This window comes from Palleronia rufa (assembly GCF_000743715.1).
Classification (GTDB): domain Bacteria; phylum Pseudomonadota; class Alphaproteobacteria; order Rhodobacterales; family Rhodobacteraceae; genus Palleronia; species Palleronia rufa.
The window spans coordinates 1-54,660 of sequence record NZ_JQEY01000012.1 but is presented as its reverse complement, the minus strand read 5'-3'; the positions used below and the strand labels follow the sequence as shown (position 1 = coordinate 54,660).

At 67.7% G+C, this 54,660-nt stretch carries 59 protein-coding genes (1 of these 59 only partly in view); 33 read left to right on the top strand and 26 right to left on the bottom strand.

Annotated elements, in window-relative coordinates; genetic code table 11:
* The 13 genes from bchB to KW83_RS14265 all read left to right on the top strand — a co-directional run.
* Positions 1–802, top strand: the 3' portion of a protein-coding gene (gene bchB / locus KW83_RS14325) for a ferredoxin:protochlorophyllide reductase (ATP-dependent) subunit B (protein WP_036180229.1). The gene continues 749 nt to the left of window position 1, outside the view; only the last 802 of its 1,551 coding nucleotides appear in the window; the start codon falls outside the window, past its left edge; the stop codon is at positions 800–802.
* The gene (locus tag KW83_RS14320; protein WP_036180226.1) at positions 792–4,346 is read left to right on the top strand and encodes a magnesium chelatase subunit H; all 3,555 of its coding nucleotides are present in this window, start codon (positions 792–794) and stop codon (positions 4,344–4,346) included. Before bchB ends, KW83_RS14320 begins: the two co-directional genes overlap by 11 nt.
* A 59-nt stretch (positions 4,347–4,405) precedes the next feature.
* Positions 4,406–5,329 (top strand): ferredoxin:protochlorophyllide reductase (ATP-dependent) iron-sulfur ATP-binding protein, encoded by a 924-nt coding sequence (gene bchL / locus KW83_RS14315; protein ID WP_051928531.1) that lies wholly within the window; start codon positions 4,406–4,408, stop codon positions 5,327–5,329.
* Between the two features lie 50 nt (positions 5,330–5,379).
* A complete protein-coding gene (gene bchM / locus KW83_RS14310) occupies positions 5,380–6,099 on the top strand; it encodes a magnesium protoporphyrin IX methyltransferase (protein ID WP_036180346.1) in 720 nt (239 codons plus the stop codon).
* Complete coding sequence (locus tag KW83_RS14305) at positions 6,096–7,523, top strand: PucC family protein (RefSeq protein ID WP_036180224.1); 1,428 nt, start codon at positions 6,096–6,098, stop codon at positions 7,521–7,523. The genes bchM and KW83_RS14305 overlap by 4 nt, the downstream gene beginning before the upstream one ends.
* A gap of 12 nt (positions 7,524–7,535) precedes the next feature.
* A complete protein-coding gene (gene puhA, locus KW83_RS14300; RefSeq protein WP_036180222.1) occupies positions 7,536–8,285 on the top strand; it encodes a photosynthetic reaction center subunit H in 750 nt (249 codons plus the stop codon).
* An 11-nt stretch (positions 8,286–8,296) separates the two neighbouring features.
* On the top strand, positions 8,297–8,932 hold the full coding sequence (gene puhB / locus KW83_RS14295) for a photosynthetic complex putative assembly protein PuhB (protein WP_051928530.1): 636 nt from the start codon (positions 8,297–8,299) through the stop codon (positions 8,930–8,932).
* 9 nt (positions 8,933–8,941) lie between these two features.
* Entirely contained in the window at positions 8,942–9,400 is a 459-nt protein-coding gene (puhC, locus tag KW83_RS14290; RefSeq protein ID WP_036180219.1) for a photosynthetic complex assembly protein PuhC, read from the top strand.
* A 35-nt stretch (positions 9,401–9,435) separates the two neighbouring features.
* On the top strand, positions 9,436–9,762 hold the full coding sequence (locus KW83_RS14285) for a hypothetical protein (RefSeq protein WP_036180216.1): 327 nt from the start codon (positions 9,436–9,438) through the stop codon (positions 9,760–9,762).
* Positions 9,759–10,895 carry a magnesium-protoporphyrin IX monomethyl ester (oxidative) cyclase gene (acsF, locus tag KW83_RS14280; RefSeq protein WP_036180213.1) on the top strand — a complete coding sequence of 379 codons (1,137 nt, stop codon included), beginning with the start codon at positions 9,759–9,761 and terminating at the stop codon, positions 10,893–10,895. The genes KW83_RS14285 and acsF overlap by 4 nt, the downstream gene beginning before the upstream one ends.
* 63 nt (positions 10,896–10,958) lie before the next feature.
* Positions 10,959–11,726: a putative photosynthetic complex assembly protein PuhE gene (gene puhE, locus KW83_RS14275; protein ID WP_036180210.1), complete on the top strand. Its 768-nt coding sequence runs from the start codon at positions 10,959–10,961 to the stop codon at positions 11,724–11,726.
* Positions 11,716–12,927, top strand: a complete 1,212-nt coding sequence (gene hemA, locus KW83_RS14270; protein WP_036180207.1) for a 5-aminolevulinate synthase — start codon at positions 11,716–11,718, stop codon at positions 12,925–12,927. The genes puhE and hemA overlap by 11 nt, the downstream gene beginning before the upstream one ends.
* 93 nt (positions 12,928–13,020) lie before the next feature.
* Positions 13,021–13,497 carry a c-type cytochrome gene (locus tag KW83_RS14265; protein WP_036180204.1) on the top strand — a complete coding sequence of 159 codons (477 nt, stop codon included), beginning with the start codon at positions 13,021–13,023 and terminating at the stop codon, positions 13,495–13,497.
* Positions 13,498–13,551: 54 nt separating this feature from the next.
* Here the strand turns inward: KW83_RS14265 and fliP are convergent, their stop codons facing one another.
* The 4 genes from fliP to fliF all read right to left on the bottom strand — a co-directional run bounded on the left by fliP (position 13,552) and on the right by fliF (position 16,724).
* Positions 13,552–14,229: a flagellar type III secretion system pore protein FliP gene (gene fliP, locus KW83_RS14260; RefSeq protein ID WP_051928538.1), complete on the bottom strand. Its 678-nt coding sequence runs from the start codon at positions 14,227–14,229 to the stop codon at positions 13,552–13,554.
* Between the two features lie 62 nt (positions 14,230–14,291).
* Positions 14,292–14,585: a FliM/FliN family flagellar motor switch protein gene (locus tag KW83_RS14255; RefSeq protein ID WP_036180201.1), complete on the bottom strand. Its 294-nt coding sequence runs from the start codon at positions 14,583–14,585 to the stop codon at positions 14,292–14,294.
* The gene (locus KW83_RS14250) at positions 14,578–15,168 is read right to left on the bottom strand and encodes a FliH/SctL family protein (RefSeq protein ID WP_051928529.1); all 591 of its coding nucleotides are present in this window, start codon (positions 15,166–15,168) and stop codon (positions 14,578–14,580) included. Before KW83_RS14250 ends, KW83_RS14255 begins: the two co-directional genes overlap by 8 nt.
* The gene (fliF, locus tag KW83_RS14245; protein WP_051928537.1) at positions 15,165–16,724 is read right to left on the bottom strand and encodes a flagellar basal-body MS-ring/collar protein FliF; all 1,560 of its coding nucleotides are present in this window, start codon (positions 16,722–16,724) and stop codon (positions 15,165–15,167) included. The genes KW83_RS14250 and fliF overlap by 4 nt, the downstream gene beginning before the upstream one ends.
* Positions 16,725–16,935: 211 nt before the next feature.
* Here fliF and KW83_RS14240 point away from each other — a divergent pair, with 211 nt between their 5' ends.
* The 10 genes from KW83_RS14240 (at position 16,936) to KW83_RS14195 (ending at position 26,485) form a co-directional block, all read left to right on the top strand.
* Entirely contained in the window at positions 16,936–17,424 is a 489-nt protein-coding gene (locus KW83_RS14240) for a flagellar basal body-associated FliL family protein (RefSeq protein ID WP_235191432.1), read from the top strand.
* A gap of 9 nt (positions 17,425–17,433) precedes the next feature.
* Positions 17,434–18,090: a hypothetical protein gene (locus tag KW83_RS21985; RefSeq protein ID WP_407667869.1), complete on the top strand. Its 657-nt coding sequence runs from the start codon at positions 17,434–17,436 to the stop codon at positions 18,088–18,090.
* On the top strand, positions 18,087–18,677 hold the full coding sequence (locus KW83_RS14230; protein WP_036180194.1) for a MotE family protein: 591 nt from the start codon (positions 18,087–18,089) through the stop codon (positions 18,675–18,677). The genes KW83_RS21985 and KW83_RS14230 overlap by 4 nt, the downstream gene beginning before the upstream one ends.
* Positions 18,678–18,711: 34 nt before the next feature.
* Complete coding sequence (motA, locus tag KW83_RS14225; protein ID WP_036180192.1) at positions 18,712–19,575, top strand: flagellar motor stator protein MotA; 864 nt, start codon at positions 18,712–18,714, stop codon at positions 19,573–19,575.
* Positions 19,572–21,440, top strand: coding sequence for a hypothetical protein (locus tag KW83_RS14220; RefSeq protein ID WP_036180189.1), 1,869 nt, complete (start codon positions 19,572–19,574; stop codon positions 21,438–21,440). Before motA ends, KW83_RS14220 begins: the two co-directional genes overlap by 4 nt.
* 114 nt (positions 21,441–21,554) lie before the next feature.
* A complete protein-coding gene (locus tag KW83_RS14215; RefSeq protein ID WP_036180186.1) occupies positions 21,555–22,229 on the top strand; it encodes a transglycosylase SLT domain-containing protein in 675 nt (224 codons plus the stop codon).
* Between the two features lie 8 nt (positions 22,230–22,237).
* Positions 22,238–24,295, top strand: coding sequence for a flagellar biosynthesis protein FlhA (flhA, locus tag KW83_RS14210; protein WP_235191431.1), 2,058 nt, complete (start codon positions 22,238–22,240; stop codon positions 24,293–24,295).
* The gene (locus tag KW83_RS14205) at positions 24,292–25,056 is read left to right on the top strand and encodes a flagellar biosynthetic protein FliR (RefSeq protein WP_051928528.1); all 765 of its coding nucleotides are present in this window, start codon (positions 24,292–24,294) and stop codon (positions 25,054–25,056) included. Before flhA ends, KW83_RS14205 begins: the two co-directional genes overlap by 4 nt.
* Positions 25,053–26,144, top strand: a complete 1,092-nt coding sequence (gene flhB / locus KW83_RS14200; protein WP_036180180.1) for a flagellar type III secretion system protein FlhB — start codon at positions 25,053–25,055, stop codon at positions 26,142–26,144. Before KW83_RS14205 ends, flhB begins: the two co-directional genes overlap by 4 nt.
* Positions 26,141–26,485: a hypothetical protein gene (locus tag KW83_RS14195; RefSeq protein WP_036180177.1), complete on the top strand. Its 345-nt coding sequence runs from the start codon at positions 26,141–26,143 to the stop codon at positions 26,483–26,485. Before flhB ends, KW83_RS14195 begins: the two co-directional genes overlap by 4 nt.
* Here KW83_RS14195 and KW83_RS14190 read toward each other — a convergent pair.
* The 9 genes from KW83_RS14190 to KW83_RS14150 are packed head-to-tail and all read right to left on the bottom strand — an operon-like array spanning position 26,482 to position 31,034.
* On the bottom strand, positions 26,482–27,012 hold the full coding sequence (locus KW83_RS14190; protein ID WP_036180174.1) for a flagellar basal body-associated FliL family protein: 531 nt from the start codon (positions 27,010–27,012) through the stop codon (positions 26,482–26,484). The genes KW83_RS14195 and KW83_RS14190 overlap by 4 nt on opposite strands.
* A gap of 21 nt (positions 27,013–27,033) precedes the next feature.
* Positions 27,034–27,759: a flagellar basal body L-ring protein FlgH gene (flgH, locus tag KW83_RS14185; RefSeq protein ID WP_200879691.1), complete on the bottom strand. Its 726-nt coding sequence runs from the start codon at positions 27,757–27,759 to the stop codon at positions 27,034–27,036.
* Complete coding sequence (flgA, locus tag KW83_RS14180; RefSeq protein ID WP_036180168.1) at positions 27,759–28,184, bottom strand: flagellar basal body P-ring formation chaperone FlgA; 426 nt, start codon at positions 28,182–28,184, stop codon at positions 27,759–27,761. Before flgA ends, flgH begins: the two co-directional genes overlap by 1 nt.
* Positions 28,181–28,966, bottom strand: coding sequence for a flagellar basal-body rod protein FlgG (flgG, locus tag KW83_RS14175; RefSeq protein ID WP_036180165.1), 786 nt, complete (start codon positions 28,964–28,966; stop codon positions 28,181–28,183). The genes flgA and flgG overlap by 4 nt, the downstream gene beginning before the upstream one ends.
* Positions 28,967–28,974: 8 nt before the next feature.
* Positions 28,975–29,688, bottom strand: a complete 714-nt coding sequence (locus KW83_RS14170; RefSeq protein ID WP_036180163.1) for a flagellar hook-basal body complex protein — start codon at positions 29,686–29,688, stop codon at positions 28,975–28,977.
* A gap of 1 nt (position 29,689) precedes the next feature.
* The gene (locus tag KW83_RS14165; RefSeq protein WP_036180161.1) at positions 29,690–29,959 is read right to left on the bottom strand and encodes a flagellar biosynthetic protein FliQ; all 270 of its coding nucleotides are present in this window, start codon (positions 29,957–29,959) and stop codon (positions 29,690–29,692) included.
* Between the two features lie 3 nt (positions 29,960–29,962).
* On the bottom strand, positions 29,963–30,241 hold the full coding sequence (gene fliE, locus KW83_RS14160; protein WP_036180158.1) for a flagellar hook-basal body complex protein FliE: 279 nt from the start codon (positions 30,239–30,241) through the stop codon (positions 29,963–29,965).
* A 28-nt stretch (positions 30,242–30,269) separates the two neighbouring features.
* Entirely contained in the window at positions 30,270–30,647 is a 378-nt protein-coding gene (gene flgC, locus KW83_RS14155; protein ID WP_036180156.1) for a flagellar basal body rod protein FlgC, read from the bottom strand.
* 12 nt (positions 30,648–30,659) lie between these two features.
* Positions 30,660–31,034, bottom strand: a complete 375-nt coding sequence (locus KW83_RS14150) for a FlgB family protein (protein WP_036180153.1) — start codon at positions 31,032–31,034, stop codon at positions 30,660–30,662.
* Between the two features lie 87 nt (positions 31,035–31,121).
* On the opposite strand from KW83_RS14150, the gene KW83_RS14145 reads away from it, so the two are divergent.
* A complete protein-coding gene (locus KW83_RS14145; protein ID WP_036180150.1) occupies positions 31,122–32,429 on the top strand; it encodes a FliI/YscN family ATPase in 1,308 nt (435 codons plus the stop codon).
* 522 nt (positions 32,430–32,951) lie between these two features.
* Here the strand turns inward: KW83_RS14145 and KW83_RS14135 are convergent.
* The 10 genes from KW83_RS14135 to KW83_RS14090 form a co-directional block, all read right to left on the bottom strand.
* Positions 32,952–33,749, bottom strand: a complete 798-nt coding sequence (locus KW83_RS14135; protein WP_036180145.1) for a DUF1217 domain-containing protein — start codon at positions 33,747–33,749, stop codon at positions 32,952–32,954.
* Positions 33,746–34,150 carry a flagellar biosynthesis repressor FlbT gene (gene flbT, locus KW83_RS14130; RefSeq protein WP_036180142.1) on the bottom strand — a complete coding sequence of 135 codons (405 nt, stop codon included), beginning with the start codon at positions 34,148–34,150 and terminating at the stop codon, positions 33,746–33,748. Before flbT ends, KW83_RS14135 begins: the two co-directional genes overlap by 4 nt.
* Positions 34,147–34,509 (bottom strand): flagellar biosynthesis regulator FlaF, encoded by a 363-nt coding sequence (gene flaF, locus KW83_RS14125; protein ID WP_036180139.1) that lies wholly within the window; start codon positions 34,507–34,509, stop codon positions 34,147–34,149. The genes flbT and flaF overlap by 4 nt, the downstream gene beginning before the upstream one ends.
* A gap of 92 nt (positions 34,510–34,601) precedes the next feature.
* Positions 34,602–35,444 carry a flagellin N-terminal helical domain-containing protein gene (locus KW83_RS14120; RefSeq protein WP_036180135.1) on the bottom strand — a complete coding sequence of 281 codons (843 nt, stop codon included), beginning with the start codon at positions 35,442–35,444 and terminating at the stop codon, positions 34,602–34,604.
* Between the two features lie 205 nt (positions 35,445–35,649).
* Positions 35,650–36,279: an ATP-binding cassette domain-containing protein gene (locus KW83_RS14115; protein ID WP_036180132.1), complete on the bottom strand. Its 630-nt coding sequence runs from the start codon at positions 36,277–36,279 to the stop codon at positions 35,650–35,652.
* Positions 36,272–37,945, bottom strand: coding sequence for an ABC transporter permease (locus KW83_RS14110; RefSeq protein ID WP_036180130.1), 1,674 nt, complete (start codon positions 37,943–37,945; stop codon positions 36,272–36,274). Before KW83_RS14110 ends, KW83_RS14115 begins: the two co-directional genes overlap by 8 nt.
* Positions 37,946–37,967: 22 nt before the next feature.
* Positions 37,968–39,158 (bottom strand): ABC transporter substrate-binding protein, encoded by a 1,191-nt coding sequence (locus KW83_RS14105; protein ID WP_036180127.1) that lies wholly within the window; start codon positions 39,156–39,158, stop codon positions 37,968–37,970.
* A gap of 11 nt (positions 39,159–39,169) precedes the next feature.
* Positions 39,170–39,775, bottom strand: coding sequence for a CDP-alcohol phosphatidyltransferase family protein (locus KW83_RS14100; protein WP_036180125.1), 606 nt, complete (start codon positions 39,773–39,775; stop codon positions 39,170–39,172).
* A gap of 92 nt (positions 39,776–39,867) precedes the next feature.
* Positions 39,868–40,200 (bottom strand): hypothetical protein, encoded by a 333-nt coding sequence (locus KW83_RS14095; protein ID WP_036180123.1) that lies wholly within the window; start codon positions 40,198–40,200, stop codon positions 39,868–39,870.
* Complete coding sequence (locus KW83_RS14090; RefSeq protein ID WP_051928527.1) at positions 40,193–40,465, bottom strand: rod-binding protein; 273 nt, start codon at positions 40,463–40,465, stop codon at positions 40,193–40,195. The genes KW83_RS14095 and KW83_RS14090 overlap by 8 nt, the downstream gene beginning before the upstream one ends.
* A gap of 93 nt (positions 40,466–40,558) precedes the next feature.
* Between KW83_RS14090 and KW83_RS19305 the strand changes: the two genes are divergently transcribed.
* Both KW83_RS19305 and KW83_RS14080 read left to right on the top strand, forming a co-directional pair.
* A complete protein-coding gene (locus tag KW83_RS19305; RefSeq protein WP_051928526.1) occupies positions 40,559–41,899 on the top strand; it encodes a flagellar hook-length control protein FliK in 1,341 nt (446 codons plus the stop codon).
* A 10-nt stretch (positions 41,900–41,909) separates the two neighbouring features.
* Positions 41,910–42,566 (top strand): flagellar hook capping FlgD N-terminal domain-containing protein, encoded by a 657-nt coding sequence (locus KW83_RS14080; protein WP_036180121.1) that lies wholly within the window; start codon positions 41,910–41,912, stop codon positions 42,564–42,566.
* A gap of 57 nt (positions 42,567–42,623) precedes the next feature.
* Here the strand turns inward: KW83_RS14080 and ubiB are convergent, their stop codons facing one another.
* Positions 42,624–44,153, bottom strand: coding sequence for a 2-polyprenylphenol 6-hydroxylase (gene ubiB / locus KW83_RS14075; protein WP_036180118.1), 1,530 nt, complete (start codon positions 44,151–44,153; stop codon positions 42,624–42,626).
* Entirely contained in the window at positions 44,154–44,906 is a 753-nt protein-coding gene (ubiE, locus tag KW83_RS14070) for a bifunctional demethylmenaquinone methyltransferase/2-methoxy-6-polyprenyl-1,4-benzoquinol methylase UbiE (RefSeq protein WP_036180115.1), read from the bottom strand.
* Between the two features lie 88 nt (positions 44,907–44,994).
* On the opposite strand from ubiE, the gene mutM reads away from it, so the two are divergent.
* The 7 genes from mutM (at position 44,995) to gyrB (ending at position 54,050) form a co-directional block, all read left to right on the top strand.
* Positions 44,995–45,846 (top strand): bifunctional DNA-formamidopyrimidine glycosylase/DNA-(apurinic or apyrimidinic site) lyase, encoded by an 852-nt coding sequence (gene mutM / locus KW83_RS14065; RefSeq protein ID WP_036180112.1) that lies wholly within the window; start codon positions 44,995–44,997, stop codon positions 45,844–45,846.
* Positions 45,847–45,908: 62 nt separating this feature from the next.
* The gene (locus tag KW83_RS14060) at positions 45,909–46,685 is read left to right on the top strand and encodes an enoyl-CoA hydratase (RefSeq protein ID WP_036180109.1); all 777 of its coding nucleotides are present in this window, start codon (positions 45,909–45,911) and stop codon (positions 46,683–46,685) included.
* A gap of 152 nt (positions 46,686–46,837) precedes the next feature.
* On the top strand, positions 46,838–47,101 hold the full coding sequence (gene rpsT / locus KW83_RS14055; protein WP_036180106.1) for a 30S ribosomal protein S20: 264 nt from the start codon (positions 46,838–46,840) through the stop codon (positions 47,099–47,101).
* A 484-nt stretch (positions 47,102–47,585) separates the two neighbouring features.
* The gene (gene dnaA / locus KW83_RS14050) at positions 47,586–48,989 is read left to right on the top strand and encodes a chromosomal replication initiator protein DnaA (protein ID WP_036180103.1); all 1,404 of its coding nucleotides are present in this window, start codon (positions 47,586–47,588) and stop codon (positions 48,987–48,989) included.
* Between the two features lie 116 nt (positions 48,990–49,105).
* Positions 49,106–50,224 carry a DNA polymerase III subunit beta gene (gene dnaN, locus KW83_RS14045; RefSeq protein ID WP_036180100.1) on the top strand — a complete coding sequence of 373 codons (1,119 nt, stop codon included), beginning with the start codon at positions 49,106–49,108 and terminating at the stop codon, positions 50,222–50,224.
* Positions 50,225–50,312: 88 nt separating this feature from the next.
* Positions 50,313–51,392, top strand: coding sequence for a DNA replication/repair protein RecF (recF, locus tag KW83_RS14040; protein WP_036180097.1), 1,080 nt, complete (start codon positions 50,313–50,315; stop codon positions 51,390–51,392).
* Between the two features lie 240 nt (positions 51,393–51,632).
* Positions 51,633–54,050, top strand: coding sequence for a DNA topoisomerase (ATP-hydrolyzing) subunit B (gyrB, locus tag KW83_RS14035; RefSeq protein ID WP_036180094.1), 2,418 nt, complete (start codon positions 51,633–51,635; stop codon positions 54,048–54,050).
* Between the two features lie 254 nt (positions 54,051–54,304).
* On the opposite strand, the gene KW83_RS14030 is transcribed toward gyrB, so the two are convergent.
* Positions 54,305–54,660 (bottom strand): IS630 family transposase (locus KW83_RS14030; RefSeq protein ID WP_036180091.1); only part of this gene is annotated, 356 nt, incomplete at its 5' end.

Here is a 54,660-nt window from a genome sequence, read left to right as displayed (position 1 = left end):
GGCACTGGCGCCCGCCGCCACGGCCCCTTCCGAGGAAGGCCTGCGCCTGCCGTGGTACTCTGCATCGGTCGATTCGACCTATCTGACCGGCAAGCGCGTGTTCCTGTTCGGCGATGCGACCCACGTCATGGCCATGGCCCGTGTCGCGCGGGACGAGATCGGCTTCGATGTGGTGGGTCTGGGGTGTTACAACCGCGAGTTCGCGCGGCCGCTCAGGGCGCTCGCCCGGGAATATGGCGTCGAGGCGATCGTCACCGACGATTACCTGGAGGTCGAGCAGACCATCGAAGCGCTGGCCCCGGAGATGATCATGGGTACGCAGATGGAGCGCCACATCGGCAAGCGCCTGGGCATCCCATGCGCGGTGATCTCGGCCCCCGTCCATGTGCAGGATTATCCGGCAAGATACTCTCCGGTCATGGGGTTCGAGGGTGCCAACGTGCTGTTCGACACGCTGGTCCATCCGCTCGTCATGGGGCTTGAAGAGCACTTGCTGCACATGTTCCGCGACGATTTCGAATTCCACGATGCAGCGGGCCCGTCGCATCACGGCGGCGGGGCGGCGCGGGCCGAGAGCGCCGGGGGCGCTTCGCCCCCCGGACCCCCCGAGGATATTTCCGGAAAGATGAATGGAGCGGACGCGCTCGTCTGGCTTGAGGCGGCCGAACGGGAGCTGAAGAAGATCCCGTTCTTCGTCCGTGGCAAGGCGCGCCGCAATACCGAGGCCTTCGCGGCCCAGCGCGGCGTGCAGGAGATTTCGGTGGACACCCTGTATGAGGCAAAGGCCCATTATGCGCGATGAGATTGCATTCCCCGCGCCGGAATACCGGATCGCCATCGTCACGCTGGACGCCCATGCCGCGGGGCCTGCCGCGCGGGCGATGCCGCGGCTGAGCCTGGACTTTCCGGGGCTTGTCGTCACCGTCCATGCCGCGGCCGAATGGGGCAGCGATCCGGCGGCTCTGGACGACGCGCGACAGGCGGTGGACCGGGCGGATATGGTCGTGGCGTCGCTGCTGTTCCTGGAAGAGCATGTCCGCGCCATCGTCCCGAACCTTGCCGCGGCGCGGGACCGGGCGGATGCGGTGATCGGGCTGATTTCGGACGCCGCGGTGGTCAAGCAGACGCGGCTGGGCGATCTGGACATGGCCGCTCCGCCGACGGGCCTGGGCAAGTTGATGAAGCGGCTGCGCGGATCGTCCAAGCCGGGATCGGCCTCGGGTGCCAAACAGATGGCGATGCTGCGCAGGCTGCCGCGGATCCTGCGGTTCCTCCCGGGCAAGGCGCAGGACCTGCGGGCGTGGTTTCTGACCATGCAATACTGGCTGGGCGGTTCGGACGACAACATCGAGCAGATGATCCGGTTCCTGCTGTCGCGCTATGCCCGGAACGCAGACTGGCACGGGCGCCCGGCGGCTCTGCCGGTGGAATACCCGGAGGTCGGGCTCTATCACCCGGAACTGGCGGCGCGGATCGTGACCGACGCGAAGGATCTGCCCGTACCGCGCGGTGCGCGGGGAACCGTCGGCTTGCTGATGATGCGCAGCTATATCCTGGCCGGCGACACCGCCCATTACGACGCGGTGATCCGCCAGCTTGAGGGTCGGGGCCTGCGGGTCCTGCCGGCCTTCGCGGGCGGGCTGGACGCGCGCCCGGCGATCGCGGCGTATTTCGCGGGCGACCGCGTGGACGCGCTGGTGTCGCTGACCGGATTCTCGCTGATCGGCGGGCCGGCCTATAACGACAGCGACGCGGCGGTGGCGGTACTCCGCGATCTCGACGTGCCTTATGTCGCGGCCCACCCGCTGGAGTTCCAGACCCTGGGCGAATGGGCCGGTGCGGGACGCGGCCTGGGTCCGGTCGAGACCACCATGCTTGTGGCCCTGCCGGAGATCGACGGGGCCACCAACCCCACCGTCTTTGCCGGACGCCATGGCGGCGGCGGCTGCGACGGCTGCGGCCATGCCTGCCGTCCGGGGCGGGAGGCGCGGGCGATGCACCCCTGTCCGGAACGGATCGAGGCCCTGGGCGAGAAGGTGGCCCGGCTGGTGAGCCTGCGCCGCTCGACGGTTGCCGAACGCAAGGTCGCCGTGGTGCTGTATGGCTTTCCGCCCAACGCCGGCGCGGCGGGGACCGCGGCCTATCTGTCGGTTTTCGAGAGCCTGTGGAACACGCTGTCCCGGATGCGGGACGAGGGCTATGCGGTGGATGTCCCCGATACCGTCGATGATCTTCGCAACGCCGTACTTGCCGGAAACGCGGCGCAATACGGGCAGGAGGCGAATGTCCACGCCCATGTGAGTGCCGACGACCTGGTGCGCGACACACCCTGGCTCAAGGAGATCGAGGCGGCCTGGGGCCCCGCCCCGGGGCGCCAGCAGAGCGACGGGCGCGGCGTCTTCGTGCTGGGAGCGAGGTTCGGGAACGTTTTCGTCGGCCTGCAACCCGCCTTCGGCTACGAGGGCGATCCGATGCGCCTGCTGTTCGAGAAGGGTTTCGCGCCGACCCATGCCTTCGCCGCCTTCTACCGCTGGCTCAAGGGGTCCTTCGGGGCCGATGTGCTGCTCCATTTCGGAATGCACGGTGCGCTGGAATTCATGCCCGGGCGGCAGGTCGGCATGGGGCCGGGGGACTGGCCCGACCGGCTGATCGGCGGAATGCCCAACGTCTATCTCTACGCCGCGAACAACCCGTCCGAGGCGACGCTGGCCAAGCGGCGGTCGAACGCGGTCTGTGTGACGCATCTGACGCCGCCGCTGGCCTCGGCTGGGCTCTACAAGGGGCTGGCGGACCTCAAGGACAGCGTGTCCCGCTGGCGGACCACGGCGCCCGGAGACGTGCGGCGCGATCTCGAAGACCTGATCGCGGTTCAGGCCGAGGCGGTCGATCTGGGCGGCACGGCGCCGGACGATCTGTGGCTGCGGCTGATCGAGACCGAGCAGGCGCTGATCACCGACGGGCTGCACATCGTCGGGCGGCCCATGACGGACGCGCAGAGGTGCCGCCTACTCGATGCGATGCCCGACATGACGGCCGGGCGCCGCGCCGCGACCGAAACGGCGCTGGGACAGGAGGCGGAGCTTCCGGCCCTCATCCGTGCGTTGTCGGGACGGTTCATCGCGCCGGTGCCGGGGGGCGACCTGATCCGCTCGCCCGAGATTCTGCCGACCGGGCGCAACATCCACGCGTTCGACCCGTTCCGGATGCCGACCGCCTATGCCATGGCCGACGGCGCCCGGCAGGCGGCGCTGCTGTTGGAGACGCACAAGGCGATGCCGCGCTCGGTGGCGCTGGTGCTCTGGGGATCGGACAACATCAAGTCCGACGGCGGGCCGATCGCGCAGGCACTTGCGCTGATGGGCGCGGCGCCACGCTTCGACAGCTACGGCCGGCTTTCGGGTGCGGACCTGGTGCCGTTGGAGCATCTGGGACGCCCGCGGATCGATGTTGTGATGACGCTGTCGGGCATCTTCCGCGATCTGCTGCCGCTCCAGACCCGGATGCTGGCCGAGGCCGCCTGGAAAGCCGCGACGGCGGACGAGCCGGTAGAGCGGAATTTCGTCCGAGCCCATGCGCTCAGCTATGCCGAGGCGATGGGCTGCGACATGGAAACGGCGAGTTTGCGGGTCTTTTCGAACGCCGAGGGCGCCTATGGCTCGAACGTCAACCAGATGGTGGACTCCTCGGCCTTCGACGACGAGGACGAGCTGGCCGACGCCTACCAGACCCGCAAGGGCTTCGCCTACGGGCGCACCGGCCACGCCACCCAGCAGGGCGCGCTCTTGCAGGCGGCGCTGAAAGACGTGGATCTGGCGTATCAGAACCTGGAATCGGTGGAGCTGGGGGTCACGTCCGTCGATCACTATTTCGACACGCTGGGCGGGATCTCCCGCGCCGTGCGGCGGGCGCGGGGGGGGCGGGTGGCCCCGGTCTATATCGGTGACCAGACGCGGGGCGCCGGCAAGGTCCGCACGCTCCAGCAGCAGGTGGCGCTGGAAACGCGGTCCCGGTCGCTGAACCCGCGCTTTTACGAGCCGCTGCTGAAGCACGGGCACGAAGGCGTGCGCCAGATCGAGGCGCATGTGACCAACACGATGGGCTGGTCCGCCACCACCGGCGAGGTAGAGCCCTGGGTCTATCAGCGGCTGTCGGAGACATTCGTGCTGGATCCCGAGATGCGCAAGCGCCTGGCCGACCTGAACCCGGTTGCCTCTGCGCGGATGGCCGGACGGCTGCTGGAAGCGTCGGACCGGGCTTACTGGCAGCCCGACGAAGAGACGCTTTCCGCCTTGCAGGGCGCGGCGGACGAACTTGAGGACCGGATGGAAGGCATCGCGGCAGAGTAGTCGCACGACGTCGATTTTTCACTCGAAAAATCGGCACCGAACAGGATGGGAGGGCGCACATGAGCCCCAGAGACGACGTACAGACGCTCAGACGCGCGGCCGGTGTACCCCGCCTGCGGGGCGAGGATGGCGAAGGGTCGGTGCAGGTGCACCAGGACGAGTCGGTCAGGATCGAGGGCGCAAAGGTCTTTGCGGTCTACGGCAAGGGCGGTATCGGCAAATCCACGACATCGTCCAACCTGTCGGCGGCCTTTTCCAAGCTGGGCCACCGGGTGCTGCAGATCGGCTGCGATCCGAAGCACGATTCCACCTTCACCCTGACCGGCAAGCTGCAACCGACGGTGATCGACATCCTCAAGGAGGTCGATTTTCACGCCGAGGAACTGCGGCCCGAGGATTTCGTGGCCGAAGGCTTCAACGGCGTGCAGTGCGTCGAAGCCGGCGGCCCGCCGGCGGGCACCGGCTGCGGCGGCTACGTGGTCGGCCAGACGGTGAGGCTTCTCAAGCAACATCACATGCTTGAGGATACCGACGTGGTAATCTTCGACGTGCTGGGCGATGTGGTTTGCGGCGGATTCGCGGCCCCTTTGCAGCATGCGGACAGGGCGCTGATCGTTACCGCAAATGATTTCGATTCCATTTACGCGATGAACCGGATCATCGCGGCGGTGCAGGCGAAGGCGAAGAACTACAATGTCCGGCTGGCGGGCTGCGTCGCCAACCGCTCGAAGGACACCGACGAGGTGGACCGCTACTGCGGCACCGTCGGCTTCAAACGCATCGCGCATATGCCAGACATCGATGCGATCCGGCGCAGCCGACTGAAAAAGAAGACTCTTTTCGAGATGCCGGACGAGGAGGACATCGTCATGGCGCGCGCCGAATATGTCCGTCTGGCCGAGCGTCTCTACGCCGGGACCGACCCGCTGGCGCCGGCGCCGCTGGAGGATCGGGACATCTTCGAACTGTTGGGATTCGACTGATGGAGGGCGTTCGGAGCGCATATGGCGGCCGTGAGACTCCCGTGGGACTCTTGTCGGAGTCTTGTAGGAGTCCGGCGAACGCGCGCGAAACGCCCTACGAGGGCACGCGCGACCGGGTCGAGGAGTATTTCGACCGGACCGCGACGGGGGTGTGGGCACGGCTGACCTCTGACGCGCCGGTGAGCTGGGTCCGGCGGACGGTGCGCGCGGGCCGCGACCGGATGCGCGCGGTGATGCTGTCGCGCCTGCCCCAGGACCTGACCGGCGCCCGCGTGCTCGACGCCGGATGCGGCGCCGGACAGATGACCGCCGAACTGGCCGCGCGGGGCGCGACGGTCGTCGCCGTGGACGTCTCTCCAAGGCTGATCGAGATCGCCCGCCGGCGCCTGCCGGAGGGTCTGCCCGGCCGGGTCGCCTTCGTCGCCGGAGACATGCTGGACCCCGACCACGGGGCATTCGACCATGTCATCGCCATGGACAGCCTGATCTATTACGGCTCGGTCGACATCTGCTCGGCGCTGTCGGACCTGTCGGGGCGCACCTCCGGGCGGATCGTCTTTACCGTCGCGCCGCGCACGCCCCTGCTCATGGCCATGTGGACCGCGGGACGGCTGTTCCCCAAGGCCGACCGCGCGCCGGTCATGGTGCCCCATGCGCCCCGCACGCTGTCGCGGGATCTGCGGCGGGCGGGCTGCGTCCGGCATCTGAAGGTGGTCGAGCGGGTGTCCTCGGGGTTCTACATCTCGACCTGCATGGAGGTGCCGGAATGAGAGTGGCACGCCTTCCGCTCAGCGCGCTTCCCTTCGCCGACGCGGCCAGCGCCGGGCTGCCGATGGGCCAGCTTCTGCGGATGTCGCTGTTCCAGGTGTCGGTCGGCATGGCCACGGTGATGCTGCTGGGCACGCTCAACCGGGTGATGATCGTCGAGCTGAGCCTGGGTGCCATGCTGGTCGCGGCGATGATCGCGCTCCCCGTTCTGGTGGCGCCGTTCCGCGCGCTGCTGGGCCACCGCAGCGACATCCACCGCTCTGCGATCGGGTGGAAGCGGGTGCCCTACCTGTGGTTCGGGACGCTGTGGCAGATGGGCGGCCTGGCGCTGATGCCTTTCGCGCTGCTGGTGCTGGGCGGCGACACGGTCCACGACGTGCCCTTCGCCGGAGAGGTCCTGGCCGCTGGGGCGTTCCTGATGACCGGCCTGGGGCTGCACATGACCCAGACGGCGGGGCTGGCGCTGGCCTCCGACCGCGCCGATGACGAGACCCGGCCCCGCGTGGTGGCGCTGCTCTACGTGATGTTCCTGGTGGGGATGGGCGTGTCGGCGGTGCTGATCGGCTGGCTGCTGGCGGATTTCTCGCCCCTGCGGCTGATCCGGGTGGTGCAGGGCACCGCGCTGGTCACCGTGGTGCTGAACCTGATCGCGCTCTGGAAACAGGAGACGATCCGCCCCATGAGCCGGGCCGAGCGGGACGCGCCGCGGCCCCAGTTCGGCGCCGCCTGGCGCGATTTCGCGGTCGGCGGCGACGCCGGGCGGCTCTTGGCCGTGGTGTTCGTCGGCACGCTGGCCTTCAACATGCAGGACGTGCTGCTGGAGCCCTACGGCGGCGAGATCCTGGGCCTGAGCGTGTCGGCCACCACCTGGCTGTCGGCGGTCTGGGCGGCGGGCGCGCTTGTCGGCTTCGCACTGGCCGCGCGCTGGCTGGCGCGCGGAATCGACCCGTTCCGCATGGCCGCGCGGGGGATCCTGGCCGGCGTCGCGGCCTTTTCCGCGGTGGTCTTTGCCGCGCCGATGCAGGCGGACTGGCTGTTTTACGGCGGTGCGGCGGGGATCGGGCTGGGCGGCGGGCTGTTCTCTGTGGCCACGCTGACGGCGGCGATGACGCTGCCCGCCCGCGGCCTGGCCGGCCGCGGTCTGGCGCTGGGCGCCTGGGGGGCGGCGCAGGCCACGGCGGCGGGGCTGTCCATCGCCATCGGCGGGGCGCTTCGCGACGGGGTCGGGATGCTGGCGACCTCCGGCGCGCTGGGCGAGGTGCTGAACACGCCGGCCACCGGGTACACCACGGTCTATCATATCGAAATCGCCCTGCTTTTCGCGACATTGGCGGTCCTCGGGCCTCTGGTCCGCCTGTCCTTCGTCAATCCCATCCAAGAGACCCAGAACGGCGGCAAGATCGGTCTTGCCGACTTTCCAACCTGAAAGGAGGGCATCATGGTCGGTGTCGAATTTTTCGGAGATACGGATCTGGCGGCGGTCGCGATCTGGGGCTTCTGGCTCTTCTTCGCGCTGCTGGTCTACTACCTGCAGACCGAGAACATGCGTGAGGGCTATCCGCTGGAGACCGAGGACGGAGAGCCCGCGCCCAACCAGGGACCGTTTCCGGTGCCCAGCCCCAAGACGTTCAAGATGCCCGGCGACCGGCCCGACGTGATCGTTCCGTCGCCCCAGAACGAGGCGGCGCACCGGCGCGAGGATCTGGCCATGGCACGCACCGCCGTGTCCGAGGGCTTTCCCCACGCCCCCACGGGCGATCCGATGCGCGACGGTGTCGGCCCCGCGTCATGGGTGCCGCGGCGCGATCTGGTGGAACTTTCCGGCGACGGCCATCCGAAGATCCAGCCGATGGGGGCCCATGAGGCGTTCTTCGTCTCGGCCGGGCGGGATCCGCGCGGGATGCCGGTGGTGTGCAACGACGATCAGGTGGTCGGCCATGTGGTGGACCTGTGGATCGACGTGCCCGAACAGATGGTGCGCTACCTGGAGATAGAGCTGGAGGCCGGCGGGCGCTGCCTTGCGCCGATGCAGCTGGTGCGGGTCAAGCCGCGCTATGTCGATATCCGCACGCTGGATACGGCGCGCATGGCCCAGGTGCCGCAGACCGCGTCGATGGAGCAGATCACCCTGCTCGAGGAAGAAAAGATCGTGGCCTTTTACGGCGGCGGCGAGCTTTACTGCAGGTAAGGAGAATCCCCATGCCCCGTGACTATCGCGACGATCACGACATCACCGTGGAGCCCGTCGAGGGCCTGCCCGAGGCCCTGCCGCGCGGCGAGACGATTCTGTGGCAGGGACGGCCCGACACCAGCGCCCTGGCGCGCGCGGCGCTGTCGCTGACGTGGGTGGCAGGCTATTTCGCGGTGCTGGCCTTCTGGCGGGTGGCGTCCCTTGGGGCCGATATGGGCTGGACGGCGGCGGCGCCCTATGCGCTGCCGTTTCTGGGGCTGGGCGCCGCGGCCTGCGGCCTGCTGTGGGTGATCGCGCGGGTGCAGGCCCGTGCCACGGTCTATACCATCACCACCGAGCGCGTCGCGATGCGGATCGGCGCCGCGCTGACCGTGACGCTCAACCTGCCGCTGGCCAAGATCGCCGCGGCGGATCTGTCGAAGGGGCCGGGCGGGACCGGGACCATCGCGCTGAGCACGGTCGAGGGCACGCGGCTGTCCTATGCGGTGCTGTGGCCGCACATGCGGCCCTGGCACATGACGCGGGTGCAACCGGCGCTCCGGGCGATCCCGGATGCCGAGCGGGTGGCCGCGATCCTGGCCGATGCGGTCGAGGCGCGGGCCGCGCGCCCGCAGATCTCGGCGATTGCGGTGGCGGCGGAATAGGAGGGGACCATGCTCTATTACGATGCGGAACGGCGCGAGATGCAGCAGCGGGACCGCGCGATGATCCCGAAGACGCTTCTGGCGGCCATGGTGGCGGTGGCGCTGGGCGGGCTGTCGCTGGCGGCCTATGCGCGGGTCACCGACATGCCGCTGGCAGGGGTGCCCCAGGACGCCCCGGTGGTGGACTCCCGCACCTTCGTGCTGGAGGGTGACAGCGTGTCCGTCCGCGCCACGACGCCGGATGGCGAGGTTCTGCTCGACACCGACAACGGCGCGTTCATCGCGGTGGTCGGCGACGCGCTCCGCCGGCAGCGCATCGTTCACAGGACGGTGGGCAATCCGCCGGTGACACTCGCCCGTCTCGCCAACGGGCGGCTGGTGCTGACCGATCCCGCAACCGGCTGGTCGGCCGAGATGACCTCTTTCGGGGCCGGCAACGCCCGGCACTGGGACGTCCTGTTCGAGTGATCCCGGACAGCCATAGCCAAAGAGGGAACCGAAAGATGGGACTGTTCACGAGAGAGACCGAGACCGCGCCCTGCACGGTCGAAGTGGTCCACAAGTTCGAGGAACTGTCGGCCCATGTCAGGCTGGACAACGGGGCGGTGATCCACCCCGGCGACAGGGTGAAGGTCCACGGCGCGCCGGTCATGGCCCCCTGGGGCGAGGAGGTGCGCGAGAGCCGCACCGCCACGATCGTCCGCGCCAGCCGGATCGAGCGGCTCTGGACCCGGCTGACCGGGGATATCGAGGTCATGGAACTGTGCGAGTTCTCCTTTTCCGAGGAGATCGACGCGACGGGCACCGGCGGAGAGGAGGCTGCAGCATGAACGTTCAGACCGGAACGGCGACCCATACCGCCGACGCGACCACCGTGGAGGAAGGCCTGGCGATCCAGGAGGCGCAGTCGAAGTTCGACAGCGAGTCCGCGACCGCTCTGGCCATGCAGAACACGCTGCTGACGCCGCGCTTCTACACCACCGACTTCGAGGAGCTGGACGCCATCGACGTCGAACCGGTGCGCGAGGACTGGGACAAGCTGATGGAGCGGATGCGGGCCGATCCCAACAAGGGCCATTTCCGCAAGACCGAGGACTGGGACGCGGTGGACTGGGAGGGGATGGAGCCGGAGCTGAAGGCGGAGTTCCTGGATTTCCTGATCTCTTCCTGCACGGCGGAATTCTCCGGCTGCGTGCTCTACAAGGAGATGAAGCGGCGCGGCACGAATGCCGACATCAAGGAGCTGTTCAGCTACATGTCCCGCGACGAGGCACGGCATGCGGGCTTCATCAACGACGCGCTCCGCGAGGCGGGCGTGGCGGTGAACCTGGGCTTTCTGACGCGAGAGAAGAAATACACCTATTTCCGGCCCAAATTCATCTACTACGCCACCTATCTCAGCGAAAAGATCGGTTATGCCCGCTACATCACCATCTATCGCCACCTGGAGGCGAACCCGGACCAGCGGTTCCACCCGATATTCAAGTGGTTCAAGGAGTGGTGCAACGACGAGTTCAGCCATGGCGAGGCCTTCGCCCTGCTGATGCGGACGGACCCGAAGATCACCGGCAGCTTCGCCAACAGGCTGTGGATCCGGTTCTTCCTGACGGCGGTCTATTCCACCATGTGGGTGCGCGACCATGCCCGGCCCAGGTTCCACGAGGCGCTTGGCGTGGACATCGACTGGTACGACATGGCGGTGTTCGAAAAGACCAACGTGATCGCGCGGCAGGCCTTTCCGGTGGAGCTGGACATCGCGCATCCCCGGTTCGTGAAGGGCTGCAAGGCCATGGAGCGCGCGGTGCGCGAGATGGACGCGGCCAAGGCGCGGGGCGGCGCCGGCGGCCTGGCCGGGCGGATCGGCGCCGGGGCGCGGGCCGCGGCGGCATTCCTGTCGATCTACACCATCCCGGTGAAGAAGAACCGGGTGCCCGACAGCGTGCGGCTGGAGCCGGCCTACTGACACCGGACGCGTCCGGGCCTTGCGCCGGCGCGGTTCAAGACGAGACGGAGGACGACGCGCCCCATGTTCGACCATCCCGCCATCGCGGCGCTTGCGGCGCTCTTCGTCTGGTGGTTCTCCACCGGGGCGATCCTCTGGGCGGTGCAGCGCGCCGACCGGAAGGGACCGGGGGCGCACGGGCGGCTGGTGCTGGTGACCCTCCCGCTGCTGATCGGCGGTGTCGCGGGCGCGGTGCTGGCAGCGGGCGCCTATGCGGGGTTCCTGTCGGCGCTGGCGATCTGGGGCTGGATCGAGCTGACCTTTCTGACGGGCACGGTCACGGGCTACGCGCGCGGGCCGATGCCCTATTGCGCGACCGTGACCCAGAGGTTCCGGGCCGCCTGGGCCGCGCTCGCCTGGCACGAGCTGGCGCTGGCGGCGGGGTTCGTGTTCCTGCTGACCTCCGGGCAGGAGGTGGCGCTGTGGACCTATGCGGTGCTGTGGTTCGCGCGGCTGTCGGCCAAGCTGAACATCTTTCTGGGTGTGCCCCGCATCAATACGGAATTCCTGCCGGCCCCCCTGGCGCATCTGCCCAGCTACTTCCGGCAGGGTCCGGTCAGCTGGCTGTTCCCGATCTCGATCCTGGTGCTGACGGGCGCGGTCTTTGGCTGGGTCGAAAGGATCGCGATGACCGGCGACGTGAAATTCGCGCTTCTGGGCGCGCTGACCGCCCTGGCGCTGCTCGAGCACTGGCTGATGGTGCTGCCGCTGCCGGATGAGAAACTCTGGCGCTGGGCGATGCCCGCGCCTCTGGACAGGACAAGAGAGGAAAGGGGAGAGCATGGATTTTGACGCCGCCTTTCGGGCCCAGCTGGACGACCTGAAATCCGAGGGGAACTACCGCATCTTCGCCGATCTGGAGCGGGTGCGGGGCAGGTTTCCCAAGGTCAGGAACCACGGAATGGGGCCGGACGAGGTCACCGTCTGGTGCTCGAACGACTATCTGGGCATGGGCCAGCATCCGGACGTGGTGTCGGCCATGGTCGAGGTGACGGAACGGTGTGGCACCGGCTCGGGCGGCACGCGCAACATCTCGGGCACCGCGCATCACCATGTCGGGCTGGAGCGGGAACTGGCCGACCTGCACGGCAAGGAGGGGGCGCTGCTGTTCTCGTCCGGCTACGTGTCGAACTGGGCGGCGCTGTCCACGCTGGGATCGCGCCTGCCGGGCGCGGTGATCTTCTCGGACGCGCTCAACCATGCCAGCATGATCGAGGGGATGCGCCATTCCCGCGCCGAGCGGGTGATCTGGCGGCACAACGATCCCGCCGACCTGGACCGCGCGCTGTCGCTCTACGGACCCGGGGTGCCCAAGATCGTCGCCTTCGAGAGTGTCTATTCCATGGACGGCGACATCGCCCCGATCGCCGAGATCCTCGACGTCGCCGAGAAACACGGCGCGATGACCTATCTCGACGAGGTGCACGCGGTGGGCATGTACGGGCCCCGCGGAGGCGGTGTGGCCGAGCGCGAGGGGCTGATGGACCGCGTGACCCTGATCGAGGGCACACTGGGCAAGGCCTTCGGATGCTTCGGCGGATATGTCGCGGGCTCCGCGGCGCTGTGCGATTTCATCCGCAGTTTCGCCAGCGGGTTCATCTTCACCACCGCGATTCCGCCGGCGGTGGCCGCGGCGGCGGCGGCGGCGGTGCGCCACCTGAAGGGCAGCGGGATGGAGCGCGCCCGGCAGCGCCGGCAGGTGGCGCGGCTGCGCGCCGGCCTGGACGCGCACGGAATTCCGCATCTGGACAACCCCAGCCATATCATCCCGGTGATGATCAAGGATCCGGTAAAGTGCCGGATGATCGCCGACGTGCTGATGGAGCAGCACGGCATCTACGTGCAGCCGATCAACTATCCCACCGTGCCCAAGGGGACCGAGCGGCTGCGCTTCACCCCCGGACCGCTGCATACGGATGCCGACATCGACCACCTGGTGCAGGCGCTGAACGGGCTCTGGAGGCAATGCGCTCTGGCACGGGCCGTGGCATGATGACCGTGGGCGGCGCCTTGACGTGTCGCCGTTACGGTTTAGGACTTCAGGCAATGTTCGGGCCGGTCTGGTCCGACTGACAGGGAGAGTTCGATGAAAACCACCATGAGTTCCTTGGCCGTCGTGGCGCTGCTGGGCGGCGCCGCCGCGGCGCAGAGTCAGGAGTCCGTCGGCGACGCCGCGGCCGGCGAGAAAGTGTTCAACCAGTGCCAGGCCTGCCACGTGGTTACGGACGATGCGGGCAACACGCTGGCCGGCCGTGCCGGGCGGACGGGTCCGAACCTTTACAATGTCGTCGGCAGGACCGCCGGCAGCGTCGAGGGGTTCCGCTATTCCTCCTCCATGGTCGCGGCGGGAGAGGCCGGGCTGGTCTGGGAGGCCGACACGTTCGTGCCCTACGTCCAGGACCCGACGCCGTATCTGCGCGAGTACCTCGACGACAAGGGCGCGCGCGGGGCGATGACCTACAAGGTGCGCAAGGAGGAGGACGCGAAGAACGTGTTCGCCTACCTCAAGTCGCTCGGCTCCCAGGGTGAGGGCGACGGCTCGGGCGACGCGTCGGGCAGCTGAGCCACGGCGGATCGAGACGAACGGAAGGGCCGGTCACGCCGGCCCTTTCCGCGTTCAGGCATAGCTTCGGACCAGCGCGCTGGAGATCAGCGTCCAGCCGTCCGCCACCGCGAAGAAGGCCAGCTTGAACGGCAGCGACACGATCGCGGGGGGCACCATCATCATGCCCATGGACATCAGGATCGCCGCGACCACCAGGTCGATGATCAGGAACGGCAGGAAGATCAGAAAGCCGACCTGAAACGCCCGCTCGATTTCCGACAGCAGGAAGGACGGGACCAGCATCGACAAGGGAGCCATGGGACCCAGGGCCGTGTCCCCCTCTGCCTCGCGGATGGAGGCCAGCGCATCGAACGTGTCCGGGTCGATGCGCGCCGCCATGAAGTCGCGGAACGGCGACAGGGCGACCGGAACGGCCTCTTCTATCGTGAGCGTGCCCTCGACCAGCGGCGTCACCCCGGTCTCCCAGGCCGTCACGAAGACCGGCTCCATGACGAAATAGGTCAGGAACAGGGCCAGGGTGACGATGAGCATGTTGGGCGGCGCCTGCTGGAGCCCGATGCCCTGGCGCAGGATCGACAGCACCGTGACGAGGAACGGGAAGCAGGTGATCATCACCAGAAGGCCCGGCACCAGGCTCAGGAGCGTGACCAGCACCAGAAGCTGGATGCCGCGGCCCGCCAGGGTTCCCTCTCCGTCGAAGTCGATGGAGACCTGCTGGGCCAGCGCCATCCCCGGCAGGGTCGCCAGGAGGGCAAGGAGAAGAACCGGCAGCACGACCGGCAGGACGCGTGTCACAGACCGTTGTCCATGTCCGCGACTTCCGTCAGGCGCACGGCCAGCAGCCCCGACTGGTCGCCCTCCAGCTCCTCCAGTTCGCCCCGGGCGATGAGGCGGTCGCCGACATAGAGTTCCACAGGATCCTCGACCCGGCTGTCGAGCGGCAGGACGGCGCCCTGCTCCATCTTCAGCAGGTCGGCCAGCTTCGGGCGGGCCTTGCCGACCGAGACCACGATCTCTACCGGCACGTGCACGAGCGGGTTGGTCGAGGCGCGCTGGGACTCCGCGACCTGGGGGACGTCAGCCATGGGAGAGGGTCTCCTTGTTGAGGGTGTCGAGTGCGGCAAGCGCTTCGGTCAGCCGCGCCGCGGCGGCCTGCGTGTCGATGAGCCGGCCCTGGTCGCCCAGGCGCACATGGATCGTGTCGGGGGCAAGCTCGTCATCGGCTTCCAGCCGGTAGGGAAAGCGCGCGGTGTCGCCGAGCGCGCCGGCCACCGCATCGAGATCGGCGGGCGGGACATGCACCGTCACCGGCGCATCGGCGGCGTCCTGCGCCAGATCCTCGACCACCTCGATCAGACGCTGTCCCAGGCTTTGGCGTACCAGTTGCGGCAGTGCCGTGGACGCGACGGCCTCCAGAAGCGGCCCCAGCGACTGCATCACATGGGCGCGCGCCTCATGGTAGGTAAAGGACAGCTCTTCCAGACGGGCGCGGACGGCCTGTCCGGAGGACTGCGCGCTGCGTTCGGCGGCCTCCGTGGCGTCGTCCCAGCCGGCGGCGTAGCCCTTGTCGAAGGACTCCAGCTTCTCGGCTTCCAGCCGTTCCGGATCGACCGAGGTCATCCGCGTCAGTCCGGCGAAGCCGCCGAAGTCCTCCAGCGCCAGGGTCATGCCTTTTCTCCGTCGTCTTCCATCCAGGATTTGAGGATCTGCAGCGACTCGTCCTGCCGCTCGTCGATGAGATGGCGCAGCCGGTCCACGGCGCTGCGCTCTTCGGTCGGATCCGCGTAGGAGCGGATCGGGCGCCGGGCGTCGGGCAGGTTCGCGGGCGTGTCCTCGGGGTCGATCTCGCCGGTCAGGACCGTGCCGTCGCGGGGCGCCGCCAGGGCCGGGGGCGGCGCCTTCGACAGGATCGGCCGGACCACGAACAGTCCCAGGATCAGCGCGACCACGGCGAGCACGGCGATCTGGATCAGCCGCATGGCGTCGATCGGTCCCAGGAGGCTGGCGGCGGCGGGGCCGGAGCCTTCCACGGGCAGCGGCTCGAACTCCATGCTGCGCAGCGAGAGAGTATCCCCGCGCTCACCGTCGAATCCGACGGCGGCGGAGACCAGTTCACGCAGCGCCTCCATTTCCTCCGCGGGGCGAGGGGCCCAGGTCACGGTGCCGTCCTCTGCCACGGTCCGGATGCCGTCCACCAGCACTGCGGTGGTGATCCGGGAGATCGCGCCGGGCATGCGGGTCAGCTGCCGCTCCGTCTGCGAGACCTCGTAGTTGATGCGCTCGCGGCTCTCGCTGGCCTGGCTGCTGGACGCGCCCTCTTTCTTCGCCGCATCGCCATCGGGCAGGTTCGAGGCCACGGTCACGTCGCCGCCGGGGCCGTCCTTGGACGATTCGCTGGTCTGGGTCGTGTCCTGGCTGATGGCGATCCGGCTGTCGGGGTCGATCCGACGCTCGGTGATCTGCTCGCTGTCGGTGACGGTGTCCACGTTGACCTCCACCACCGCCTTGCCGTAGCCGACGCGCGCCTCCAGCAGACGTTCGACGTTGCGTTTCAGCGCCGCGGCCTTGTCGCCGCTGGCACCGGCCATGGAGGGCGTCTCATCCCCCGCAAGAATGACGCCGCCGTTGGAATCGATGACCGACACGTTCTCGGGCGCGAGACCGCTGACCGCGGCGGCCACGAGGTAGCGCAGCGCCTTCGCCTGCTGGGCCGACAGGCCGCCGCCGGCCGGCGTCACCGTCACGGCCGCGGTGGGCGTGGCATCGCGCTGGAACGGTTTGGTGGAAGAGTTGGCGATATGGACGCGGGCGGCACGGATCGACGGAGAGCTGACGATGGTGCGCGCCAGCTCACCCTCCTTCGCGCGCCAGTAGGCCGCATCGAACATCTGGCTGGTGGTGCCGAAGCCGGACATCTTGTCCAGCAGCTCATACCCGTCGGAGACGTTGGCGGGCAGGCCTTCGGCGGCCAGGGTCATGCGCAGGGCGTCCCGGGCCCGCGCATCCACGAAGATCGCGCCGCCGCGCACTTCGTACTGCGCCCCCTGCGCCTCCAGCGCGGCGACGATATCCCCGGCCGCCCCGGGCTCCAGCCCCGAATAGAGCAGGTCCATGTCGGTGGAGGTGCTCAGCCGCGCAAGGCCGGCGACAAGGGCGATCATCGCCACCGCCGCGCCGATGAGAAGGGCGCGCCGCTGGCTCGTCAGCGAACCCCATACCGTCATGATCTGCTGCAAGACCGACCTCCTGTCACGCGGGGCACATGCGCCCGTCTGCACCGGCAAACTGACCGAGCGGCCTTAACAATCGGTTAGCTTAATGATGGTTTATACGGCCCCGAAGACGATTTTCTCCGAACGGGGCAGGACGGGAATGGCAGAGGAAGAAACCGCCAAGAAATCGGGAAAGGGCGGGCTGATCATCGGCGCGGTCCTGATGCTGACGCTGGGCGCGGGCGGATTCGCGGCCGTGTGGAGCGGCCTGATCCTGGGTGGCGGAGACCAGGTCCAGGCCGAGGCCGGCGGGGAGAAGGACGGCGGTGGCGACAAGGGCGCGGGCGGCGCATCGGGCTCCGGCCACGACGCGAAAACCGTCGCGGGCAGCTATGCGGCGACGGCCGTGGCCGATGTCGCGTTCCTGCCGGTAGAGCCCTTCGTCGTCACCCTTGGTCCGGAAAGCCGGGCGCGGCTGCTGAGGTTCCGCGCCGAGCTCGAGGTTCCGCAACTGGCGCGCGATGACGTTGCCTATCTGATGCCGCGGGTGGTGGACGTGATGAACGGCTATCTGCGCGCGGTCGATCCGGCCGAGTTCGAGGATCGCGGCGCGTTGATTCGACTGCGCGCGCAGCTGCTGCGCCGGGTCGAGCTGGTCGTCGGCGCCGATCGGGTGCGCGATGTGCTCGTCATGGAATTCGTACTGAGCTGAGGTGGACCGATGGACCTGATCGCCGACATTCTTCTGATCGGGGGGGCGCTTGGCGTGACCTTCTACTGTTTTGTCCTGTCGCGGCGGCTGACCCGGTTTACCGACCTGGAGCGCGGCATGGGCGGTGCCGTCGCGGTGCTGTCTGCGCAGGTGGATGACCTGACCCGCGCGCTCGATGCCGCGCGAAAGGCCGCGGACGGCTCCGGAACGACCCTGACCGAACTGACCGAGCGGGCCGAGGATGTCGCGCGCCGGCTCGAACTGAATGTGGCGGCGCTCCACGATCTCGACGCGCCGGACGGACAGGGGGGCGCTGTCGTGGCGCAGTCCGCTCCCACGGCGCCGGTCGCCGCCGCACCGCCGGCGGCCGTTCCGGACGCGCCAGCGCCCGACGTCCCCGCTCCGGCAGACGCCGCGCCCGCGATCCCCGCACCGGCAGAGACGCTGCCGGCGGACACCGCAACGGCGGAGACGCTGCCGGCGGACACCGCACCGGCGGAGTCGTCCGACACCGCACCGGTGGAGGCGGACGCTGCGGACCCCGAAGCGGACGATCCCGCACCCGCCGCCACGACGCGGGCCGTCGCCCGGACCGTCGATCCCTATCTGATCGACCCCGAACGCCAGGGCTTCACGTCACGGCGTCCGGTGGCGGTCGCGTCATGAACCTGCGCAGGCTGAACCTGCGCGCCCGGCGGAACGGGATCGGCGCGCTGCCCATGCTGGCCGGCCTGGTGCTCGCCTCCGCGCTGTTGCGCCTGGGCGATGGGACGGCAGGCTCGCTTGTCGATCTGCTGTCGGAGGCGACCACGGCCCATGCCTCCGCCGACCCCGCGGCGGACGGGGACGAGGTCGCGGCGCTCCTCGCGGCCCTGGAAGAGCGACAGGCGGTCCTCGACACGCGCGAGGCGGAGCTGGACGCGAAGGCCGGGGAACTCGCCGCGGCACAGGAGAAGCTCAACGCGACAATGGAAGAGATCCGCGTCGCCGAGGAAGACCTGCGCGAGCTTCTCAAGCTGGCCGACAGCGCCGCCGAGGACGACCTGGCGCGGCTGGCCACCGTCTATCAGAACATGAAGCCCGCCGAGGCCGCGCCGCTGTTCCAGGAGATGCCGCCCGATTTTGCCGCCGGGTTCCTGGCGATGATGGATCCGGTCGCCGCCGCCGCGATTCTGGCGCGCCTGCCGCCGGACGCCGGCTATGCGATCAGCGTGACGCTGGCCGGTCGCTACGCCGCCTTGCCCAAGGAGTGATACCAGTGAGCAACCAACCGGAGACCTGCACCACATGATCGCAATCATCGGAATCGTGGTCGTTTTCGTCATGGTCTTCGGCGGGTATCTGGCCGCCGGGGGCAAGATGGGGATCATCCTCAAGGCCCTCCCGTTCGAGATCGCCATCATCATGGGGGCCGCCGTCGGTGCGTTCCTGCTGTCCAACGGCGGCAGCACTGTCAAGCACACGGCGCGCGACATCGGCCGCGTCTTCAAGGGCCCCAAATGGCGCAGCGCCGACTACCGCGACCTGCTCTGCCTCCTGTTCGAGCTGATCCGCCTGGCAAAGTCGGATCCGCTGGCGCTGGAGAGCCATATCGAGGATCCGGCCTCCAGCGAGATCTTCGGGCGCTATCCGAAGATCCAGAAGGACAAGGAAGCGGTAGAGCTGATCTCGGACACGCTGCGCTCTGCCAGCATGAATTACGACGACCCCCACCAGGTCGAGGAGGTGCTGGAAAAGCGCATGGAGACCACGCTCCACAGCGCCATGCATTCCAGCCACGCCCTGCAGACAATGGCTGACGCGCTCCCGGCACTGGGCATCGTCGCGGCGGTGCTGGGCGTGATCAAGACCATGGCCTCCATCGACCAGCCGCCCGAGGTGCTGGGCAAGCTGATCGGCGGCGCCCTGGTCGGCACCTTCCTGGGCGTGTTCCTGGCCTACGGCTTCGTCGGGCCGTTCGCCTCGCGCATCCGCGCTGTGGTCGAGGAGGACGCCCATTTCTACCAGCTGATCCGGGAGGTCCTGGTGGCCAACCTCCACCAGCACTCGCCCGCGATCTGTATCGAGGTCGGCCGCCAGAACGCGCCCTCCCACGTGCGCCCAGGCTATAACGACCTGGAAGAAGCGCTTAAGGCGACGCGGGCGGCATGATCCGGTTTTCCGCCCTGATCGCCCTCGTGTCGGCCTGGGCCCTGGCCGGTGCCGCGCAGGGTGAGCCCGTTCTTGTGCGCACCGCAGAGCATGACGGGTTCACCCGTATCGTGATCGACTATCGCGACCGGCCGGACTGGCAGATCGTGCGAACGGCGGACGGGTTCGACGTGAGAACCTCGCGCCCGGTGGATTACGATCTGGGGGGTGTCTATCGCCGGATCGGCGACCGGCGGATCGAGGCGCTGCGCCAGTCCGCGCCGGACACGCTGGCGGTGTCGCTGAACTGTCCCTGCGACGCCACGCCGCTGGAGCGGCCCAACGGCGGCCTGATCCTGGACATTGCCGCCGGACCGCCCGCACCGGAACGCGCCAGCGCCGCCCGCTTCGACGTGCCGGACCTGTTGCCCGGCCTGCTGGTCGATGCGGTCCGCAGGCCCGCCAAGGCGGCACCGGCCGATTTCTCCCGGAGCGTCATGCAATCCTTCCGCGACGCCGCGGCGGAGGGGCTGATCGACGCGATCGATCTGCCGGCAGAGCGGGTCGAGGATCGCACCCCTTTGCCGCCGCCCGGTCCGGACGCGCCGGAGATCCCACCCGGCCTGGGGATCCGGGTCGAAAGCCAGGAGCAGCGAGACGAAAGCGGCCGGGTGGGGATCCCGGCGGCCGCAATCTGCCCGCCCTACGCGCGGGATCCTCTGTCCGCCTGGAGCCGTGTCGATCTGCCTGCCGACGCCGACAGCCTGCTGACGGCAGAGACGGACGCGCGCCGGCTGATCTCTCGCGGGCTCGGGGCGGAGGCGCTGTCGCTGTTGCGGCCCGTCGCCGGGTCGGATCCGGTGCTGCAAGAGATCGCCGCTGTCGTGGATGCGCCCGTCCCGGCACCGCGGCTCGCCGCCTCTGCCGATTGCGGCGATGCCTTCGCGCTGTTCGCGCTGATCGCAGGATCGTCATCCGTGCCTGCCAGGATCGACAGCATCGTGAACGCCGTGGACGGAATCGGGAACGAGACCTTGCGCCAGCAGCTTGGACGACGGGCCGCCGCACGGCTGCGGACCTTGCGCCAGCCCGAAAGCGCGCGGGTGGTCGAGAACCGTCTTGCCGGCGTCGCGCAACCGGCCCGGGCACCGGAAACCGTCGCGGCCGGGCGAGACCCCGCGCTGCTCGACCTGGCCGCCCGCCGGACGCCCGACCTTGCGGATGCCATGGTCCGGCTGGTGGACGGGATGGTGGACAGGAACGAGACCGTTCCCGTCGCGATCCTGGATCAGGCGCAGGCGCTGTCGGTCGAACTCACCGGGCGCGATCGGGATCGCCTGGACCGGTCCGTGATCCGGGCGCGGATCGCCTCGGGCGCGCTGACGGCAGCCGATGGCGATCTGGTCCGCCTGGCGGCGCGCGACGCGGATCTTGCCTCTCGCCTCAGGATCGAGCTCTTCGGCGCGCTGCTCGACATGTCCGACGATGCCGGCTTCCTCAAACGGGCGGTGCGCCTCAAGGACCGTCTGCCGGATGACCAGGCCTTGCGCGTCGCCCTGGCGGCAAGGGCCGAATCACTGCATGTCCCGGATCTGGCGCTGGACCTGCTGGGCAGCGGTCGGGAGGTTCCGTCGCGCGAAGAGCGCCTGCTGCGGTCCCGGATCGCCCTGTCGCGCGACGCGCCCGACGCCGCGGAAAGCTTTCTTGCCGGGTTGTCGGGACCGGATGTGGATGCCCTGGCGCGTCAGATCGCGCAGCTTCGCGTCGTGGATCCAGCGGCAGAAGAACCCGCCCCGCCACCCAACGGGCTGCAGGCGCGCAGCGCCGGTCTGCTGGCCGAGAGCGCGGCCCTGCGCGAGGAGATCCGCGCGCTGATCGGGAACTGACGGACCGGGCGGCGGCACCGGTCGCCGGCGGTCCTCAACCTCTTGGTAAGCATTCCGCGCTAGCCATGTCGCAGCCAGTAGGCCAGCCGAGTCCAGAAGGAATCCGCCGTACGCATGGGACCTGTCCTGTCCGCCTTCATCGCGGCGCTTTTCCTTGCGCTACCGGCTGCCGCCAACCCGGCCGATCTCTGTCTGTCGGCCGCGAACCGGGCCAGCCAGGAAAGCGGCGTGCCCTATGACGTGCTGGCCGCCATCTCTCTGACAGAAACCGGCCGAACGAGGCAGGGACGCATGGATCCCTGGCCCTGGACCGTGAACCTCGAGGGCAAGGGCTACTGGTTCGACACCCAGGCAGAGGCGGAGGGTTTCGCGGACCAAAGCTACCGCTCGGGGTACCGCAGCTTCGACATCGGGTGCTTCCAGATCAATTACAGGTGGCACGGGGAGCAGTTCAGATCCATTGCCGAAATGTTCGACCCGCTGTCGAACGCCCGCTACGCCGCGCGTTTTCTGTCCGAGCTCTTTGCGGAATACGGCGACTGGACACGTGCCGCGGGCGCGTTCCATTCCCGAAATGAGGAATTCGCCGGCCGCTACCGCGCCCGCTTCACGCAGCTTCGCAACGGATTGGACGGCAGCGCGCCGGAAGACGTCGTGGTTGCGATGGCCGAACCCGCGCGCCGCAGCTCGACCTATGTGTTCATGTCAGGAGGAACGCCCGGCGGCCTTGGCTCTCTGGTGCCACGTGGACAGTCCGCGCGGCCCCTCTTCGAGATCGTCAGCCGATGATCCGGGCGATGTTTCAACCGACGATCCTGCTGTCTCTGGCGCTCATGGCGGTGATCGTCATGATGATCCTGCCGGTGCCGTCATGGGTGCTCGACGTCGGGTTGATGCTGTCCTTCGCCCTGGCGATCCTGATCTTCACCACCACGCTCTTCATCCAGCGTCCGCTGGATTTCTCTGCCTTTCCGACGGTCCTGCTGGCCTCGCTCATGCTGCGGCTGTCGCTCAACGTCAGCTCCACCAAGCTGATTATCGGCGAGGGGCACACCGGGACCGGCGCGGCGGGCGAGGTGATCGAGGGCTTCGCCGATTTCGTCATGGGCGGCAGCGTGTTTCTGGGCCTCGTGGTGTTCGGCGTGCTGTTGATCGTGAACTTCATCGTCATCACCAAGGGTGCCGCGCGGATGGCCGAGGTCGGCGCGCGCTTCGCGTTGGACGGGATGCCGGGCAAGCAGCTTGCCATCGATTCCGACATGAGCGCGGGGGCCATCGACCATGCCGAGGCCAAGGCCCGGCGCGAACGCGAGCAGCAGGAGACGACCTTCTTCGGCTCGCTCGACGGCGCGTCGAAATTCGTCAAGGGCGACGCCGTGGCGGGACTTCTTATCACGCTGCTGAACCTGGTGATGGGGCTGGCCATCGGCACGATCCTTCACGGCATGGAGATCGGCGCGGCCTTCAAGACCTACGCGATCCTGACCGTGGGCGACGGCCTTGTGACGCAGATCCCGGCGGTCATCATCTCTATCGCCTCCGCGCTTTTGCTGGCGCGCGGCGGCGCCTCCGGCTCGACCGATCTTGCGATCTTCGACCAGCTGGGCCGCTATCCCGGCGCGCTGGGCACCGTGGCGCTGCTCATGGGGCTCTTCGCCCTTGTGCCGGGATTGCCTTTTCTGCCGTTCATGGCCGGGGCCATCGGTCTGGGCGTGCTGGCCTGGAAGGCGCGCCAGTCCGCGGTCCGGGCCCAGGCCTCCGCGTCGGAGACGGCCGCCGCGCCCGCGCCCCGGCAATCCATGGGCGATGTGCTGGACCTCGACGACATCCATCTGGAATTCGCGCCGGATCTGGTGCCTCTGGTGTTGGACGCGGCGACCGGGCTCGACGCGCGGATCGGCAACATGCGTACCCATGTCGCCACCACCTATGGGCTGGTCCTGCCGGAGATCCGGCTGACCGACGATCCGTCACTCCCCAACGGCACCTACACGATCCGGATCCACGGCGTGGAAAGGGTGCGCGACCGGCTCTATCCCGACCGGGTGCTGGTGCTGGCCGGGGACTCCCCCGACGCGATGCCGAACGGTCTGGATGTGGCGGAACCGGTCTATGGCGCCGCCGCGCGCTGGGTGGACCGCGCACGCCAGGAAGAGGCGGCACTTTCCGGTCTGACCACCGTCACGCCGGCCGAGGTGCTGGCGACGCATCTGCTGGAGATCATCAAGCGCAACTTCCACCGCCTGATGACGCTGAAGGCGCTGCGGCGGCTTCTGGACGAGTTCACCCGCCTGTCGGACCCGGACCGCGCGGCGGCGAACCGCCGGCTGATCGACGAACTGGTTCCCGACAAGGTGCCGGTCGAGCTGTTGCTCCAGGTGCTTCGCCTGCTTCTTGAGGAGCGCGTCTCGATCCGCAACCTGCCGCTGATCCTTGAGGCGATCGCCGCCGCCCGGTCCCAGGCCACCACGCCCGAGGCGATCTGCGAGATCGTGCGCCAGCGTCTGGGCTTTCAGCTTGTCGCGGGTCTGTCGAGAGAGGACGGGTCGGTTCCGCTGGTGCAGCTCTCCCCCGAATGGGAGGACCTCTTTGCCCAGCACCAGCTGCAGGGCGAGGCAGGAGAGGCCAATGTCGCCTTGCCGCCCGACGCGTTCAACCGGCTGGCCGACCAGACCGCGTCGACGCTGGGCGAGGCTGCCGACCGCGGCGTTTTCGCGGCCCTGGTGACCACCTCCCGCCGGCGGCGGTTCCTGCGCATGGTCCTGGCCGCCAAGGGGCTGACCAACCCGGTCATGAGCTTCGAGGAACTGGGCGTCGAATCGCGCCCCGCGCTGGTCGGAACGGTTCCGGCATGATCCCCGCACTCACCGCGCTGACCGGCATCGCGGAGGCCGCCCTGACCCTGGGGATGGTCGTCTTCCTGCGCGTCGGCGCGGCCATGGCGATGATGCCGGCCTTTGGCGAACGCTCGGTGCCGATGCGCGTGCGCCTCGCCCTGGGACTGGCCTTTACGCTCATCACCGCGCCCGCGGTGCTGGACCGGATACCGGATCTGGCGCCGGGGATCTGGCTGGCGGGCGAGGTCGTGATCGGCCTGGCGCTGGGCGCGGTGCTGCGGCTTTTCGTGATCGCCCTGCAACTGGCCGGGGCGATGGCGGCGCAGACGGTGTCGCTCGCGCAGATCTTCGGTGGAGAGGCCGCCGATCCGCAGCCGGCGATCGGCCATACGATGGTGATCTCGGGCCTGGCGCTGGCGGTGATCCTGGGGCTGCACGTCAAGCTGGTCGCGTTCCTGGTCCTGTCCTACGACCTGTTGCCGGCGGGCCGGTTGCCGGTGCCGTCGGACCTGATGGAATGGGGTGTCACACGCGTCGCCCGCGCCTTCGCCCTGGGGTTCGCGCTGGCAATGCCCTTCGTGATCACCTCTCTGCTTTACAATCTGACGCTGGGGGTCATCAACCGGGCCATGCCGCAGCTTATGGTGGCCTTCGTCGGCGCGCCCGCGATCACCCTGGGCGGCCTTGCCCTGCTGGCCCTGTCGATCCCGCTGATCCTGCAGGTCTGGATCCAGTCCATGGACGCGTTCCTGCTCGACCCCGCGGGGGCCGTACGATGAGCGGTGGCGGCAACGAGGACGACGACAGCGACAAGCAACACGAGCCAAGCCAGAAGAAGCTGGACGATGCGCGGCGCAAGGGCGAGGTGCCGCGCAGCGCCGATCTGACGACGGCGGCCGGATATGCCGGCGTGCTGCTGGTCGCCGCCGCGCTGGGGGCCGCGTCCCTCAAGGAGCTTGGCGCGACGCTGGCCGGCGTCATGGCGCGCGCCCATCTGCTGGCCCCGGAGGTCGTGCTGGGCGGTGGCGGCGCGCTGACGGCGACGCTGGCGGCGGAGATCGGACTGGCGCTTGCGCCCTGGATGGCGATTCCGTTCGCCTTCGCGCTGGTGTCGGTGCTGGGACAACAGGCGTTGCTCTTCACCGGCTCGAAACTGGCGCCGAAGATGTCGCGCGTCTCGATCATCGGCAACGCCAAGAACAAGTTCGGAAAGAACGGGCTGTTCGAGTTCGCCAAGAGCTTCGTCAAGCTGGCGATCTACTCGGTCGCGCTGACCATGTTCCTGTGGGCGCGGCTGCCGGAGATCCTGAGCCTCGCCACCATGGATCCCGGACTCGCCACCGCGCGGGCCCTGGAGATGTGCGTGACCTTCCTGGCGCTGGTGCTGGCGATCGCGCTGGCGCTGGGGTTCGTCGATCTGGTGTGGCAGCGCGCCGAGCATATCAACAAGCACCGCATGTCGCGCAAGGAGATGACCGACGAGCACAAGGAGTCCGAAGGCGATCCGCACATGAAGCAGCAGCGGCGCCAGAAGGGAATGGAGATCGCATCGAACCGGATGATGGCGGATGTGCCGGAGGCGTCGGTGGTGATCGTGAACCCGACCCACTACGCCATCGCACTGAAATGGTCGCGCAGTTCTCCGGGGGCGCCGGTCTGCGTCGCCAAGGGCACCGACATGGTGGCCGCCCGCATCCGCGAGACGGCGACGCAGGCCGGCGTGCCGATCCACTCCGACCCGCCGACCGCCCGGGCGCTCCATGCGACGGTCCGGGTGGGCGAGGAGATCCGCGCGGATCAATACGCGGCCGTGGCCGTGGCGATTCGCTTTGCCGAAGCGATGCGCAAGAAGGCGCGGTTCCGATGAGCCAGCGCTCCGACTGGGAGCAGCTGGCGGGTATCGCGGGGATCCTGCGCGACCGGGACCTGTCCAGGGTCGAGGGCATCGTTCGGCACATGAATCGGATCCGGTCCGACATCGCGACCCTGGAAGAGGTGCGCGAAGCCGGATCGCGCCGCGGGCTCGACACGGCCCGGCTGACCGGCGCGGATGTGGCATGGATGGCGTGGAGCCAGGAGCGCCTCGTAAGGCTTCAGGCGCAGCTGGCCGCCCTCAGGGCCTCTCATGAGCTCGCCCTGGCCGAGGCCCGGCGCGCGTTCGGCCGCGCCGACGTGGCGCGGCGGATCTCTCGGGGAGAGGTCGACTAGAGATCCTGGCGGGCAATGTCCAACAGCAGGACATCCTTGACTCCGTCGCCGAGCTCGGCGCGGGCGGTTTCCATCAGGCGGGCCTTGACCGCATCGACGGCACCGTTCGAGGTGAACGTGCCATCGAACCCACCGGTATTGGCGTGGTCCAGAATGACCCTCAGGAAGCCGTCGCGCAGGCGCGGCTCGCGTTCGAACACCACCTGCTCCAGGTCCGGCGTGACTTCCAGCGTCAGGGACAGCACGGCCATGGAGGCGACGCGCCCCTCCTCGATCACCGGGACGACGAACTGCCGGTTGAGGCTCGCGAAGACGGTGGCGGAGGACGACTCGTCGGCCGCGCCGCCGTATCCGGCATCCTTGCCCGCGGCCGTGTCGACCTTGCCGACGGCGGGCTCCGGGCAGGCTGCGGCGGCCTCTGCGGTGCCGGGCGCGTCGGCGGGCTGCGGCTTGAGGACCACGGCGGCGCCGACACCGGCGCCAAGGCCGACGAGTCCGAGAACGAGGGGGAGGAGAAGACGCAGCATGGGCGGCCTTTCGGTCTGAAATCAGAAGGGAAGCACGGCGTCCACCACGCGTTGGCCGAAGCGTGGCTGCTGGGCGCGGTCGATCTGACCACGTCCGCCATAGGAGATCCGGGCTGCGGCGATGCGGTCGTAGGGCACTTCGTTGCGGCGCGAGATATCCTCTGGCCGGACGATGCCGGTCACCAGAAGCTCACGGATCTCGTAGTTGAGGCGCAGCTCCTGGCGTCCCTCGATGGCGAAGCTGCCGTTGGGCAGCACCTCGGTCACGGTGGCGGCGACGCGCAGGGTCAGACGCTCTTTCCGGCTGGTCTTGCCATCGCCGGAATAGTCGCTGTTGGAGTTGACGCCGACCGCATTGCCCAGACTGGAGCCTTCCGGCAGGCGCCGGTCGATCCGCTGCGGAATGCCGAAGAAGTCGGAGACGCCCAGGCTCTCTCCGGCGCTGCGGGACCGGTTGGTGCTGTTGGAGAATTCCGCCTTGTCGTCGATCTCTATGACCACGGTGACGATGTCGCCGCGGGTCTCCGCCCGCCCGGTCCCCAGGAGCGACCCGCGCCCGGACGACCAGAGCGACGCGGATTCGGCCGGCAGTCCGGTCTGCAAATTCAGCGGCAGACCGGGGTTCTGCATCGCGACCAGTTCCGTGCTTTCGGCAACGGGCGAGAGCTGCGGCGGCGCGTCGATGCGTGCGGCCTGTCCGCAGGCGGTCAGCGACAGGGCGACGGTGGCGAGAAGGGCAACACGCATCATGGTTGGCTTTCGGAAACGAGGACCGTGCCCTCTCGGGTGACCGCGCCGAATACCGTCGTGCGCGAGGAAAGGTTCATGACGCGCAGCCGCTCACCCAGCCCGGCGCGGTCGAGCGCGCGGGCCTCTGCGGTCATCCTGAGACCGTTGGCGGCATAGACGATGGTCACGATCTGGTTGCGCTCGACCAGGGCGGGCGGGCCCACGTCGCCGCGGCGGATCGGGCGGCCGGCATAGATCGCCACGCGGGCCTCCTGTCCGACGGCTTGGGAGGGATCGGACAGCATGCCGGGCTGGTCGCCCTCCCTGGAGATCACGTCCCCCGGACCGATCAGCGTCTGCGGCCGGATCGTGCGGCTGGCGACAAGGATCTCGGCCGAGACGGCGCCCGGCAGGACGAGAAGGATCAAGAGCGCGCGGATCATCGGATCTGCGTGGTCGCGCCGAGCATCTGGTCGGCGGCGGTGATGACCTTGGCGTTCAGCTCATATCCGCGCTGCGCCTCGATCAGCTTGGTGATCTCGCGCACGGGATCGACCGAACTGTCCTCCAGATAGCCCTGACGGAACGTGCCCAGCCCCTCGGTACCCGGCTGGGCGGCAAGGGGGGGGCCGGAGGCGGGCGTCTCCACAAAGAGGTTCGAGCCGATCGCCTCTAGCCCCTTCATGTTGCTGAACCCCACAAGGTTGAACTGCCCCAGAAGCTGCGGTTCGACCTGATCGAGAAAATAGGCGTAGACCTCGCCATCGGCATTGATCGCGATAGAGCGCGCATCCTCCGGAATGGTGATGCCGGGCACGGCCGGATAGCCGTCCGAGGTGACGATCTGCCCGTCGCCGGTCCGCTTCAGCGAGCCGTCGCGGGTATAGCCGGACTGGCCCGACGGCAGCGTGACCTCGATGTAGCCGTTGCCTTCGATGGCGAGATCCAGATCGCCGCCGGTCTGTACCAGAGAGCCCTGCGCGATCTCCATGGTCACCGCGGTGGCGCGGGCCCCCAGTCCAAGCTGCACGCCGGTGGGAAGCTCTGTCCCCGTCGCCGAGGAGATCGTGCCGGGCCGGGCGACCTGTTCGTAGTGCAGGTCGGCGAATTCGGCCCGCCGGGCGTTGTAGCCGGTGGTGCTCATGTTGGCGAGGTTCTGGGAGATCACCTCGACCCGCATCTGCTGGGCGCTCATGCCGGTGGCGGCGATGGAAAGGGCACGCATGGTTGCTCCTATTGTCCTAGGGTGTTGATGACGCCGCGAATTCTTTCGTCTTCGCTGTCCATGAAACTCTGGCCCAGTTCGTAGGCGCGCTGGACCTCGATCATCCGGCTGATTTCGGTGACCGCGTTGACGTTCGATTTTTCCAGATAGCCCTGAAGGATCGCGGCGCCCTCGGCGGGTTCCGGCGGCGCGGACAGGGCGAAAAGCTGGCCGTTCTGGCGCGTCATGTCCTCTTGGCGGGTCGCATTCCACAGACCGATCTGCGCCAGGGGCTGGCCGTTGGCAGAAACCGTTCCATCGCGCGCGACCGTCAGGTCGGTGGCATCGGGCGGAACGAAGACCGGCGCGCCACCGCCGTCGAGCACACGCAGGCCGTCCGGCGTCACAAGCTCTCCCGCCGCGTTGGGCAGGAAGTTGCCCGCGCGGGTCAGCGCCTCTCCGCCGGGGGTCTCGATCAGGAAGTAGCCGTCGCCCTCGATGGCCAGGTCGAAGGCGCCGCCGGTCTGTTCCAATCCGCCCTGAAGCTGCGATGTCATCCGCACCCGCCCCGCCGCCATGCTGAGCGACGGCGCATCGTCCAGGGAGCGCACGAATTCCGAGAAGATCACCCCTTCCTTGCGAAACCCCTGGGTGCCTGCGTTGGCGATGTTGTTGGCGATCGCGCGCATCTCGTTCACGAGACCGCTCTGCCGTGTCAGGGCCGTATAGCCTGCGTTGTCCATGTCAGCCTCCGGCAACCAGGGGCACGATGGTCGTGTCGAAATAGGAGGTCAGCGTCCGCGTCATGAAGCCCATGGTCATCCAGAACACCACCGCGATCGCGAGCAGCTTCGGAACGAAGGTCAGGGTCAGCTCCTGGATCGAGGTCAGGGCTTGGAACAGGCCGATGCCCAGCCCGCCGATGAGCGCGACGCCCAGGATCGGGGCGGACATGGTGACCGAGATCCACATGCCCTGGCGCAGCGTGTCGTAGAAGACGGCTTCCGAAAGCATGGCTCAGACCGGCATCCGGAGGATTTCCTGGTAGGCCTCGACGACCTTGTCCCGCACCGTGACGGCCGTTTCCACGGCGAAGCGCGCCTCTGACAGGGCGCGGACGAGCGCGGTCGGGTCGGCGCCGCCGGTCATGGCGGATTTCGCCGTTTCCTCCGCGCCGGCAAGGGTTTCGGCGAAACTCTGGGCGGCGCCGGTCGCGGCGGCGACGGTCGGGTCCGCCTCTGTCGCGGGGCGTGCGGCGGCATAGCGTTGCGCGGCAAAGGTGGCGGTGACATCCATTCTGGATTCCCTTCAATGGTGGTGGTCGTTAGCGGCGCAGAAGCTCGAGCAGCCCTTGCGCCATCTGGCGTGATTGATCGAAGATCTTGAGGTTGGCCTCGTAGCTGCGCTGGGCTTCACGGGCGTCGGCGACCTCTATGATGAGATCGACGTTGGATCCCAGGTACTGACCGTTCTCGTCGGCCATCGGATGGCTGGGGTCGTAGATGCTGGGCAGCTCCGAGCGGTCGAGCCGGACGCGGCCGGGTTCGACGCCGCCATCGGCAAGTTCGCGGAACGGGATCGTCTTGCGCCGGTATCCCGGCGTGTCGGCATTGGCGATATTCTCCGAAACGTGGCGCAAACGGGCGGACTGGGCATCCATCCCGGTGGCCGATATGCCGAGCGCGGAAAGCAGTCCGTTCATCGGTCGATCTCCTTATCGTCCGCGCCCGAGCGCCGTGCTCAGGATGTCGCGGGTGGCGGTATAGACGGACAGGGCCATGTCGTGCTGCTGCCGGATTCCCGCGGCCTGCATCATCTCCATCTCCAGCGACACCGTGTTGCCGTTGGGAGAAGGCTGGCCGGGGCGCTCGACGGTTTCGGCCCGTGTCGTGCTGGTGTCGACGTCGAGATGCCCGTCGCGGGTCGCCTTCATGGCGGGGCCGTCCAGCTGTTCCGCGAAGGGCGCAAGGTCCGTGGCGCGATAGTCCGGCGTGTCGGCGTTCGCGATGTTCCGAGCGACAAGCTCCTGGCGCGCCGCTGCGTGAGAGGCGAGGGCGCTGGCGAGTGAGGAGACACCGATATCTGGCATTAACGTTGAGTCCCGTGTTGCGGCTCAACGAAGCATTAAGGCTGATTCCTTTATAAACGGTTTCGACGACATGAACGGAGCGTGCGAATGGACCGACCTGGACTACTGAACGTGGCGGCCGCCGTCAGGGGCGCGCCCGTGGTCCGGCAGACCGGACGGCTCGACGCGGTCGGCGAAGGCGTGTTGCGGGTGACGGGCCTGGCGCGCGCCGGACGTCTCGGAGAGCGCGTGACGGTGGGGGTCGGCGCCGTGGGCGGTGAGATCGTCGGAGCCGCGGACGGCAGAATCTCGGTGCTTCTGGACCGCTCTCCCGCCGGACTGATCCCCGGCGATCGCGTGCTGGCCGAGGGCGCGGCGGCCCTGGCTCCGGATCCGAGCTGGATCGGCCGCATCGTCGATCCAGCGGGCCGTCCCCTCGACGGGCGTCCGCTGCTTCCGGGGGCTGTGAGCCTGGCGCATTTCGCCGCCGCTCCCGCCGCCGCCACCCGGCGCGCGATGGGGGCGCGGCTGTCCACCGGCCTTCGCGCGTTCAACACGGTGCTGCCGATCGTGCGCGGACAGCGGATCGGGCTGTTTGCCGGATCCGGTGTGGGCAAATCCTCCCTGCTTGCCGCCTTTGCCCGCGGCATCGAGGCGGATGTGGTCGTGCTGGCCTTGATCGGCGAACGCGGCCGGGAGATGCGAGATTTCGTCGAGCGCGCGCTCGGACCGGAGGGCATGGCGCGGACGGTCGTCATTGCCGCCACCGCCGACCGGCCCGCGGCGGACCGCGCCCGCTGCCTTCCCGCGGCGCTGGCCGTGGCCGAACGGTTTCGCGACGACGGCCGCCACGTCCTGCTTCTGGCGGACTCGATCACCCGCCACGCCGAAGCGCACCGGCAGATGGCCGCCGCACGCGGAGAGGCGCCGGTGATTGCGGGCTTTCCCGCCTCCACCGCCCCCGAGATCATGTCCCTGGCCGAGCGTGCGGGCCCGGGGGCGGAGGGGTCGGGTGACATCACTGCCATCTTCACGGTGCTCGTTCCCGGCAGCGATATGGAGGGACCGCTGGCGGACATCCTGCGGGGCGTTCTCGACGGCCATGTCGTCCTCGACCGGGCCATCGCGGAGCGCGGTCGATTCCCGGCCATCGATCTGGTCCGGTCCGTGTCCCGCGCCTTGCCGGAGGCAGCCACCGCCCATGAGATGACCCTCATCGTCGAGGCGAGAAGGCTGATCGCGGCCTACGAACGCTCAGAGCTGATGATTCGCGCGGGCCTCTACAATGCCGGGTCCGACCGGGTGCTCGATGCCGCCGTGGAGGCCTGGCCGAAGCTCGATGCCTTTCTGGGCCAGTCCGAACCGATGGACCCGGGAGAGAGCTTCCGAGCGCTGGCGCGGTGCCTGTCGCGCTGATCCGAGCCGCCGTGGGTGGAACCCCGTCGACCCCGCAGGACACGCGTTCCCTTACTATGGGTGTCCGGTGACATCGCCCGGGAAGGTCCACATGGAAGTTGCGCACCGACCGCCGGCAAGCGAGCCGTTCGACCGCGGAACAGGCCGACGGCCAGGCGATCGGCGGTCGCTTCTGCGTCACAGGCACCTTGCCCTTCCGAAACGCTCTGCTCGCCACCGTTCTCGAACCGTCGCCGTGGCGCTCGGAGCCCGGCGCAATCACGGCATCCACACCAGCCACGCGCGAGGGCACGGGCGGCCGTCGTTCCGCTGCGCCCTCTCGCCGACCGCCAGAAAACGCCGGCCGAAGTGGATGAGCCGAAAGCCAACCACCCCGACTTCGTACTGACCCGCGCCAGCCGGTTTCGCGGGAATCGAGAGAATCCGCGCGTGCGAGGCCATTGCGACCGGGATCGTAACAAGCGGGGCGAGGATCGACGAAAGCGCCTATGTGCGCGTGCGCGGGGGGCGGAGCCGCGGGGCTCAGGACTGCAGGAGGGCCAAGGCAATGCTGGCGCTGGAGAACCCGACCGTGGAAATCGCATCGATCTGGGATCTGACCAGGAACTTGTCCACGATTTCGGGGGATCTGTCCGACGCGCTGAGCGCCTTGACGTCGTCGGTTCCGAATGCCTGACGGCTGCGGGACTTGAATTCCCCGATCTGCTGGTCGAGGTCGATCGCCGCGAAACTCTTCGGCAGTCCCAAGGCGCTTTCGAACACTTTCCGGACGGGCGGGTTCGACATGATGGTGAACCACATGCCGTCGTTGCTGAGCGATGGACGGGACGCGATTTCAGCGAGGTCGCGGGAGAACCCCAGCGCCAGGCGCATGTCGGGATCGACCTCCCCCGCGGCGATCTCGAACTGGCGATTTCGATAGGCATCGACGATGCGGCGTGCGAACCCGTCGTCCCCCGTTCGCGCGCCGCCCGCATCCCCGAACCCGAAGGCCCGCGACAAGGAGAGATACCGCTTGTCTGCGAAGCGGTTCACGAGAGATGTACGATCCTGCGTGTCGGACGAAAGAACCTTCTCGATCAGGAACCGGTTGTTGATATCTCCGTCCAGACCGAAGGCCCCCAAGGCGACCTCCATGAGATTGCGATTGCCAACGAGATCCTCGGCCGACGTGATCGAGGCGATCCTTTTCTCGAATTCCGAGATGTTGCGCTGGATTCGGGGTTGCGCCTCGAACGCGGTCTGCTGGGTGTCGCGCGTGCGCTGAAGGAATGCCCAGCCCGCCGGGCCCGGCAGCGGAACTACGGGAACGAAACTCATGTCCTGGCCAGTGACAGGATCATCGCCTCGGTATCGATGAGGCTTCGAAGTGACTTCAGCGCCTGGTAGGCCTGTCCGGCATCGATCGCCTTGCGGGCGGCCGACAACGCCTCGTGGCTGATCGGGTCGCGCAGGGCGAGGGACAGTTGTTCGATGCCTTCGAGCAGCTCGTTGGTCACGTCCTCGATCCGGCGGTCTCCCGACAGGACGAGCTGGGCTGCATAGCACAGGCGCCGGACGGGGGTATTGGCGTCGCGCGGGTGGATGGCGTCGCGCAAGCGCAGGATGTTCGCACCGGGGGTAAGGATGTTGAGTCGGCTGCGGCGGCTTCCGTTCTCGATCACCGCCCCGTTGATGAGGATGCGCTCGGCCGGTCCGAGCTTGAGGACCAGGCCGCTCATGACACCGTTGCCGGTGTTCTCAGCCCCGCCATGATCGCGGTATTGATCTCGACCAAGGCTGCAAGATCGGCGTCGCCACGCAGCACCTTGCTGCTGTGCTGGTCGGTGAATTCGGCAAGGTAGAAGATCCGCGCGCGGAGCTCTGCCGGCAGCCCGTTGTCGGGGCTGGCGACGTCGCAGGCCAACAACGTCCAGAGTTCGCGGTTCTTGTTGATGGCCGCAGCGCGCTCGCTGTAGGTTCCGGCCGTCTTCAGGGCCGACGTGGCGCGGGCGAAAGCCGCGTATTCGGTGTCGCGCGGGGCGCGCATCGATGTGGATGAGGTGGTGTAGGCAGAGCGGGCGAGAAGGGTTGCGTTCACGTCCTGTCCTTTTCGAGACGGAGCGGTCAAGCCGCTTGAGGAGACGAGTAAAGGGGGGTGGGGCGCCGTTCGGACGCCCCACCGTCACCGGATCAGCGGAACAGCGACAGGATCGTCTGCGGCGCCTGGTTGGCGATCGACAGCGACTGGACGCCCAGCTGTTGTTGCGTCTGCAGCGCCTGGAGACGGGCCGAGGCCTCTTCCATGTTGGCGTCCACAAGGCTGCCGATCCCGTTCTTCAGCGAGTCGGTCAGCGACGACACGAAGTCACGCTGGCTGCTGATATTGGCGGCCGACGCACCGAGCTTGGCGGTGCCTTCGATGGCGATGTCGATCAGCGCTTCGATCTCGCCCAGCGCCGTCGCGGCGGAGGCCTGGTCGGTGATGGTGGTGACGGTCGCACCCTGGATGCTGGTCTGGAAGTCCGCCGACGCGACGACGATGTTGTTCGCCGTGGTCACCGAACCGCCGTTGGCCCGGTCGAGCGAAGCGAGCGCCGTGAAATTGGCGGAGCCGTTGCCGATGTCGGTCTTCAGCAGGTTGATGCCGTTCAGCTGCGACCCGTTGATGGCGGACGTGATTTCCGCGATCTTCTTCTGCATCGCGTTGTCGACTTCGCCGAAGTCGGTACCGTCGGTCATCGCGCCGGCGGCAAGATCCTTCATCTGGTTCAGAAGGTCGGTGACGCGGTCCGCGCCGGCCATGGCGGTGCCCACGGTGGCTTCCGCCGTGCCGAGGGTGTCGTTGATCACCTTGAAGGCGGAGACGTCGACTTCCATCTGCTTGGACACGGCCCAGACGGCGGCGTTGTCCTTGGCGTCGTTGACCTTCTTGCCGGTCGAGATCTGGCTTTGCGTTTCGGCCAGGTTGGCGTTGGTCGAGCGCAGGGTCTGGAGCGCGACCATCGCGCCGGTGTTGGTCAGGATGCTGGTCATTGGTAATTTCCTATCGTGCGGACGCTGTTTTACGTCCGTTGCCGCCTAAGCGGTCCGGTTGGGTGATCCTTCTGATCCGGGCGTCGTCCCGTGGACGCGCACCACCTTTCGGCGTGGGGTCACATTGACCGGAATTGTCTAACGAGCCGCTAACGCGCGCAGCTTAGTTCTGCCCGCCGCCACGCTATTCCATGAAGATTGTAGGTTAATCCCCGAGGGTGATCGTGCGTCCGCCCGCGCTCTTTGCGTCTTCCGCGTCATGGGTGACCATGACCACGGGCAGATCGTGGCGCCGGGCCGAGGCGAAGACCATGTCCCGCGTCGTCGCCCTGCGCGCCGCGTCCAGACGGGAGAACGGCTCATCGAGCAGCAGCGCGGACGGCTGCGCCAGGAGCGTGCGCATCAGGGCGACACGCGCGCGCTGGCCGCCGGACAGGGTGGCGGGGTCGCGCGGTCCGAAGCCGGCCAGGCCAACCTCTTCCAAGGCCGCATCGATGCGCGCGCGGCGGTCGGAGCCCCCCGGCCGCATCCCGAAACCCAGGTTTCCCGCGACCGAAAGATGCGGAAACAGCAGGTCGTCCTGAAACAGGATGCCGATCCGCCGCTCATGGGTGGGAAGATGGGTGATGTCCCGGCCGGCAAGCACCACGCGGCCGGTCGCCTGGAACGCCGGTGCCAGGTTGCCCGTCAGGAACGCGAGCAGGGTGGACTTGCCGCTGCCGGAGGGGCCCATCACGGTCAGCACCTCTCCCGGAGCGATATGGGCGTCGAGTTGCACCAGCATGTCGCCGCCCTGCCGAACCGCCACGGAATCGAGCGTCAGCCCCTCAGCCATGGAGCCCCCGGCGGTTGCGGAAGATCAGGGCCGGCAGCGCGACGGCGAGCGCGAAGGGAAAGAGCGCGGCACCGGTCTGGGCAAGGGAGAACACGCCGATGGCCCGGCGGTCCCCGCCCGACGCAAGCGCCACGGCCTCAGTCGTCAAGGTCGCCACGCGGCCGCCGCCGATCAACAGCGTGGGCAGGTATTGTCCGACACTTACAGCGACGCCCACGGCGGCAGCCGTCAGGACGGGACGCAGGAGCATCGGCAGCCGGACCCGCAGGAGCGCACGCCCCGGCGTCGCGCCGAGTGCCGCGGCGACCGTGGCATAACGCGGATCCCACGCGCGCCATGGGTCGCCCAGCGACAGAAAGACGTATGGAAGGACAAAGACCAGATGCGCGCCGATGACCGGCACCCGCCCCACATCCGCCCCCAGGGACAGGAGAAAGGACTGCAGACCGGGCAGAAAGGCGGTCTGCGGGACGAGAAGCGGCAGGTACAAAAGCCAGGTGGCCGCGCGGCTGGGGGGGCGGCGGGCGCGATGTTCGGCCTCCAGGCAGCCGACGGTCAGGGCCAGGGCGATGATGGCCGCGACTCCGGCGACCACGAAAGTGTCGCGTGCGGCATCCCGAAGACCGGGAAAGTGGCGCGACCAGGAGCGCAGGGTCAGAGCGTCCGGGGTGAGATCGGGATAGCGCCAGGGCCCCGCGAAAGACCACATCGCAAGGCCGACAAGTCCCAGCAGCACCACCCCCGCCGAGATCCCCGCCAGGGTCAGTCCGGCACCGCGCAGCACCGGCTCTGCCGCGCCGCGCCCGCCACCCTCTGCCCAGCGGCGCCCAAGCCGGGTGACGGCCCATTCGCCAAGGCGCCAGAACGCCAGCGCGCCGATGACCAGCGCGAATTGCAGGAGCGCCGCGGCCGCGGCCACCATGCGCATCCCGAGATCCGGTGCGCCCATCCACCGGACGATCTGGACCGACAGGGTCCCGGGCGTCGTCGGCCCGAGGATCAGGGCGACATCGACGACGGACATGGAATAGGCCAGAACCACGTAGACCGGCAGCCTTATCTGGGCATAGACGCGCGGGAAAACCGCCTTGAGCCAGCCGGCCACGCGGCCGTAGCCCAGCGAGCGGGCGACCTCCATCGACGGGCCGGCCTGCGATTGCGGCAGCGCGGCAAGGGTCATCAGCAGCAGGAACGGCACCTCCTTGGCAATCAGCCCGGCGGTCATCGACAGACCCCAGGGATCGCCGACGATCAACAAGTCCGGCGGTCTTTCCCACCCCGCAAGAGGTGCCGCGATCCGTGCGAGCCATCCCGATGGCGCGATCAGGAACGCCAGGCCGAAGGCCGCTGCGGCGTGGGGGACCGACAGCAGGGGAGAGAGCAGACGCTCCAGCCAGGCGAAGGCGCGCGTCCCCGACCAGCCCGCGACGATGAGCGTGACGATCAGCAGCGACATGAAGGTGGCAAGAAGGCCCGTGGTGACGGACAGGCGGCAGGCCGCCGACAGACCGGGCCAGGCCAGGAGCCGCTCGACCGCCACGATGGAGGGCCCCTGGAACCCGGCCGCCGGCAGATGGCCCATCGCGGGCAGGACCGCACCCATCAGCCCTGCGGCCACCGGACCCAGCATGGCAAGAACGGTCAGCGCGGGCAGAACCCTCAGCATCCTGCCGGCTGGCCTGAGACCGTCACTCCGCGCCGTAGCGCGAGAGCCAGGCCGATTCGACCGCCGCCGACCAGCTCGCGTGGGGTTCCGGCAGCGCCCGTCCCAGATCGGCGGGTGGCAACGTCGCGATGCCCAGCTTCAGATCCGCGAAGGCGGCGGCGTCCTTTCGGGACAGCTTGTCCATGTCCAGCACGGTGCCGTAGCCGAGCACCTCGGGGTCCTGGGCGCGCAGCTGCGCCTCCGGGGACAGAAGCGCGTTCGCCACCACCATCGCGCCGGCTTTGGAGCCGGAGTTGAACGGGATCGCCACGAAGGACGCGTTGCCGATCGTTCCCGTTTCCGGGACGAAGGTGCGAACGCTTTCGGGAAGCTGGAAATTGGCGATCGCGGTGGACGCCTCTGACGGAGAGAGCGATGGCGCCATGTCGATCTCGTCATCCGACAGGAGCTGAAACTGCGCCGGCCCGGTCGCGGGGTACGCCTTGCCGCTGCGCCACAGCGTTGGCGTGATCTCATCGAGATAGGCCCAGAGGGGGGCTGTCACGGCGTCGAAATCGTGCTGCTCCACCGGATCCTGGAGCACGGCCGGGTCTTCGACAAGGCTCACCAGTGCCTGTTTCAGGAACGTGGTGCCCAGGAAATCCGGCGGCTGCGGAAAGGTGAAGCGGCCCGGGTTCTCCGCCGCCCAATCCTTTATTTCTCCCATCGAGGATAGGGGTGCCGCATCGTCACTGTCATACATGAACACCAGTTGCGCCTTGGCCCAGGGGCTCTCCAGCCCGTCCACCGCGGTGCCGAAGTCGTTGGTCACCACGTCGTCTTCGACGACGAGCGCATTGTTCGGGATCCGGTCCGACCAGGGACCGAACAGCAGACCGCCCTGCTTCATGGCCGCGAAGTTGGCCCCGTTGATCCAGATCAGATCGACCGCACCGTCCTGTGTCTCACCGGCCTGCCGCTCGGCCAACACGCGGGTCACGGCATCGGCGGTATCTGTCAGCTTGACGTGTTCGAGAGTCACGCCCGCGTCCTGCGCCACCTTGTCCCCGATCCATTCGATGAACGCGTTGGTCGGCGTGGATCCGCCCCAGGCGTGCCAGTAGACGGTCTGTCCGTCGGCCTCCTTCAGGACGGCGTTCCAGTCCGACGGGTCGGGCTCCGCTAGGGCGGCGGCCGGTCCACAGAACGCGGCGACAAGTAACAGGAGCTTCATTCGCAGGCCTTTCATGAAAAAATACGGCGGGCCGCATGGATCCGCAGCACGGCCGTTGCGAAACACAGTGTTCCGAAGGCGTAGGCAAGGGGCGCGAAGAGGTCGGGCAGGAGACAGAGGATCACGAAGAAGCCGATGGTTTCCGTGCCCTCCAAAAGCCCGTTCGAAAAGTAGAGCGACTTGTGACCCTGGCGTGCGGTCTCCATGCGGCGTTTCTCTGCCAGGATGGCGTATCCCAGGAAGCTGGTGCCGTTGACGTAGAAACTGGTCAGAAGGAACGACGCGGCAAGGGCATTGCGGTCCGGTGCGTAAAGGGCGAACGCGAACGGTACGGCGCCGTAGAAAAGGAAGTCCGACGCGATGTCCAGATAGCCGCCGAAATCCGTTCGCACCGTCGCGCGCGCCACCGCGCCGTCCAGGCCGTCGGCAAGGCGAGAGAGCAGCAAGATCCCCAGCGCGGCCAGAAATGCCCCCTGAGCGATCAGCGCGGCCGAGGCGAGGCCCAGCCCCAGGCCGGTCATCGTCACGGCGTTCGCCGTCAGCCCAACCCGGGCGAGTGCGCGACCCGCAGCGTTCAGCGGCGGATCGATCAGTTTTCGCACAGCAGCGTCGAGCAAGGTCGCTTCTCCGGTTTTACGCGATCATTCACGTAAATCCGGGCGTGCCGCAACTCGGCTGTCGCGTTTGTGACGGGCTGTTGGACGCGCCCTCAGGCGCGCCGCTCAAGCTCCGGCCTGACCGCCGCGATGCGCGTCCTCTGGCCCCGTTCCGAATAGGTCGAGGTGGTGACGCCGTCGCGGATGACCGTCAGCCGGTCGCGGGCTGCCTCGACTCCGGATTTCGCGGCGTCGAGCAGCTTGAGGTTCAGTTCCGCCGCCTCGGTCAACGCGTCGATGGGGCGGGTGATGCCCTTGCGCTCCAGCTTCTCGACGCAGGCAGTCTTGCGCGGGATGAGCGCGGCCGCGGCGGCCAGATCGCCCCGTCGCAGATGTGCGCGCTCGGCCTCGAGCAGGGCGAGGAGATCGGCGACGAGCCTATCCATCGGTCCGCCCCGTCATGCTGCGAACCAACTGTTCGGCCAGCCCGATGCCGCCCGCCGCCTGCATCTGCGCGGCCTGTTCGTCCCGCAGGAAGGACTGGAACTGGCTTTCGCCGATGCCGCCGCCAAAGGTGTTCTGGCTTTCGCCAAGCCCGGCGCCCTTCAGCATCTCCGACAAAAAGGCGGCTTCGAGCGTTTCCGCGGCCTTGCGGATCGCGGCCTCCCGCGGTTTCGCGATGCCGGTCGAAATGGGGTCGAGTGCGTCCATGAATATCTCCCTTCCATGCCGTCTTGCGTGATTCCGGTAAAGAAATCGTAAGGATTTGCGGCCAGCCTGCGACGGAAGCTTCATGGATGAGCCATGCTCCGATTCGAGAATCATAGCGATCCGGCATCGACGCGCGGTCAGGTTCCGCCTGCGGTCCGGTCCAGTGGCGGCGCGGAGTTCAGAACGACGCTCGCCGCGCTGGCGGGGGCGTCCGCGGACGGGCCTTCGGCCGAGGGGGCGGCACGCGTCCCGGACCCCGAGGCTGCCGATACGGAAGCCGCCGGGGAAGAATTGCTGCAGGACGGAGAGAAGGCTCTCGATACAGCGCAAGAGGGGGCGGACCCTGCCGATCCGGAGCAGAGGGCCGCGGTGGAGCCGGGGCGGGATGCACCCAGAACGGCACCGCCCAACGTGCTTGGGATGGACGACATGCGGAGCGGCGTGCGGGACGCGGGTCGGAAAGAGGCGCCGGATATACCGCCCGCAGCGTCCCCCCGGACGGGTTCCGACCCCTCGACCGGCCCCGATCCCCGGGAGCTGGTGACCCGGGCGCGGATGGAGACGGCCCGAACGGCGGAAGGCGCGATGCGACCGTCAGGAACGCCCTCCGCGCCTCCGGACGCGGCGATGCGGACCGGCGGAACGGCCGCCGAAGGGCTCCGCGATCGACCCGCCCCGGATCTGCGTCCCGAACAACGGTCGGCCAGTAGGCCGGTCGCCGGGAAACAGGAAACGGTCGAGATCGTTCGCGGCGCCATCCGCGCGGGGACGGAGGCTGCGGCCCCACCGGTGGCGGCCGTCGATCCCGCCGCCAGGACCGGGGCCGACATGCCGCCTGCCGCGGCATCGGCCGTCACCGCGGTCGTCGGCCCGCGCGGCCAGGGCCATGCGCCGGCCCGGTTCGGCGACGTGTCCGCGCCCGAACTGGCAGCGGCATCGACGGAGATGGCCGTTCCCAAGACGGATGCGCGCTCCGATCTGGTGGACCTGGGCGCAAAATCCACGCAGGTGGACGCGCCGCGATCTGCGCCCCCGGTCCCGCACGGCGCGCCGGCGGCCGCAGCAGAACAGGTCCGCGCGCTGTCGGAAGCCATCGTCCAGGCGCGCGGCGACCGGATCGAGATCGCGCTTTCGCCCGAAGAGCTGGGCAGGGTGCGTATCTCTCTCAGCCACCGCGAGGACGGCGTGTCGGTGCAACTGTCAGCCGACCGTCCGGAGACGACCGCGCTTTTGCGGCGCAACATGGATCAGTTGGCCGACGCGCTGCGCGATGCCGGCCTGGGATCGGTCGACATCGGCTTCGGCGACCGCGGGGAGCAAGCGCCGCCCGACCAGCGCCGCGACATGGGGTACGCCGCGGAGCCGGAGATCATCGCCGTCGCCCCGCAGCGGCGCACCGCAACCGACCCCACGCGGGTCGATCTGAGATTTTGAGAGGACGACGATGGACGTATCGCAACTGCAGACCGCCGCCCCCGCGCCCGCGAAAGCGCCCGCTGTGGCGAACCAGACCACCTCGGATTTCCAGACGTTCCTGACGCTTCTGACCACGCAGATCAGCAACCAGGACCCGCTCGATCCGATGAAGGCCGAGGATTTCGCCGTGCAGCTTGCGACCTTTTCCAGCGTCGAGCAGCAGGTCGTGACGAACGATCTGCTCAAGGCCATGGCCGGCAGTACCGCCGGCGACGAGTTCATGGCTATGACCGGATGGATCGGCCGCGATGTCCGCGCGCAGATGCCGCTCTACTACGAAGGCGCGCCGCTGACAGTCTATCCGCAGCGTCCTGTGGCCGGCGCGCGCCATGAACTGGTGGTCCGCAACGACGCCGGGGTCGAGGTGGATCGGTTCACCGTCGGCGGATCCGGCGAGCCGGTCGCCTGGGACGGCCGCGACCCTGCGGGCCGCCAGCTGGTCGCCGGGGTCTATTCCTTCGAGACGGAGAGCTTCGAAGGCGGGACCCTTGTGGCGAGCGAGCCCGTCTCCGCCTACGGCCGCGTGCAGGAGATCCGGTATTCCGAGGCCGGGCCGACCCTTGCGCTGGCCGGTGGCGTCGAACTCATGGCGTCGGACGTCTCAGCCGTGCGCGCGGCGCCCTGAGGCGCGCGGAAGTCGTCGCCGCGGGCACCATCCGGCGCCCCGGGGCGCCGGCGGCGCTCAGAGGGCCATCACGCCCAGGATGAGTGCGGCCGAAAGCGCCGCGCCGACACCCCCGGCGACAAGCGGACGCAGCCAGGCGCCGGTTGTCTCGGCGGCCTCGTCCCTGGCTTGTCGGATCAGCGCCGCCTCGGCCATCTGCGGCAGGCGGGGTCCGAAGCGGGATAGGACCCGCACCGTGCGAGACAGATCCCGCAACAGCGCCTTGGGGCCGATGCTGTCCTTTATGTAGTCTTCGACGATGGGCTGTGCGACCTGCCAGATGTTGATCTGCGGATAGAGCGTCCTGGACACGCCCTCGACCACCACCATCGTGCGCTGAAGCAGGATCAATTCGGTGCGCGTCTCCATGCCGAACCGCTCGGTCACCTCGAAGAGGTAGTTCAGCAGCCGCCCCATCGAGATCCGGGTCGCGTCCATGCCGAAAATCGGCTCTCCGACCGACCGCAGGGCACGTGCGAACTCGTCGACATCGCGGTCGAAGGGAACATATCCGGCCTCGAAATGGACCTCTGCGACCCGGTGATAATCCTTGCGGATGAAGCCGAAGAGAATTTCGGCATAGACGCGGCGGGTATACTCGTCGAGCCGCCCCATGATCCCGAAGTCCAGCGCGACAATGTCGCCGTCCGGCCCGATCTTCAGGTTGCCCTGGTGCATGTCCGCATGAAAGAAGCCGTCCCGGAGCGCGTGGCTGAGAAACAGGCGCAGCACCCGTTCCCCAAGAGCCTTGCGGTCATGGCCGGCGGCGTCGATGGCGATAACGTCGCCCGCCGGGATCCCCTCGGCCCAGTCCATGGTCATCACGCGGCGCGAGGACAAAAACCAGTGGATGCCGGGCACGCGGAATCCCGCATCCCGCGCCGTGTTGGCGGCGAATTCGGCGGCTCCGGATGTTTCCAGACGCAGGTCCAGCTCACCCCGCACGACGCCGTCGAAATGCTCGATCACCTCCATCGGCCGCAGCCGCCGTGCGGATGGCGCCAGGATCGAGATCATCCGCGCGGCCAGGTAGAATGCATCCACATCGCGGCGAAACGCGCGCTCGATGCCGGGGCGGAGAACCTTGACGGCCACATCGGCGCCGGTGTCGCGCAGACGTGCCCGGTGGACCTGCGCGATCGAGGCGGCGGCGACGGGCTCCGAGAACTCTGCGAACACGGTGTCCGGGGCGATCTCCAGCTCCTCGGCCACCGTGGCGAGCGCGACGTCCCGCGGAAAGGGCGGCAGCTTGTCCTGCAGGACCCGAAGCTGGACGGCGAGCTCATCGCCCACAACATCGGGCCGGGTCGACAAAACCTGTCCGAACTTGATGTAAGCGGGACCCAGCGCGGTGATCGCGCGGGTGGCCGGCGGCAGCGCCGGATCCCCCTTGTAGCCCAGCCACTTGAAAGGCCAGCCAAGGGCCCGCGCCGCGAAGCGGAGCGACGGCGGCGCGGAGAAGGCATCCAGCACCACGCCCATCGCGCCGGTGCGCTCAAGGGTCGCTCCGGTTCGGATCAGGCGCCAGATATTGTGCGGACCGCGCACCTAGATCTTCCAGCCGGAGTGCAGCGCGGCGATCCCCATGGACAGGTTGCGGTAGCGTACCTGATCGAACCCCGCCTGCCGGATCATTCCCGCGAACCGGTCCTGGTCGGGAAACCGGCGGATCGATTCCACCAGGTACCGATAGCTGTCGCGGTCGCCTGCGATCACCTGCCCCATCCGGGGGATCACGTTGAAGGAATAGAGGTCGTAGGCCTTCTGCATCAGGTCGTTCGGGATCTGCGAGAACTCCAGAACCATCAGCCGACCGCCCGGTTTGAGGACGCGGAACGCCTCGGTCAACGCGATGTCGATGCCGGTGACGTTCCGGATGCCGAAGCTGATGGTGTAGGTGTCGAAACTGCGATCCTCGAACGGCAGCGCCATGGCATCGCCGACCACCCAGTCGAGCCTGCCGCCCAGGCTTTTCGCCTCAGCGCGGGCGCGACCGGCAACCAGCATCGGCTCCGTCAGGTCGAGCACGGTGGCGCGGGCCGACGGCGCGCGGTCCAGAAAGCGGAACGCGATATCGCCGGTGCCGCCCGCCACGTCGAGCAGCCGCTGCCCCGGACGCGGCGCCAGCCAGTCCATCATGGCGTCCTTCCAGAGCCGGTGGATGCCCATGCTCATGACGTCGTTCATGACGTCGTAGCGGGAGGCAACGGAGGAGAACACTCCCCGTACCCGGTCCGCCTTTTCGTCGTAGGGCACGGTCTGGAACCCGAAATCCGTCGTTCTGGTGTCGCGTTCTGTCATGGGGGCTTGCGATCCTTGTCGGCTGAGCCTTCTTATATGCCTCCCGCGACCGGAGACAATGCGACCGGACAGCAGAGGGGGTCCCGCCATGCCTGAACTGCCGGAGGTCGAGACGGTTCGCCGCGGACTGGAACCCGCCATGGCCGGGCGCCGGATCCTGGGCCTCGAACTGCGCCGCCCGGACCTGCGCTGGCCCTTTCCGGAGAGGATGGCGGAGCGCCTCACCGGGGCACGGATCCTGTCCCTGGGGCGTCGGTCGAAATACCTGCTGGCGCCGCTCGACCGGGGCGAGACGTTGATCGTTCACCTTGGCATGTCGGGCCGGATGCAGGTGAACGACGCGCCGACGGCGGCGTTCCACCAGCCCCAAGGGGCGTCCGAAAAACATGACCATGTGGTGTTTCATCTGGAGGGCGGCGCCTGCGTGACCTTCAACGATCCGCGCCGGTTCGGGGCCATGGATCTGACCCGAACGGATGCCCTGGACGACCACTGGCTGCTGGCGCGGCTGGGTCCGGAGCCGCTGGGCAACCGCTTCGATGAGCCGCACCTGCTGGCCGCCTTTGCGGGGCGGCGCGTGCCGGTGAAGACGGCGCTTCTGGACCAGAGGATCGTCGCCGGCCTGGGCAACATCTACGTCTGCGAGGCCCTGCACCGGGCCGGTATCTCTCCGCTCCGCAGGGCGGGCCGGATCGGGGCGGACCGCGTGCGCCGCCTTGTCCCCGTCATCCGGGAAACGCTCCAGGACGCCATCGCGGCGGGGGGATCGTCTCTGCGCGACTACCGGCAGACCGACGGCGCGCTGGGCTACTTCCAGCACACCTTCCGCGTCTACGACCGCGCGGGCGCGCCCTGCGTGACGCCGGGATGCGCCGGAACCGTGCGGCGGGTGGTGCAGTCGGGCCGGTCGAGTTTCTACTGTCCCGTCTGCCAAAGATAGCTTGATCGGGCGCACCGGCTTGATATGGGTCGGTGTCCGGCAGCACCTTGGGAAACCGCTCCATGGCCTACAAGACCATCATCGTCGAGATCGATGACCACGTGGCGCTTATCCGGCTGAACCGCCCGGACGCGCTCAACGCCCTGAACAGCACGCTCCTGGGCGAACTGGCCCAGGCCGTGACGGAGGCGGAAGGCAACGACAAGGTCCGCTGCCTGGTCATTACCGGGTCCGAAAAGGCCTTTGCCGCCGGTGCGGATGTAAAGGAAATGGCCGAGAAGAGCTTCGTCGACGTGTTCGTAACCGACCTGTTCGGCCGTCAGGTCAACGCCATCGAGCGGTGCCGCAAGCCGATCATCGCCGCGGTGTCGGGATATGCGCTGGGCGGCGGATGCGAGTTGGCGCTGATGTGCGACTTCATCATCGCGTCCGACAGCGCCAAGTTCGGCCAGCCCGAGATTAACCTTGGCGTGGTGGCGGGGATCGGCGGCACCCAGAGGCTGACGCGGCTGGTGGGCAAGTCCAAGTCGATGGAGATGCACCTGACCGGCCGCTTCATGGACGCCCAGGAGGCCGAGCGTTCCGGCGTGGTGAGCCGGGTGGTCCCGGCCAAGAAGCTGGTCGAGGAGGCGATGTCCGCCGCGAACAAGATCGCCGAGAAGAGCCAGATCGCGACCCTTGCGGTCAAGGAAGCGGTGAACCGCTCCTACGAGACCACGCTGAGCGAAGGTATCCTGCACGAACGGCGTCTCTTCCACGCGCTCTTCGCGACGGAGGACCAGAAGGAGGGCATGAGCGCCTTTCTCGACAAGCGCGAGCCGCAGTTCCGGGACAAATAGCGCCGACGCCCCTTCACAAGACCGCCGCAACCGCCTATGTGGGCGGCTGAAATGCGCGTGAGACCCGCTCTGGTCGGATTGCCCGGTGGTCAACCTGGGGTTGTGAAAGTCGCGCGCGTCAGAGTTTGTGATGACCCGAAAGGTAGAGCCCGATGGCAAATACGCCCCAGTCCAAGAAGCGCGCGCGCCAGAACGCACGGCGCGCTGAGATCAACAAGGCGCGGCGGTCGCGCATCCGCACCTATCTGCGCCGGGTCGAGGAGGCGATCGCCTCCGGCGACCAGTCCGCGGCCCAGGAGGCGCTGCGGGCCGCCCAGCCGGAGATCATGCGCGGGGTCGGCAAGGGCATCCTGCACAAGAACACGGCGTCTCGGAAAATCTCTCGGCTGTCCAGCCGCGTGAAGTCGATCGCCTAGGCGAGACCCCTTTATTTTATAGGCGGAAGCGCGCTTCACGGCGCGCTTCTTTTCGTTTCAAAGGCTTGCGATGTCTCCGAATCCGCAGCCTCCGGATTTGATATGGGGAATGCTGGAGTCAACGATTTTGATCTGTTGCGCGCGCTTCGGATCGGTCGCTATGTTCGTCCAGCGATTCACGACTGGGGGACGAAGCGGGGCAGATCGGCGGCGGGCGAGGACACGGTTTCCACGCTCTTCGTACTGAGAGAAGCATGGTATATTCATCGCTTCCACCCCCGCTGTCCGAGCAGATGGCTCGGTGATGTCGAAGCGGGCTGCCACCCGCATAAGGCGAATCACCGTATGCATTGCATCTTGGGAGATGCCTTCACCGGTTTGCCGGTAGAGTAGGCTTTTCCCTGGGCCCCAACTGTCTGGGATCGTGCGCGTGGCGTCCTTGAGGGGGGGTGTCGTGGTTTGATCTAGGGCGGTGGGAGACATCATGACGCATGACAAATGGGGCCAGGTTCGCAAGGCCCTGAAAGAGAAGGTCGGCCACAGCAACTACGTGACCTGGATCGAGCCGCTCCGGTTTCTCGACCTGACCGACGGGGTTCTGACCCTCAACGTACAATCCAACTTCATGGGCAACTGGGTCGATCGCTATTTCGGCGACTCGATCATCCGGGAGGTCGAGGCGAACGGCAGCGTCGTCCGTCGGCTGGCCTTCGTCGTCGATCGGGTCGCGAATGCGGCTGAGCGGCCCTGTGCCCAGGGAGAGATGCGTGAGCCGCGGCAGAATGCTCCGCTGCCGAAGGTTTCGGCCGCCGCCGCCCAGGCGCTGCGTCGCAAGGATCTGCCTCTGGCCGGCCTGGCGCTCGACAAGACCTGTACCTTCGATCATTTCGTCGTCGGCAAGCCCAACGAACTGGCCCATGCCGCGGCGCGCCGCGTGGCCGATGGCGGCCCGGTGACCTTCAACCCGCTGTTTCTCTACGGCGGCGTCGGCTTGGGCAAAACGCACCTCATGCATGCGATCGCCTGGGAGATTCAGGCCCGCGACCCGTCCGCGCGCGTGCTCTACCTTTCGGCTGAAACCTTCATGTACCGTTTCATACAGGCGCTGCGGGAAAAGGACATGATGGGCTTCAAGCAGCTCTTCCGGTCAGTCGATGTGCTGATGGTCGATGATGTGAAGTTCATCGCCGGAAAGGACTCCACGCAGGAGGAATTCTTTCATACGTTCAACGCATTGGTGGAGCAGAAAAAACAGATCGTGCTCAGCGCGGATGCCGCTCCGGGAGAGATCGACGGGTTGGAAAAGCGGATCGTGAGCCGTCTGAACTCCGGCTTGGTGATCGACATCCACCCGACCAGCTACGAGCTGCGCCTGGGGATCCTGCAGCGCAAGATGGATCTGTTCTCGGAACAGTTTCCGGGCGCGCGGATCGGCGAAGGGGTGATGGAATTCCTGGCCCACCGGATCGCCACGAACGTGCGCGAACTGGAGGGCGCGCTGACCCGTCTCTTTGCCCATTCGTCGTTTTTGGGACGCGAAGTGGACGTGACCATGGCGCAGGAATATCTCCGCGACATGCTGAAGATCGTCGACCGGAAGACATCCATCGACGAGATCCAGCGCGCCGTCGCCGACCATTTCGCGATCCGGTTCGCCGATCTGGTCGGTCCGAAGCGGAACCGCGTCTATGCCAGGCCCCGCCAGGTCGCGATGTATCTGGCCAAGGAGATGACGGACAAGTCCTTGCCGGAGATCGCGCGGAAGTTCGGCGGGCGCGACCACACCACGATCATGTACGGTATTCGCAAGATCGGGGAGATGGCCGCCGATGACGCGGCGCTCCTGGAGGATATCGAGATCCTTCGAAAAGCCCTGAAAATGCGATGAGCGACGTCCTGGCCTGACCGAAAGGCCACGGTTCGGGCGATTCCTTCCAGAATGCGCTTGCGCGGGTCCGCCAAGCGGCTAGCGTGACGGCCCGGCACCTGCGGACGGAGACGGAGATGAAGTTCAGCATCGAGCGTGGCGCGCTTCTTCGGGCCGTGGCGCGGGCCCAGTCCGTGGTGGAACGCCGCAACACGATCCCGATCCTGGCCAATGTCCTGATCGAGGCCGACGGCGATGAGGTCATGTTCCGTGCCACCGATCTGGACATAGAGGTTCTTGACCGCGCGCCGGCCAAGGTCGAGCGCGCGGGCGCGACCACCGTGAACGCGGTCACCTTCCACGAAATCGTCCGCAAGCTGGCAGACGGTGCCCTGGTGAACCTGACCGACGACGGCGCGTCGGGGCGGCTGACGGTCGAGGCGGGTCGGTCGAACTTCGCGCTGGCCACGCTGCCGCGCCAGGATTTCCCGGTGATGGCCACCAGCGAGTACGCCTCGAACTTCTCGGCCCCCGCGCCGGTGCTGCGGCGACTCTTCGACAAGTCGAAATTCGCGATCTCGACCGAGGAGACGCGCTATTATCTGAACGGTGTCTACATGCATGTGGCCGAGGCAGAGAGCGGCCGGGTCCTGCGCTGCGTGGCGACCGACGGGCACCGGCTGGCGCGGATCGATGCCGGTTTGCCGGATGGCGCCGAGGACATGCCCGGCGTGATCGTCCCCCGCAAGGCGGTCGGGGAGCTGCGCAAGCTGCTCGACGACGACGATGCGAAGATTGCCGTATCCGTGTCCGAGACCAAGGTCCGCTTCGCCACACCGGAAATTACCCTGACGTCCAAGGTGATCGACGGCACGTTCCCCGATTACACGCGGGTCATTCCCGTGAACAACACCCGCAAGCTGGAGGTGGACGCGAGCGATTTCGCCCGCGCCGTGGACCGGGTTGCGACCGTCTCTTCCGAGAGGAGCCGGGCGGTGAAGATGCAGCTCGACGAGGACCGGCTGATCCTGTCGGTCAACGCGCCCGACGCCGGCAATGCCGAAGAGGAACTGGTGGTCGCCTATTCCGACGAGAAGCTGGAAATCGGGTTCAATGCCAAGTACCTGCTGGAGATCGCCAGCCAGGTCGATCGCGAAAACGCGGTGTTCCTGTTCAACTCCAGCGCCGATCCAACGCTGATGCGCGAGGGAACGGATACCTCCGCGGTCTACGTGGTCATGCCGATGCGTGTGTGACAGGGACGGCGGGGGCGCTGCCCCCCGGCGCCCTTCGGGACGCCGTCCCCCGGGATATTTCGGGAAAGATGAAGGGGGAGGCGTGCGGATGTATCTGACGCGCCTTGAACTCAGCCATTTCCGCTCTCACCGTCGGACGGTACTGGATCTGGATGCGCGCCCGGTGGCGATCTGGGGGGCGAATGGCGCCGGAAAGACCAACCTGATCGAGGCCGTGTCCCTGCTGTCGCCGGGGCGGGGCCTTCGCCGGGCGCCTGCCGGCGACCTGGTGCGGCGGCAGGAAGCGATCGGTTGGCGCGTGGGCGCCGCGATCCGAAGCGGGCCGGAAGTCCATGAGATCGACACGCGGGCCGAACCGGACCATGGCCGGTCAGTTCGGCTGAATGACAAGACGGTGCCACAGGCGACGCTTGCGCGGGTGGTCCCGATGATCTGGCTTGTTCCGACGATGGACCGGCTCTGGATCGAAGGGGCGGACGGGCGCCGGCGATTCCTGGACCGCATGGCGCTATCCTTTCGCCCCTCCCATGCCGAAGCGTCGCTGACCTATGAGAAGGCGATGCGCGAACGCAACCGGCTGTTGAAGGATCAGGTGCGGGACCCTGCATGGTACGGCGCGCTGGAGGCGCAGATGGTCGAGGCCGGCGCCGCCATAGCGACCTGCCGTGCCGAGGCGGTCGCGCGGATCCAGCAGGCGCAGGACGGGGCACAGACGGCGTTCCCGGTGTCCGATCTGGCGGTTGTCGCGCCGGAGGGGATGCCGGAGCTGTCGCCGACGGCGCTGGAAGACAGCCGTCCCAGGGACATGGCGGCGGGCCGCACGCTGGTCGGGCCGCACCGTGCAGACCTTCTGGCGGTCTATCGCGACAAGGGGGTTGCGGCCGCCATGTGCTCTACCGGTGAGCAGAAGGCGCTGCTGATATCCCTTGTCCTGGCGAATGCGCGGGCGCTGAAAGCGGGCCTTGGGGCGCCGCCGATCCTGTTGCTGGATGAGGTTTCCGCGCATCTGGACGCTGCGCGCCGGGCCGCACTCTATGACGAGGTCGTGGCCCTGGGCGCGCAGGCCTGGATGACCGGTACCGGGTCCGAGCTTTTCGCCGACCTTGGGGCGCGCGCGCGGCAGATCGAGGTCGTGGACGCTTCGGGAGAGAGCCGGATCAGGGCATGAGCCTGCGCTCCGTGCTGTCCCGGTCCAGCGGACGCTCGGCATGCTCTCGGATCGCGATCGTCGCCCGCCGGCGATCGGGGCCGCAACGCGGACCTTGTGGGCCGATTGCCGCGGTCTTGCACGCCGCTCTGCGGCGAAACCCTCGCAATGACGCCGTTCCACCACCAAATATGGTGGGGATCGCGTGACAATGCCGCCAAAAAACACTAGAAAACGGCAGCACAAGGACAGCAGGCAGACATGACCGAAAGTACGCTCGACATCGAAGAGTATGGCGCGAGTTCCATCAAGGTTCTCAAGGGCCTGGAAGCCGTGCGCAAACGTCCGGGCATGTATATCGGCGACACGGACGACGGTTCCGGCCTGCACCACATGGTCTATGAGGTCGTGGACAACGGCATCGACGAGGCGCTGGCCGGCCATGCCGACCGGGTCGTGGTGACGCTGCATGATGACGACAGCGTCAGCGTGCATGACAATGGCCGGGGCATTCCGGTCGACCTGCATGAGGGAGAGGGCGTCTCGGCGGCCGAGGTCATCATGACCCAGCTTCACGCGGGGGGAAAATTCGACCAGAATTCGTACAAGGTGTCGGGCGGTCTGCACGGCGTGGGCGTGTCGGTCGTCAATGCCTTGTCCGACTGGCTGGAGTTGACGATCTGGCGCAACGGCAAGGAGCACCGCGCGCGCTTTGAAGGCGGCGAGACCGTCGAACATCTGCGGGTCGTGGGCGATGCGAACGGGCAGAAGGGCACGCGGGTCCGGTTCCTGGCCTCTACCACGACGTTCTCTGACCTCGACTACTCTTTCAAGACGCTTGAGGCGCGCCTGCGCGAGCTTGCGTTTCTGAACTCCGGCGTGCGGATCGTGATCCGCGACGAGCGCCATGCGGAACCTGTCGAGAGCGAGCTGTTCTATGAGGGCGGCGTTCGGGAATTCGTGAAGTATCTCGACCGGTCCAAGACCTCCCGGATTGCCGAGCCGATCTTTTTCACCGGGCATCGCGACGGGATCACCGTCGAAGTCGCCATGTGGTGGAACGACAGCTACAACGAGATGGTCCTGCCTTTCACCAACAACATCCCTCAGCGCGACGGCGGCACCCATCTGGCGGGGTTCCGGGGCGCACTGACGCGGACGCTGAACCTCTATGCCGGTCAGTCGGGGATCGCGCGCAAGGAGAAGATCAACTTCACTGGCGACGATGCCCGTGAGGGGCTGACGGCGGTCTTGTCGGTCAAGGTGCCGGACCCGAAATTCTCCAGCCAGACCAAGGATAAGCTGGTCTCTTCGGAGGTGCGCCCCGCGGTCGAGGGGCTGATGAACGAAAAGCTGTCGGAGTGGTTCGAGGAAAATCCCGTCGAGGCGCGCAACATCGTCACGAAGATCGTCGAGGCGGCGCTGGCGCGCGAGGCCGCCCGCAAGGCGCGGGAGATGACGCGCAAGAAATCCGCGCTCGACGTGGCGAACCTGCCGGGCAAGCTGGCCGATTGCCAGGTCAAGGATCCCGCCCAGCGCGAGGTCTTCATCGTCGAGGGCGACAGCGCCGGAGGCTCTGCCAAGCAGGGGCGTGCGCGGTTCAATCAGGCGGTCCTGCCGATCCGGGGCAAGATCCTCAACGTCGAGCGGGCGCGCTTCGACCGGATGCTCGGCAGCCAGGAGATCGGCACGCTCATTACCGCATTCGGCACCGGGATCGGACGCGACGAGTTCGACATCGCGAAACTGCGCTACCACAAGATCATCATCATGACAGACGCGGATGTGGACGGCGCCCATATCCGCACGCTTCTGTTGACGTTCTTCTTCCGGCAGATGCCCGAGATCATCGAGGGCGGGTATCTCTATATCGCCCAGCCGCCGCTCTACAAGGTGATGCGCGGCAAGTCCGAGGTCTATCTCAAGGACGAGCCGGCGCTTGAGGATTATCTGATCCAGCAAGGGGTCGACGGGGCCGTCCTGCGGCTGACCAACGGCGACGAGATCGCCGGAAACGATCTGTTGCGTGTGGTTGAGGAGGCGCGGACCGCCCGGCGCGCGCTGCAGCAGTTCCCGACCCATTATCAGCAGACGATCCTGGAGCAAGCGGCCATTGCCGGAGCCTTCTCGCCCGGTGAGGCGGACCGGGATCTTCAGGGCGTCGCGGACCGGGTGGCAGACCGGCTCGACCAGATCGCCCCAGAATACGAGACCGGCTGGCAGGGGCGCATCACCCAGGATCACGGCATCCGCCTCAGCCGCGTGTTGCGCGGGGTGGAGGAGTTGCGCACGCTCGATGGTGCCGTCCTACGGTCGGGCGAGGCGCGAAGGCTCGGGGTGCACACGGAGGCGCTGCGCGGGGTCTATACCGATCCCGCATCCCTGGTGCGCAAGGAGCGGGAACAACTGATCCACGGTCCTCTCGACCTGCTGGACGCGATTACAGATGAGGGGCAGCGCGGGCTGACGCTGCAGCGCTACAAAGGGTTGGGTGAGATGAATCCAAGTCAGCTGTGGGAAACGACGCTCGACCCCGACGCGCGGGTGCTCTTGCAGGTGCGTGTCGAAGACGTGGCTGAGGCCGACGACGTGTTCACGAAACTGATGGGCGACGTTGTGGAGCCGCGGCGCGACTTCATCCGGTCCAACGCGCTCGCGGTCGAGAACCTCGATACTTGAGGCGGTGTGGGAAGCGGGTAGTTTTTCGCCTCACGGGCGCCCGGAGATCAAGTAGATCTCTCCTTGTTCATGTACTTAGCGTATAATCTATGCGGGCGGAGGCGGTGGATCCTAATCGATCCGCACTTCCGTTGAACCACGACGACGGTTTCTCTGTCCAGTCGGGTTGAGCCTTATTGCCCATCAATGATCCGCCACCGTACTAAGTCGCGCTCTTTCAGCATGCTTACGCCCTTCTCTAGAGCATGATGAGATTAGCTTGAAGCGTATCCAGTATTGGCGAGGTAGTTCGCGCACTCCTGTGGGCTGAAGCGGTCGAGCAGTGTCCCGATCCTGCGCCACGTTGCCTCCATTGTGCGCTCGGCTGCGTTGCGGAGCATGTGTTTGAGCTTCGAGAAGACCTGTTCAATCGGGTTCAGGTCGGGGCTGTAGGGCGGCAGAAAAAGTAGATGCGCTTTCGCGTTACGGATCGCCTGCCGCACGGCTTGCCCTTTGTGGCTGCCCAGATTGTCCATAACCACCACATCGCCCGGGCGCAGGGTTGGGACGAGCACGTGCGCGACATAAGCCCGGAACGCTTCGCCGTTGACGGGACCGTCCAAAACCTGTC

Bases quoted from the DNA above. Each gene is read 5' to 3' on its own strand.
- KW83_RS14145 (WP_036180150.1), top strand. From the start codon at position 31,122: ATGGACCGACCTGGACTACTGAACGTGGCGGCCGCCGTCAGGGGCGCG.
- flgC (WP_036180156.1), bottom strand. From the start codon at position 30,647: ATGAACGGACTGCTTTCCGCGCTCGGCATATCGGCCACCGGGATGGAT.
- acsF (WP_036180213.1), top strand. From the start codon at position 9,759: ATGAACGTTCAGACCGGAACGGCGACCCATACCGCCGACGCGACCACC.
- KW83_RS14150 (WP_036180153.1), bottom strand. From the start codon at position 31,034: ATGCCAGATATCGGTGTCTCCTCACTCGCCAGCGCCCTCGCCTCTCAC.
- puhE (WP_036180210.1), top strand. From the start codon at position 10,959: ATGTTCGACCATCCCGCCATCGCGGCGCTTGCGGCGCTCTTCGTCTGG.
- KW83_RS14120 (WP_036180135.1), bottom strand. From the start codon at position 35,444: ATGACCAGCATCCTGACCAACACCGGCGCGATGGTCGCGCTCCAGACC.
- gyrB (WP_036180094.1), top strand. From the start codon at position 51,633: ATGACCGAAAGTACGCTCGACATCGAAGAGTATGGCGCGAGTTCCATC.
- KW83_RS21985 (WP_407667869.1), top strand. From the start codon at position 17,434: ATGGACCTGATCGCCGACATTCTTCTGATCGGGGGGGCGCTTGGCGTG.
- KW83_RS14230 (WP_036180194.1), top strand. From the start codon at position 18,087: ATGAACCTGCGCAGGCTGAACCTGCGCGCCCGGCGGAACGGGATCGGC.
- KW83_RS14255 (WP_036180201.1), bottom strand. From the start codon at position 14,585: ATGGCTGACGTCCCCCAGGTCGCGGAGTCCCAGCGCGCCTCGACCAAC.
- KW83_RS14115 (WP_036180132.1), bottom strand. From the start codon at position 36,279: ATGGCTGAGGGGCTGACGCTCGATTCCGTGGCGGTTCGGCAGGGCGGC.
- KW83_RS14320 (WP_036180226.1), top strand. From the start codon at position 792: ATGCGCGATGAGATTGCATTCCCCGCGCCGGAATACCGGATCGCCATC.
- flgG (WP_036180165.1), bottom strand. From the start codon at position 28,966: ATGCGTGCCCTTTCCATCGCCGCCACCGGCATGAGCGCCCAGCAGATG.
- rpsT (WP_036180106.1), top strand. From the start codon at position 46,838: ATGGCAAATACGCCCCAGTCCAAGAAGCGCGCGCGCCAGAACGCACGG.
- puhB (WP_051928530.1), top strand. From the start codon at position 8,297: ATGCCCCGTGACTATCGCGACGATCACGACATCACCGTGGAGCCCGTC.
- mutM (WP_036180112.1), top strand. From the start codon at position 44,995: ATGCCTGAACTGCCGGAGGTCGAGACGGTTCGCCGCGGACTGGAACCC.
- KW83_RS14305 (WP_036180224.1), top strand. From the start codon at position 6,096: ATGAGAGTGGCACGCCTTCCGCTCAGCGCGCTTCCCTTCGCCGACGCG.
- KW83_RS14090 (WP_051928527.1), bottom strand. From the start codon at position 40,465: ATGGACGCACTCGACCCCATTTCGACCGGCATCGCGAAACCGCGGGAG.
- flgA (WP_036180168.1), bottom strand. From the start codon at position 28,184: ATGATCCGCGCGCTCTTGATCCTTCTCGTCCTGCCGGGCGCCGTCTCG.
- KW83_RS14195 (WP_036180177.1), top strand. From the start codon at position 26,141: ATGAGCCAGCGCTCCGACTGGGAGCAGCTGGCGGGTATCGCGGGGATC.
- flbT (WP_036180142.1), bottom strand. From the start codon at position 34,150: ATGAGCGGCCTGGTCCTCAAGCTCGGACCGGCCGAGCGCATCCTCATC.
- hemA (WP_036180207.1), top strand. From the start codon at position 11,716: ATGGATTTTGACGCCGCCTTTCGGGCCCAGCTGGACGACCTGAAATCC.
- recF (WP_036180097.1), top strand. From the start codon at position 50,313: ATGTATCTGACGCGCCTTGAACTCAGCCATTTCCGCTCTCACCGTCGG.
- KW83_RS14095 (WP_036180123.1), bottom strand. From the start codon at position 40,200: ATGGATAGGCTCGTCGCCGATCTCCTCGCCCTGCTCGAGGCCGAGCGC.
- KW83_RS14205 (WP_051928528.1), top strand. From the start codon at position 24,292: ATGATCCCCGCACTCACCGCGCTGACCGGCATCGCGGAGGCCGCCCTG.
- fliF (WP_051928537.1), bottom strand. From the start codon at position 16,724: ATGACGGTATGGGGTTCGCTGACGAGCCAGCGGCGCGCCCTTCTCATC.
- motA (WP_036180192.1), top strand. From the start codon at position 18,712: ATGATCGCAATCATCGGAATCGTGGTCGTTTTCGTCATGGTCTTCGGC.
- flhA (WP_235191431.1), top strand. From the start codon at position 22,238: ATGTTTCAACCGACGATCCTGCTGTCTCTGGCGCTCATGGCGGTGATC.
- fliP (WP_051928538.1), bottom strand. From the start codon at position 14,229: ATGGCGCTGGCCCAGCAGGTCTCCATCGACTTCGACGGAGAGGGAACC.
- KW83_RS14220 (WP_036180189.1), top strand. From the start codon at position 19,572: ATGATCCGGTTTTCCGCCCTGATCGCCCTCGTGTCGGCCTGGGCCCTG.
- KW83_RS14265 (WP_036180204.1), top strand. From the start codon at position 13,021: ATGAAAACCACCATGAGTTCCTTGGCCGTCGTGGCGCTGCTGGGCGGC.
- flgH (WP_200879691.1), bottom strand. From the start codon at position 27,759: ATGCGTGTTGCCCTTCTCGCCACCGTCGCCCTGTCGCTGACCGCCTGC.
- dnaN (WP_036180100.1), top strand. From the start codon at position 49,106: ATGAAGTTCAGCATCGAGCGTGGCGCGCTTCTTCGGGCCGTGGCGCGG.
- KW83_RS14170 (WP_036180163.1), bottom strand. From the start codon at position 29,688: ATGGACAACGCAGGCTATACGGCCCTGACACGGCAGAGCGGTCTCGTG.
- KW83_RS14285 (WP_036180216.1), top strand. From the start codon at position 9,436: ATGGGACTGTTCACGAGAGAGACCGAGACCGCGCCCTGCACGGTCGAA.
- KW83_RS14135 (WP_036180145.1), bottom strand. From the start codon at position 33,749: ATGAGTTTCGTTCCCGTAGTTCCGCTGCCGGGCCCGGCGGGCTGGGCA.
- KW83_RS19305 (WP_051928526.1), top strand. From the start codon at position 40,559: ATGCTCCGATTCGAGAATCATAGCGATCCGGCATCGACGCGCGGTCAG.
- KW83_RS14105 (WP_036180127.1), bottom strand. From the start codon at position 39,158: ATGAAGCTCCTGTTACTTGTCGCCGCGTTCTGTGGACCGGCCGCCGCC.
- flhB (WP_036180180.1), top strand. From the start codon at position 25,053: ATGAGCGGTGGCGGCAACGAGGACGACGACAGCGACAAGCAACACGAG.
- KW83_RS14240 (WP_235191432.1), top strand. From the start codon at position 16,936: ATGCTGACGCTGGGCGCGGGCGGATTCGCGGCCGTGTGGAGCGGCCTG.
- bchL (WP_051928531.1), top strand. From the start codon at position 4,406: ATGAGCCCCAGAGACGACGTACAGACGCTCAGACGCGCGGCCGGTGTA.
- ubiE (WP_036180115.1), bottom strand. From the start codon at position 44,906: ATGACAGAACGCGACACCAGAACGACGGATTTCGGGTTCCAGACCGTG.
- KW83_RS14190 (WP_036180174.1), bottom strand. From the start codon at position 27,012: ATGCTGCGTCTTCTCCTCCCCCTCGTTCTCGGACTCGTCGGCCTTGGC.
- KW83_RS14165 (WP_036180161.1), bottom strand. From the start codon at position 29,959: ATGCTTTCGGAAGCCGTCTTCTACGACACGCTGCGCCAGGGCATGTGG.
- fliE (WP_036180158.1), bottom strand. From the start codon at position 30,241: ATGGATGTCACCGCCACCTTTGCCGCGCAACGCTATGCCGCCGCACGC.
- puhA (WP_036180222.1), top strand. From the start codon at position 7,536: ATGGTCGGTGTCGAATTTTTCGGAGATACGGATCTGGCGGCGGTCGCG.
- KW83_RS14215 (WP_036180186.1), top strand. From the start codon at position 21,555: ATGGGACCTGTCCTGTCCGCCTTCATCGCGGCGCTTTTCCTTGCGCTA.
- KW83_RS14110 (WP_036180130.1), bottom strand. From the start codon at position 37,945: ATGCTGAGGGTTCTGCCCGCGCTGACCGTTCTTGCCATGCTGGGTCCG.
- dnaA (WP_036180103.1), top strand. From the start codon at position 47,586: ATGACGCATGACAAATGGGGCCAGGTTCGCAAGGCCCTGAAAGAGAAG.
- puhC (WP_036180219.1), top strand. From the start codon at position 8,942: ATGCTCTATTACGATGCGGAACGGCGCGAGATGCAGCAGCGGGACCGC.
- KW83_RS14060 (WP_036180109.1), top strand. From the start codon at position 45,909: ATGGCCTACAAGACCATCATCGTCGAGATCGATGACCACGTGGCGCTT.
- KW83_RS14250 (WP_051928529.1), bottom strand. From the start codon at position 15,168: ATGACCCTGGCGCTGGAGGACTTCGGCGGCTTCGCCGGACTGACGCGG.
- KW83_RS14080 (WP_036180121.1), top strand. From the start codon at position 41,910: ATGGACGTATCGCAACTGCAGACCGCCGCCCCCGCGCCCGCGAAAGCG.